Below are 57,671 nucleotides of genomic sequence, written 5' to 3'. Positions count from 1 at the left end.
TGTGCGGATTCGCCACCAGCATGCTGTTGCTGGTAATTTCGCGCGGTTTGCAGGGGATAGGCGGCGGCATTCTGATCGGCACGGTGTTCGCCACCGTTGCCGATCTGTTTCCCAATCCGAAACTGCGGCTGCGCTGGCTCGTGTTCGTTACGTCCGCGTTCGGGGTCGCGAATATGGTCGGGCCGACGCTTGGGGGAGTGCTCACACAATACGGCGGCTGGCGGCTGGTGTTCTTCGTCAACGTGCCGGTCGGCCTCGTGTCGCTGCTGTTCGTCCAGCGCTTTTTGCCGCCGCTGCATCATCTGCGACACAAGGGGCCCGTGCGGCTCGACTGGCTCGGCGCGTTCGTGGTCGCAGTCACGTTCGGTTCACTGCAATTGCTGATCGAATTGTTTCCGAAGTACGGCGTCAACACGGTAACGATCGTGCTGGCCGTCGTTGCGGCGAGTTTTGCAATGACGCTGTGGCTATGGGAGCGGAGGATGAAGTATCCGATCATTCCAGTGGATATGCTGATGGACCGTAAGCTGTCCGCGCTCTTCGCGATGTCGGTGCTTGGCGGCTTCGCGCTGTTTTCGCTGGTGTTTTACGTGCCGCTGCTGTTTCAGGGCGGCTATGCGATGTCCGCGCACGATTCCGGCATGCTGATCACGCCGCTGCTGCTCGGCACGACCGTCGGCAGCGTGGTGAACAATCGTATCGTCACGCGGATCCGTCGCGCGAACGGCATTATGTATGTCGGTTTCGCGCTATCCGCGTTGGCATGTCTGGGCGTGATCGTACTCAGAGGTACCGAGCCGCACCTGGTATGGATGTCGTGCATGGGCATCAGCGGTCTCGGGCTCGGTCTCGTGGCGACCAGTCTGACCGTCTGTTCGCAGCAGATCGTCGCGCGTGATCAGATCGGCGCGGCAACGGCGTTGCTGCAATCGCTGCGTACTTTTGGGGGGATGCTTGGCACGGTGATGACCGGTGCGTTGCTCGGCCATCTCTATACCCAGGGGGTGCATCGCTCGCTTGCTTCGTATCAGGCGACGCAGTGGTTCAAATCGTTTGCGAGTCCCGAACTGCTCGTGGACCGCGCGGAGCAGGCGGCGTTGATCAATCGTCTGGTGAGCGCCGGGCATGCGGGCGATGCGATGATGAATTCTGCGCGGGATGCGCTCGTGCAGTCGATTCATATCGGCATTCTGGTGGCGGGTGCGGCGGCGTTGATCGGGTTGTGCCTGGCGTGGTTTGTGCCGCCGGTGAAGATTAGTTATTCGGAGGCGGAGTTGGTGGTGGGTGGGCCGGCGCAAGCGGATGCGATTCCGCCGCGGGGGAATGCGCTTTAGCGCGGTGATGGGCTTGGGCCCTGGGTCCGATTTCGCCAGCTTGTCAGCACTCTCCCGACACCCTGATAGTGGTGCGCGCAACAAATGGCCTGACGCTACCGAGCCACCCAGCTTCCAACAGTCCTCTGTTTTTTCTGTCTGCTTCTTGAGGTTTGGAGGCACTAACTTGTGCCGTTTGACATGCGTTATGTCGATGCACTCCCGCGAGTAAAAGCCCCCTTATTGAGGGCCGGAAAGTTACCTCTTGAAATCCCTCCGCGATCGAAATAACCCTTAAACGAAGGACAATTCTACGCCCCGCTCGCACGAACGGTCGTCAGAAAGCTTGACCGAACGATTGTGATTTCTTACCATAGGCGTCGCCGCTTGCGCACTTAAGACCAACTCGTTTTCAACCAAGCGCGCATAGAACAAGGCCAAAACTAAACAACGAGGTCTTCCGGGGTTCTTGCATGACAATGGATGAAGACATCGCGCACGTGGCGCGTGTGATGGCGCCGTCTTTGCGCGCCTTTCGCGGTGAACCTGTGCTGCCACCAGCATATTGGCGAAAGCGATTACAGCGCATACAGGATGAATTCCCCCTGACCGAATTGCAAACGTTTCAGATCGAGCGTTTGCTTGGGGAGTTGGATCGGTTTGAGGCGGAACGGAGGGGCGGGTTTAGCGGGTAGGTAGAACGTGCTGAACTTTGGACTGCAGCGGCCGGCACCGGCACCGCGCGGAATTTCCAGATAGTCGTCTGGTGGAACGGGGCGATGAAACTTCAATACCGATGGCAACTTCTTTCCCAGCGCCGAGGCCACCTACAGCATCGGAATTTCGGCCCCCCGGGTACTGACGCTCAATGCATCTGGCGAGACCGCGCTGTCGAGCGCCACAAGGACCACCACCTACACTGCGACCACGAATGACTGGACGGTCAGATGCGACGGCACCAGCGGCGCGTTCACGGTCACTTTGCCAGCAACCTCGAGCCTCGGCATGGTGCTGAACGTCAAAAAGATCGATTCCACCGCGAGCGCCATCGCAGGCTACGGCTACGGCAAGAGCATCGACGGCACCGCGTCCACGTCACTCACTACGCAATATCAGTACTTGATCATCCAATACAACGGCACGACCCGGTACATCATCTAAAGAGCGAAACATGGCTGATTTCACCGTTACCCTGAGCGTCACAACCGGCGTGACGACGACGTAGAAGCAACAAGGCTGCTGCCGGGCTGACGGACTACAACTCCCAAATCCGCAAGCGTCGATCGCGAACGCGCAGGACTACGTTCATTTCGTGATGGACATGGCCGCCGAGAGCTACGCCAGACAGTACAGCGTCATCGTTTCATGAGTCTGCCGTGCGTTCGAAACCGTGCAGATTCGAGGGCACTTTCGCTCGGCCGCGCGCCAGCACCCAGGCGCGCACCGGCGCATCGTAAAAACGATCCGCGAGATGCACGAACAGGATCACGCCGGGCAGCAACACCATTATCCACGGGAACCGAGACAGGTCGAGGCCAAGCGTATGCGCCAACACGTACTGGCATGCCATCAGAATCGGGACGTGCAGAACGTAGACACCGTATGAAATCGTTCCTGACCACGTGAATAGTCGATGCAGTCTCGTCGACGGTTCGAACGAAGCGGCAAAATGAATGATTGCTGGTATCAGCGCGACAATGCTTACCGCCGCAAGCGCGCCACTTCCCGCCGGTGTCGATGGAACACACAACACTGCCGCCGAAAGCCCAAGGGCTGCAACGGCCCGCAGATCGCTGACGCGCCGGCCGGCACTACGAAACCGGTACAGGAGGATGCCCACAGAAAAAGAAAAGGTGACCCGCGCCAGTCCCATATACACGTACAGCCAGTGATCGCCCACGTCGACCTGCCTGCTATACAGTGCCTTCACCACGATCAATGAGCCGGTAGCAGCCGCGACAATGACCAGACGCTTACTGGTTAGATGTCGATGGAATATCGCGTACCCTGCGTTGGCAATCAGCTCAAAGAAGAGTGACCACGCCGGTCGGTCCAGCGGATAGAGACCGCTGGTGACGACAGATGGCAGCATGAACAGGCCAAGCGCAAAGATGATCGCCAGTGTCCTGAGCGACGCCACCGGCGCGCAATCGACGTAGTGCTCGCGCAGCAGCACCGCGCCGATGCCGATCGACGTTCCCAAGATGTAGAGCGGGTAGAGCCTTATGAAGCGGAGCCGCATGAATCCGGCGAAGCTGAGCCGTCCCTGAGTCAGTTTGCTCTCGTACGCGTTGGCGATCACAAAGCCACTCATCACGAAAAACAGGTCAACTGCGAGATAGCTCTGCTGAAAATCCAGGCCCCCGAAGCTCTTTGGTGCGTGCCGCAGCACGACCAGAATCGCCGAGATTCCCCGAATCGCATCCAGGGTGGCGTATTTGTTTGCCGTCGATGTTTTTTGCATGGCGCCCGTAGACCTTGTTTTTATCCGTAAATCCGGTACAAGTAAGCGACTTTTATGCCATGGAATTCCTTCCCTCAGACGGCCTGATGTCAGCCCTAGATGTTGGAGCGATAGGTAACAAAGTGCGGTGTTACGGCCAGAAGTTACGGAACATTGAGGTTTCGTCGTCTCCTAGCGCTGTGTGTACGAACAGTGTATTGGGCGGATTAAACCTCTAATACTTTTCCTCGATTGCCCTGAAAGCCCCGTCGCTTGGCTCCTGTCTCGTTGTCATTTGATTCGAGTGAGGTTCCTTCAGTTTTTCGCATTCCATAGCGCCTTGGTTATGCGGCTGCATCCTTGGTCTGCTGAGTCTTGATCCTCAGTCTTGCAGGGACTGAACCGACCATACAAGGCCAAATGACGAATGATGACGAACCCGGTTTATAAAACACCGACGTATCCAAACAAGTCGGCCATCGTTTCCTGGTAGGTCCGATAGCGCGTGGCGTGTACCCGCTCGTTCTTCAGACTGTTGAAGAAGCTTTCCGTCGGCGCGTTGTCTCAACAATTTCCCTTGCGGCTTATTGTGCAGCGCTCGCCATATTCCGCCAGCCTTCGCTGAAAGTCGTGACGGGCCCGGATGTCGTTCTCGCGCATGAGCCACTCAACCTGCGCCTTGCTGGTCGGAAAGTCGCGCGAGCGGATCTTCGTCGTCATACGTGGCGAGCCATAGACGCCCTTGACTTCGGCATGGATTGCCCGGATAAACACCAGCAGTTGCCCTTCGCCCAGACGCCGACGTTGGGGCGTGCCGCCGCGCCTCCATGTGCTATAGCCGTTCCGGATGACCGACAGGACCTCCCACCGCGACGACAGCGGACAGCGCTGGCTCTGCGAATCGATCCAAAAATATTTCAAAGGAGGTCCTTCGCCAAGAACACCGTCGCTCATTTTTTGCGATTTCAAGTTCCATTTTCACCCGCTTGTTCTCAGCCCTCAGGCGTGAGAGTTCCATCTGTTCAGGCGTCGTCATCTTCGCCGCGGCGCAGAACTGCGCTCCCTCTTCCGACGCCCTGATCCGGTTGCGCAGCATCTGCCCCGGCATCCCTCACTCGCGAGCCACCACGCTCACGCCTTACCCGTCCGTTTCACACTGCACGGCCGCAGCCTTGAACTCCACCGTGTACGCCTGGTTTGGTACCTTGAACATCGATTCTTTCCTTCCTTGAGATCGAGTTTGCACAGGACCTGTCGGAAGGCGAAATTTCGAAAGACGCTCAATCATGCGCAGGAAGGTGCAATGGCAGTCGTGTTTTAGCGTGCTGCGCTCAATACTCGGCGCTTCGAAAATGCCGCCACGCCTAGCCGCTTAGATCGTCGCCACCAACAAGCCCCAGAGTGAACCAAAATCCAGAAAGTCGAAGCGGGCCAGCGTTAGGTCCCACGTCGCCATAACCGCTCCTTAATTCTACACACCATTATAAAATCGATTAAATTGAAGGCAGATAAATCAAACATTCTCGAAATAAATCTCAAATACCCCGAATAGCACGTCACTCCGTCTTGATTTTTGGAGGGAAAATTTGCGCATCAATTTCTTTGGCAAGAATTCGAGCTCCCATTTCAGTAAGATGGTTATCATCGAAATACATCGGAATTTGCCCATCAGCCCAAATCCGACACACAGGGCTACACAAAGAATTATAGGCTGACACGTACCGAATATTCATCCCGCCGACGCTATCATGAAAACTCCGATCAATCACGCGCTGTTCTGGTCGGATATGTCGCTCAACAATATTCAGATTATTCAGATAAAGACCCTTTGCAAGTAGCCGGGGAAACAGTTGATCAAACTCCACTGTTGGTCCGAGTATGACGACACTATCCGCGTACCTTGTTAGAAATCTAGCGGACTCGGCAGCGCGATGCGCATCGAGCTCATTCCATTGTGCTGACAACACAATCATGTCAAGGCGATGTAACGGGAGGAATTCGTTAAACATGAAATGCATCAACTCTGTACACCGCACAGCACCGGTAGTTCCTAGAACAGGTTTGCATCCGGATGCACTGGCCTGTAGAAAATTAATATCTGGGCGATTTTCTGAAAATCCGGACCAAAGCTCCGCCGCGTGACTGTCTCCTAACAAAAGGACATTCTTCACGCCATGCCGGGTTGCCAAACAAGATTTCACGTCAAATAAAGAATAATCATTTGCCGCGGAAGTGAGGAAACACCGTCCATCGCGCATAACTTTGCCCGCATCATAGTTCGAAAACGATAGGACTCGAGCGACATTACCCGGAACTGGGAAAAGCGTCGCACTCGCCACCGACGCTGAGACAGCGGCGATGCACATAGCAGCCGCTGCCGCCCCGGCTAATTTAAGAGTACCGGAAGATCCCCCGCTGAATTTCGCACGTCTGAAAGGTTTTTCGACAAATCGAAAGGATAACCATGATATAAAAATGCACGCTGCCATCAGCCCTATTTTATCGACAGTTCCCGGGATATGAATTGCGTCGCTATAGATAACGTAAACCGGCCAATGCCAAAGATACAAGGAATAGGAAATCATTCCGACGAACCGAAGCGGGCTCGAACCAAGTAATTTGGATACGTATGTTTTCCGGCCCACGCCAGCGTGAATTATCAGTGCAGCCCCGAGACATGGTGCAAGAGCCGCTGGACCAGGAAATGGCGTCAAGCTATTTGTCAATCGAATACTAGCGAATATTATAGATATGCCGAGAAGTGCGGCAAATTCAGAAACGACTGGTCGAGAAATTGTCGGGAACGCTTCGATTGCCATTAATGCGCCTACCATCAATTCCCACGCACGCGACGGCACTAAATAAAACGCGGCCGCAGGGTTTGTCCTCACCATTTCGGCCGCCCACAGAAAACTCGCACCTGCGATGCAAGAAATGACTAATACCCGTACGCGATGAGTACTCCGTTTCAACAAAAACATTAAAATCGGAAAAAAAACATAAAATTGCTCCTCCACAGACAGTGACCAAGTGTGGAGCAACGGATTGTGGGCCATCTTCGCATCAAAGTAGCCGCTAGAGAAGTAGAAAAGAAGATTTGAGATAGACATCACCGAGCCAATCACACTTCGCGAAATTGAAGCGACATCTCCCGGGAATCCCGTAATAAATGTACACAGAATACAGAAAAGCAGCATCACAAACAAAGCAGGCAGAATACGCTTCGCCCGGCGGCCGTAAAAATCGGCGATCCTATACCCTCCGTCCTGATTCTTATCGTGAAGTATTTTTGTGATCAAAAAACCCGATATTACAAAAAATATATCGACCCCAACAAAGCCGCCTGGAGCCAAATGCGTCAAACGAAAGTGATACAGGATAACGGGGACGACAGCAAGTGCCCGCAACCCGTCAACATCCGGACGATAATTCCCCTCAACAAAACCCGCCATAAATTCCCCCCGAGCCCAATATTCAACACACTCGTAAAGCGTCGGCAGCGCATCTTTTCCCCTATCTCGCGCTTCCCTTTCTAGACAAGGCCGGCGATCGCAGTTCTACACAGCAGCACGCTGCTCAACACGGCTCAGCCTCCATGTAGTGTTAATAACAACCACTTACCATCCCATAAATTTCAAAATAAACTGACCATGCTAACAACAATATTAATATATAGAAAATCCACTAGCGAATCGCACCAGCCAAATATAGTGATACGCTTTTATCGCGCTCCCGCAGTCCAACGCGAGCCATTCAATCACCACAGAGATACGCGCCTTCCAGATTCAACGAGCTTATTGACTGCACGGAAAATATGTAATTATGGAGTTATCCATCCCCTCATTTTTATTCGAGACCACTAATTACACCCAAGAAATCAAGTCCGACTCTCGAGATATCATAGCGCCTCGAATTCTCTGAACCCATCATCGACAAATCGAATCTGAGTTTCGAATCGCTCTCCAACCTTTCCACAGCAGCAGCCCAACTCTCCGGACGCTCTGGCGACTCTACCGGATAATACGTATTGCCCATTGTCTCGTCGAAAATGTCAATTTTACTCGCGCAAATGGGTGCGCCGTATGATTGAGCCTCGATAGGTGTCCGTCCAAAGCCTTCCAGAAGCGATGACGTTACGAACAAATCTGCTGACGAATAGGCTAAGCGCAAGATGTCGTCAGTGACCTCATCGACAAAGGCGAAATCAAACCCACCACCTTCGCTCAGTTGCAGATTGACTGATCGATTTCTTAAGTCGATCGGTCGCCCGAGCTTGAGGAAAAACACCCGCTTTGCCACGCTCGCGCTGGCGAGGCCCTTTATCAAAACGTCAAAATTTTTCCTCGACTCCTCCGACCCCACCGCTAAAATTAGAAATTTTCCGTTTAAAGAGAGCCTCAAATTCTTCGCGAGCAAATTTCTTGCCTCCACTCTGTCATTTGAATCTCTTTCAACACAATTTATTTTGAAAGCGTTTGGCACAACATGGGGCAGCGAGCTCCGATAAGTTTTCTTGAATAATTTCGCGGTATTTTCTGACGGGCAAACCACCTTTGATCCCGAGCGCAGGGCAAGCAGGTTCGCCCTTATCACAATATTTTTTATTTTATCGATGAGATTCGGATGTTCAACCAAAATCGGAAGGTGATGAACAATGACGATCACCTTATTGGTTCGCAAAGCCGCAACCCAGCTCATAAATGCAATATCTTCTTGATACAACACCACCGTATCGTCGCGTCGAACCGAACAGAACAACCTCAACGGTATGCCTAAAATCTGATCAAAATATCTCCGGACCGAGCGGACCTTGCCAGAGAAATAGTATCGGCAAACCTCATGAGCGTTGCTGGAAAGCGAGTCGCACAGCATCTCGCTATATAGTCCAACTCCAGTCGTCTTCGAGTTTTTCGGACCAAGAACCCAATGCACGATCATCATTCACCCATTCAATAAGCTATTTCGAAAAAATATCATGCATAGCCGCTGCGAGAGGCTTCTCGTCGCCATTGGAAAAAAATAGCCCGAAACAATATTCTGCAGGCTTTCGAGATACCCCCAAATTGCCCGGAATCGCTGAGGGATAGAAATCTGAATATACCCATACACCACCATAGGGTAAACGCTCTTTTCGCAGCGCCTTTTCGATATCCGTGACATACTGAGCTTGCTTATTACCATTTACGCTGCAATCAACATCTGAGAGTGATACGTTTGAAGCACCTATGCTGGAGCCACCAACCTCTCCAAAGAAGAGAGGAGTGTCGTTGATTTCAGATCTAATCACACTAATCACCTCAGGCAGCTTTTGAGGCGACATGTAATAATGAACATCCCAGAGATCAGGGGCAATCTTTGCATCTAACGCACTTTTAATGAGCGTATCAATGGGTCTTGTAACACCGACTACCAGCGAGAACGTAACCGGTACGGATCCGAATGCATGTTTAGTGTATGGAAGCACTTCCATTACCCAGCGTTGCGCCTTGGAATCACTTACATTAATTTCATTTTTTATATCAATGTAAGCAATTTCGTCTGGGTGATTTATTATCCGAGTTAGTTGCCGCACCCATTCTTTAGAATCATCGATTTTGTCAAAATCCCCCCAAAGATCGAATAGCGTCAACTGAACCTTCAAGCCGTTTCTTTTTGCAATCGCAAAAAGTTTTTTTATCTTTTCGGCCGACAAATCACTCACTGAAGGAAATCCTATTTCTGCCGGCTGCAGGAAAACTCTTACGGTATTGAATCCCAGTTTGTGCAGCCTTCCGAAATCTTCATTTACCTTTTTGTCATCCCAGCGCTGCCAAAAAAAGCCCCAGCCCGCGTCAGCACGATAATAATTAACCATCCTCAGATTTTCTAGTCGCCGCTCCACTCTCGCCCCGTCCGCGGAGGCAAATGTAACGTTAAGAAGCCCCACAAATACAAACATCCATCCAATCACTGTCTTCATAAGTTGCTCGATTTCAGATTGAAATTCAAATACTAGATCTCTCGCTTAAGCCGAGAACGTTATTGGAATAAGAATAGTGCACTCGATCAGTAGAAAAATATCGCCGTGAGAGAGCACCGAATACCAAGCTCATTGGACCAAGTTCAACGACGTTCGTCGTGATCCCATAGACCAAAACCGCCAAACTCATTTGAAAACAAAGCGTTGAAAGCGGCGAAACACCAACGTATTTTGCATTCGATGCAGCACGAATTGAAAATCCCACCAGAAATGGCAACCATGCTATTCCGAAAATAAAAACCCCATACACAAATACGTTATCAGCCGAATTATATGAATTAGGATCAAATAGCATCAACGGCGTGCCAATACTTCCGACCCCGGCACCAGAAATGAAATTTCCAGCTTTGAATAGTAACTCCCATGCCTCCGGCCACGTGTATACGAGACGCACAAAAAACGACCCAAATACACTTGAACTTATATCACCGGGACGGATAAGCTCGAATTGTGTAATCAATGGAAGCATCGGCATTGTTATCAACACCAAAACTACTGCAATGGGTAGCATTGCTAGCCAGGTTCTCGCCTTTGTCCGCATCCACAACCACACAACTGAGTTCAGTGCATACGCGAGAAGCATCCCCTTGGAGGTTGTCATCCCAATCCCTATTCCTGTGAATAACCACAAAATCCAAAATAAACTGGATTTTCTATTCCTTGAAAGGATGCAGATGGCCGACACGAGTAAAAATCCGCTGGCGTCGAAAGATGACCTCGCGAACCCTGCGACTCGACGGACCCCTTCGAACGACCAGTCGCGGCTTCCCGCAACCTGCACGTTGCCGACGTCAAACGCAAACCCTGACCAAGGAACCGCGGTTATTTTGTCCCACGATATCCCGATCAGTGTGATGACCCATATCGCCAGCATAAAACGCGAATCGTCAATCAATCTCTCAAGTAGCTCCCTCGATGAAAACACGCCCAACATGAATGGCGTAAACAGATATACCCCAAAGACCACAGCCATAATCTTTCCATTGCTGCAAACAGCCACGCCAAAAGATAGCGTCAGGCTTACGATCATCACGAATTCGAATTTTTGAATTCGCAAACAACCGATGGATATGACAAGCCAAAGAACTACCGCAACAACCACTAACGCGTTGGTGGCATATGCCAGTGGCAGTAGGCCGACCAACCCTAGATAATATCGAGCGGCGCCCCCAATTGCGATCATGCCTAGGTGAGCATAAGCGATATATGAAAGCGCGCGATCAGTCATGAAGTTTCCGCCGAACTGATTATTCGCGTTGAATAATGCGGCATCTCTATTACGAGCGTTCTTCGGCATAATATTCGTAGCCATAACTGTAACCATACCCGGATTGACGCGGCTCGAACCCGTTGAACACTTGACCAGCCATTTTGGCGTTCACGTTGGAAAGCCGTGACATTGCATCAATCAAATGGCGCGGATTTGTGATCTCCGCACGGGAGACTACGACAACCGCATCGGCATGTCGCGACATCCAAAGCGTGTCGCTGACCGGGAGTACCGGAGGAGAGTCGATGATGACGAAATCGTATTTCGACCGGAGAAACTCAATTAGATCCGCAAACTTCGATGATTCCAATAATTCGCTTGGGTGTTTCGGGCGTTGACCCGCCGCCGGTATAACATCGAGATTCGGTTGCACTTGACTCCGAACAACACTATCCACAGTAGAACGGCCCGATAGGACTTCTGCTAACCCGTCCTTCGATTCCAAAGGTATGTATCTGCCAACAGTTGAACGCCTCATGTCTGCGTCAATCAACACTACCCGTTTTCCGGAAGCGGCGAGCAAGTATGCAAAATTCACCGAAATGAATGTTTTTCCCACGTTCGGGGTTGGGCCAGTAAACAGTATCACCGTCTTACCGGCTGAGTCCGTAGATAGTTGCATTGCGCTTCGCAAGGATCTCAAAGCCTCCACCGCTCGATCACCTGTATGCGTATGCGCCAATAGGCAGGTAGGGTTATGTTTTCGCTTTGACACAAACGATCGCCGAATACGATCCTGTGTCTGACTGACCGGAATCACTGCTAGTAGTGGAAGGTCAACCAGAAGATCTAATTCCAACGGATCCTTAATTGTCCCCAAAGCCGTGGCTCGAATCTGAACCGCGACAAACGCGAACAGTAATCCACACAATGCGGCGCTCCCTAACACCACTTCGATCCGCGGCCAATTAGCAACTTCAGGCGCCACGGCATGCTCGGCAACGAAAACGTTTCCGGTTGTGCCGGCGTCCACCACCTCGAGTTGCTGCTCATTTTCGAGTAGCGCCGTGTACAAGCGTGTGTTCACGTCAACATCCAAACTCAGCCGAACAAACTCTTGCTGAGCCATTGGAAGTGCCTCTATTTTGCGGTTCGTTGCGGCGATCTGTGACGCAAGCTCCTTCTGTTGGGCAGCGTCAACGCGCAGCGTCGGGTGGGGTCCCTGAAACAGTTGGGTTTGGGCCGCGATCTTCACATCGGCAGTGGCCTGTTGACCAGCCAAGTCTGCGGCGCGATCGAGCAAAGCCGCTGTCTGACTGTCCAAATCAATCATTCTAGACTTGATGCGGTATTCATTTAGCTTCCGCTCTGAATCGTCAACCTTTTGACGAATCTCCGGCAATTTCTTTGTCAGAAACGCGAGGCTAAGCCGCGACTGCTCGGCTCGGTGCTCAATATTTAATTTGACGTATTCCGCAGCGACCGCATTCACCAACTCTGCAGCAAACTCAGGGTCGGTATCTGTGTACGTAATTTCGATAGTCGAAGAGTCTCGTGTCGTCTGCGTCGCGGTAAATCGCTTTGAAATATTTGCGTAGGTTGCAGCCGCCGAAAATTTCCGAACTGCAAAGCGCGTTCCGACGTTTCCTTCAAACTGCGACACAACAATCGAGCAATCGTAAGACGCACCCGATTTATCAGTTTTGAAAGAGACTGGCTCGCCAGTACTACCAGACGCCAAAACCTTGCCACTATCGTCAGTAAGATTCCAAGACTGCCGACCAGTTACGGTGACAAAGAACTTTTCTTCTAGAAGTTGTCTCGGGACGTTAAAAACGTCAATCTTCAATCGCTCTCCGCCCCATGCGAAGCGCTTTAAGCCAAACAATGGCGTGGCCACACCCTCATCCTTACGATAGCGAGCAAATAGATCGCCAATTATAGGGAACCGGTTGTCGACCTTAATACTGATGTCTGCGTCCAATCGCGAAATAGCGGGATAAATCGTCGCGCGAGACGTTATCACGTCAAGCTCTCCATCGACAGAGTTTGATCCGAGTTGCAACGCCGTGACTACATCCGCCAAAGCACCCAAGGCCGAACCTTGCTGCTGATCGATTTGTACAAGCGCGTTAGCCTTGAATTTAGGTTTAGCGACAACTACGTAAGCGACCCCAAGTATGAAGCACAGAGCAAACACACTCAAAAAGAGCCGACGGTGTCGTCGCACATTTCTAATAGCGTTCAGCAGATCGAAATCGTCGTCTGCTGGCCGTTGGCTCCGGTCCATTTTTGTCAAGTCTCGCTTCATGACGCTCCAACCTAAAAAATATATGAATTTCCTAATAGAACCCGATCTTCAACCGTTTAGGTTCTTCAAAGGCTTGCACCACGATGCGCAAGCCTCTTCAATAAGGCTCAACGTTCGCGTGAACTCTGTTTTTCCTCGCCCATACGGATCTAGTATTTCCCGACCAATCCAATGCCCCAACAACCAAATCTTTCCTGACGATTCGGGATAAAGATTAATTAATTCCGCTCTCTGATTTCGCTCCATCACAAGCACTAAATCGGCCTCACGCATGTCGCTACGACTAATTTTCTCTGACTTCAGCCGATCGACATCCTTGTGACCCTTTGCAACCAATAGGTCACCTGCATGCAGGTGTACCGGCTTCCCAGAGACGCAATGCAACCCTCTCGAAACGACCGAAAAATTCACACCCCATTCTTCAATCAATTTACGCATGACCTTCTCGGCCATCGGACTGCGGCATAAGTTCGCTGTGCAGACAACGACAATCAGTCCACGATCAAGGCCATCCACTTGGCTCATTTTCAGTCCTTCCAGGCGGGCACGCCCCGCACTATATAAATTCATCTGTTCTTGCGCACAGCATTGCGCAACGTACAATCCACCTATACCCTCTGATTCTCACCTATCGGCAAACCTCTATTAGCCACGGCCTTTAACTTTAATTCCAGGTATTTTAAATAAAATCCCGGAAACGTTAATTTAGCTCGTGCTTTTAACGGCTGATCAGTTCTGCAGCCGCTTCGACCTGATTTCGCCAAAAACTCCGCACACGATCGGCGCACGTTAGGCGGCATTCGAAGCGTCATATGACAGGCGAATACGAAATGTCGAATTCCAATCAATGCCCAAAATCCCTTCGCATTCCCGCTTAAAGATAGTGAAAATGCTTCTTCTGCCGAGGCCAAGATATCTAAGACGTCAGAAGGTTTCGTCTCTCGCGTAATGCTGCCAAACCGTTGTCGATAGGCGAGTAGCGGTCGTGCGATTGATCTAGCTAAATTGCACTTTATATAGATGTGGGGGATCGTTGCGCCATCCTCATACCTACGGCCAACGGGAAAGCGAATGCCCTCGAACAGCGTCGCACGGTATACTCGAGCCCACGCGAAATTTTTAAATCGGTCCGCAAAACTCAGCCGCTTTTTGTCGCAGAGAGTACCGTACGCACTTTCGTGCCTACAAATATTTAAAACACCGATTGGCGTCCCGCCTTCGGCTACTAATGCTGCGTCGTATTCAATAAGGTCAGTTTTCCCCTCAGCAATAAAAGGCATAATCTCCTTCCAGTAGCTTGGAAACCAAAAATCGTCACAATCAAGAAACGTGAGATAATTTGAATCGACGCTGTCCAGAGCCACGTTCCGAGCCGCACTCAACCCGCAATTTTTTTGTTGAATCATTGTGGCCACATTATCCGGGAAGTGCCGAAGCACCCGCTGTGCAATAAGTACCGTTTCGTCCGTTGAGCCGTCGTCGACAAAAATAATTTTTACCGTTCCATCAATTGGAATTTGACAAAGGACGGACTCCAGACACTCCTCAACATAGCACTCCATGTTGTAGGCCGTAATAATTACGCTTAACTCAGGATATTTGATATTTTCCATTGATCAGTTATTCCAAAATTAATTTTGAATCAAAAGATCAGTTTCTGTTTTCTGCCAAAAACGTTTCATTGCGAGCCACATAAAAAGAGCGACAGATGTCTCAGTCAGTAACGTTACGACTGCCGCCCCTGCTGCGTGCCACCGTGGCACGATAATCATCGACGCAATAATATGAAATATCGCTGAGCTGATGATGATGGACGTGTACGCCTTTTTTTTGCCTGCTGGCAGCAAACCCAACGGACCCAAGACATTGCTAACGCAAATTACAACTAGCATTGGACTCATAATCCTAAGTAGCTCAGCGGACTTGAGCAGCTTCTCGCCCAAAAACAACATGACGGCGGTCGACGAAAACAGTGCTAAGCCAAGGGCAACTATTAGCATAACCACCGACTCAGTTAATAAAATCCACTGAATTCCTTGACGGGCAGCACGTTTTGAAATCTGCCCTAGCGCATTCATCCGCGGAAATAACGCGCCGTTTATTGGCGATATCAGCCCCAAAGCAGCACGTATCATCTTATCCGCACCCACGAAATATCCGACCTCGACAGATGTCGAGAAAAAACCCAAAATAACTGTGTTTGCGGTCGAATATAAATTTACCGCCACCGACGATATGAAGATTGGAAATCCATCACCAAGAGCGTGGACAATTGCAGTCGGAATTAATTTTGTCGGCCGCCCAACCGTCAAGGCTGCACATATCAAAGCAGCCATTCCAGCCGCGAGATTGACGAACCCAAAAATGACCGCATAAATGTGACTATCGGTTTGCCCTCTCACGAAAGCAAAAGTTAAAGGCAGAATGAGGGTTTTTGCCGATATGGTAAACATAGCGGTAAGCGACATCCTCTCAATCCCTTGGAAATACCATTGAGGCATTAGCGCTTGCCCAATAATCCAAAGAAAAAATGGCGCAAGCAGACCGGCAATCTCTCTAATCTTTAAGCTAAATTCTGCGGCAGTAAAGATTAATGTGGCAGCGAAAATCACTAAGAAAATTTTTGCATAAACAAAAGTCCAAAATTCTCTCTTCATGGATTCTGGCGATTCAAGACGCGTAATAACAATCCTTCTTGTCGCAGTGATATTGAAGCCAAATTCCACGAACACAATGAAGAACTGCGTTATGGCCTGCGCGAATCCAACTCGTCCAAATTCCGCAACGCCTAGCACGCGGACAAGGTACGGCGTCTGGATCAGAGGCAATAGGTAATTCGCAGCCTGTAAAACGACTAGCGAAAATATGTTCTTTAGAACCGAAAGATCAAGCAACTTGTGCTTCATAGTGCGGCGCTCGCGACAAAGTTGGCGAATTCACGATTTAGCAAACATGCGTTGAAATCGCGCTCGATCGTGTTTCTCGCTTCTCGCAATATTTCCTGACGCTGCTCTGCTGTAAGAACTAGAGACCGTAAAATTGCCTCAGCCAGCCCGAATGCATCTTTTTCTTGAACTAGAAAGCCACTTTCGCCGTCTCGTACCAACTCAGGAATACCGCTGTGCCTGGTAGTGATCACTAAACGGCCCACGGCCATCGCCTCCATTAGAGAAACCGGAATTCCTTCTTGATCTCCGTTTTCTGCCGTGACGCTCGGAAGGACGAAAAGATCACACGCGTGCATCCACTGACGCACTTCGTAATGCGTCGCTGATCCGCGAAACTCGACGCTATCTTGCAAGTCCATGCCTCTAGCCTGTGCCTCGAGGCGCAGTCTTTCGGGACCGTCACCTACAATCACATAGCGAGCTAAAATGCCCCGATTTTTTAGCAGATCCATCGCATTCAACATGTACGCATGGCCCTTTTTTTCTACCAGGCGGGCCACCGTGACAATTGTGATTTCCCGCTCGTAGCGGGTCCGTGGACTAAAGATGTATGAATCGGAATCAATTCCAACGTGATGTACTTTCAGCTTTCCGGGGGGGCACCCTAAACTCCCAAGTCGTTCAGAAAAATAGCTGCTGACCGGAAACAACCAATCGCCATTTTTGAAAAGATATTGGTAGACGTTTCTTCCCTTTAGCGCAATATAGGCTGTCACGTCGTTCCCATGAAAAATAGTAATTAATCGCCCATGAAGGAACCCGCTCTTACAAAGTGCCGCACCTACCAACCCATTCGGGCCAAAGTGACAGATAACGGTCACCTTCTTCCGCGCCATGCCTCGAGTTGCGTGGGCGATCAACAGATAATTCCAGGAGAGAGGAGCAAAAAAGCACACCTCTGCAAGCAGGCGGATGGTAGAGATCGGTGACTGTTTTCCCAACACCACCAGTCCGGCCATTGAGCGAATCATTTTTTTGAACCGGCTCTTCGGTACGTCGTAATATTTAACTACGTTCTCCAGGCCACATTCCTTCAGCTTCGCCAACGCAGCGATCTCATTTTCTGTTCGTTCCGCGATAACGGTCACGATATTCCCCGCGCTTTTCATCGCCAGGACGTGATCCAGAACAAATGTCTCCGACGTCGCGGGAAATTTTCCGACAATGAAGACAAAATTTGAGGTCGCATTCATGAAGTTTTTAGCTGCAGTATTTAATTTAATTAAGACGACTCAGGAAAACATCTTCAGTAAATTATATTTATGGCGTGACCAAAGATCCCGGACTATGAAGTCGCCGCCTTCGGCCAATGACCTCGTCATAAATCTTTAGGTACGAACCTGTGGCAACATTCAGATCAAACTGCTTGGAGTATTCTGACGAATTTTTGCTAAGATCCTGCCAATTTCCTAGGGCCTTAAAGGCCTTCCATATTGCAGACACCGCGCTATCAATGGATTCTGGATCAAAAATATATCCAGTCTCCCCATCCCGAACGATTTCACCAATGCCACCGCGATCACTCGCTACCACCGGAACTCCATAAGCGTAAGCTTCAATGATTACACGGGAGAACGGCTCATTCCAAAGCGAAGGCACGACAAGATAGTCAACTTCCTGAAAGATTGTTTCCGGCTTGACATATCCCATAAAATCAATATTTACATTAGAAGCAATCGATCTCATTTTTTTTGCCGTTGCGCTATCAATTCCCCCCCCAACCAATAGCCGCACGGGGATCGTCAGTTTCTTAAGTGCTAACAGCAAAAATTCTAGCCCTTTCTCCGGTGATATCCTCCCGAGGAAACCCAACCTGATTCCTCCAGAGCTTTTCTTCCGCTGGAATTCGAATTTTCTCGATAAGTCAATACCGTTGTATACGTGATCACATATTTCGGGTAGCTCAGACATTGATTCAGCATGTAACTGCACGATTTTCTTGCTGACTCCAATTAGTGCATTTACATTATGAATGTTCGCACATTTTCTCCGCGCGAATGGCTTACACGATTTACATACCGTGGAGCACCTACTCCCGTTCTTAAACATCGTTGAACGTGGGCAGAGCAAATAATAATCTCGGACCGTGTGAACAACGGGTATATTGTATTTTTTTGCAGCGTTCCAGATCGAAGTTGAAAACCCCAGAAGATTATTCGTATGTACGACATCTGGACGCCTGCAACCAATCAAGAAATCAAACAACAGTTCTGTTTTTCTATTGTATGAATCGAGGAAATGCCAATATGGCTTTGTAATTTTCCCGTACCATGGCTGGTTGAACGGATAGTACAAATTCGGAGTTCGAACGAACGTACGATGCACGCCGTTTAACGTTGATTCTTCGTTCAGTCCGTTTGCACTTAATGACACGACGAGTACCTCGTGCCCTCGAACGGATAGCGATTCAGCTAGATGCTGCACTGACTTCTCCGCCCCACCTATCAAGTTCGGCGCGTAGAGAGTGTTGGCCAAGAGTATTTTCATTTTTCGTTCGGCTTCCAGCGAGGATTTCGAGGGCAGTCTATTTGGATCACATCGGACGTGGTTTCGTACTGTTATGCAAAATCGTCGACATATCCTCTCCGGGAATCGGCCAGCCCTCTAATCAGATCGCAATACTGATCCATCAGTCGTCCAGGCTCGTGGAATTTGGCAACGTAGTTTCGCGCATTTTTAGCCAAGCTTTCAGTTATCGCCTTGTCATTTACTAGCATTTGCGCGTAGTCCGCCAGCTCCCCTGGGGTGTCTCCAATCATAATCTCGTTTTTGTTCGAAACAGATAATCCTTCAACACCATTGGAGTTCGTCACAATTGGCATACCCAATGCCATGATGTCGAGTATTTTAGTTTTCACACCAGTTCCACCTGTCATTGGCATCATTGCAAATTGGCAGGAGTTAGCAATTTCAATGTAGTCGGAGACGAATCCATGAAGATTTACACTATTTCCTAACGCCACTATTTGTTCTACCCGATCATCAAAAGTCCCAACTGCATGCAGGATTGGTGTATTTCCCTTGGCGCGTAGGAGCGGAAAAATTTCATCGACAATATATTCAACAGCGGCCAGGTTTTGCGCAGTCTTAAGATTTCCGATAAAAAAGCAATTCATTTCTCCGGCGTTAGGTTGGGTACCCCGCCAACATACAGCCGGAATCGTGGTAGCCTGAGGATTAGCGAATATTTCCGTCTTGCCGGAGCTTGCGCGGAGTTTCGCTGCCTCCCATTCCGAAGTCAGAAGAGCCGCGTCAAATCGGACGGTCGCCTCTTGTTCTCGCCGCCCCATGTTTTTCGCCTCTTTTTTGAGCAGAATTACCCTTAAATAGGGTTCGACAAGCGAAAGTATCGCTGGGATTTTTTCAGAAAAGGTCCCAAAAATGGCATGGCGTTTTTTTCCAGCTAGGGATTTTCGATATCTTTCAGACAGGAGATCATCAAGGTCGATTACTTTGGGAATTTTTAGATCTTCACAAAACTGTCCCGTGCGCAGCATGTCCGCGATTACGACGTCAATCCTGCGATTCGCTATTGCACGCAGTCCGAAGTCGCTCTCCCTTGAGTAGAACAGATTTTCTTGAAGAGAATACCCCCCCCTCGTCATGATATTCCATACGATTGAAAGCAATTTCGGAAGATAAAATACGGTGACCGATTTACATCGAATATTTGCGTACGGAGTTACATCCAAAGATTCTCCATATTTGCAAAAGACGACCAAATGGAGATCGAAATCCCGTGCAAGAAATTCAATACTCTGGGCCACCAGTTTTTCACGCCCACCCACGGTCGGGTAAGGCGATCGCGAAGCCAGATATAAAACACTAATTTTCGCGCCATCCATAATTCCCCCGGCCGACTTGATTTAGATCTAGAAAATATTATCTATTTAGTTACGATTGCCGCTGTCAACCCAGCATTCAAGGCGGGCAACAAAAGTGTCAGCACGCGATTGAACCTCACAAGACCATTACCGTCGACATACACAATGTCCTTCGGTTGCAGTTCAAACTGATTTGCAAGAAGCATTGAAACCGGCGAATGGGCGTCTAAGTGAAAGACTTGCGAACTCGTACCCGTAAGCCCGCGAATTACATAGAGCTGCGCGGCGTCGGCGCTGCTGGTATTGAAACTGCCTGCTTGTGAGATGGCGTCACTGAGAGTCAGGCGACCATCCCTCATCGGTAGCGCGGTCGCCGGTTTGTTCACCTCGCCCATTACGAACACGCCGTTCTCGTCACGAGAAACTACACGGAGCAAATCTCCGCTTTGCAGAATGATGTTTGAAGGACTCTGTCCACTGTCCAGCATCTGCGGGAGGTTTAGGGGATACGATCGCCCATTTCGTACCAAAACCAAGCGACTCTGATCCGCGGTTGGACTGAAACCACCAGCGCGATTGATCGCCTCATACAATGTCATGGGAATATCGTTGAGCGTAAGCGATCCGGGCGTATGTACTTCCCCGTCCACATATACTTGCTTGGCCCGATAGGACGCGATCCGTACCGTAACTTGCGGATCTACGAACACCTTCACTAAAGCTCTTTTCAGATCACGCTGAACTTGCTCAATCCGCTCGCCTTCGACGTGAAGCGCACCTATAAAGGGAAACTGCAAATTGCCACTCTCGTCGACGACAAATCCCGCTATCGGATCAGACGCTCGTGTGGGAGCTTGTGATTGGGGTGGTTGCGCAGCCGCGAATTCAGGGTGATCCCAAACGGTTATCTGCAATACGTCTCCGACGCCAAGCGTATACGCGCTTGGCTGAGCTGTCAGTTTTTGCGTCTGTTCGTTAGCGGTCTTTTGTGCTGCGTCGCGCAGTTGAGCAATCAATGAGAGATTGATGTCCGTTATAGGAACGGGCAGTTCTGTTGCGGGTGAGTTTTTGTCTGCCTCTGTGACAGGCAATGTCGCAGATTTCGTCATGCGCATGCCAGGTGCGACCGCACATGCAGCTGCTGTCGCACACAAAACAACGAGAGAAAACAGACGCGCACCGCGGCAGACTACGATCCATATGGTCGAAGTTGCGAACCAACCTTCTCGAAAATGTCTCATCTTTCACACCCCTCGTGTTTCAAAAACTCATCCTTTGAGGACGGTTGTTATCGTTCTGAATTTCCTCAAACTTCCGCTCGGCTTTTCAATTCCGTGGCTGACTTCGCAAGCACGAGCTTCAACACCACTGAACTCGAAATCCTCGATTCCCGTACCGACTAGCGGCCTTCGCTTTACGTCACGGTCGGGAAGCCAATTTGGAGTTCCAGCAACAACCCATGAAATGGCGGGATCAGCCTCGGAAAATCAAACGAGGCGTCCCGTCTTTGGGATCCGGACAAGCAGCTAATCCGGATCGATCTCGACATATTTCTTCAGCAATATCGAAGAACTCGGTTCACTTCGTCGTAGTCCCCGTCCCCCCACTCCCACCCGTCCCACCTGTCGTCCCACCCGTCCCACCCGTCGACCCACCACTCCCACTGCCAATCGGCGCCGCCGCCCCAGCCGCCTGCGCGGCCGAAGCCAACGAAGCTGCCGGTTGCCCATTACTCGTAATCGCCCCAGCCGCCAGCAACGTATCGAGATCCGCATCAGCACCCGGAGCGCCCGGCGTAAACGAAACCGTCAAGAACGAAGAAGAAGAAAGCGTGATTCCGTACGTGTCTTTAATGAGCTTCACAACCGCCGCCTCAGCATTCGCAATCACCGTGCTATTCGACAGCGCGCTCTGATACGACGGGTTAGAAGTAATCCCCGCGAGCAACCCACTAACCGTCGTGCCCAACTGCCCCGCGAGGTAGTCCAACAACAACTCCGTCAACGGCGTCACGTTGTACGTACCCGCACCAGCCGCAAACGAATGAATCGTGATCGCGCCGCCGGTTGCCGTAATCGTGCAAGGACCGTCAAACCCGAACGTCGCCGTATAAGCGCCGTTGGAATTAGCCGTAGCGCTACCCGAACCGTTCTTGCAAGTCAGGGTGATGCTCGCGTTAGCCAGCGCCACGCCGACAGCGGCTGTACCACCCACCGTCCCGACCGGCGAGCCGCCGCTATTGGTTCCACCACCGCATGCAACCAGCGCACTGGTCGCAAGCACTATCGATCCGAACTGCAGCGTGCGCAGCGTGGCGCCGTTTAGAAGCTTCATCGCCTATCTCCAAAGAAAGTCATTCACAATTGACCGGCACCAGCGCCCGTCCGTCGCTTACACCCTGCAAACCGTTTCCGCAGACGCCATGTGAAAGCGCAGCGCCCGTCGATACAGCGGGCACACTCACTTGCGGCTTCGGCTTCGTTCCGTCACTACCAGGCCGTCCGTAACGCAGATACGCATCACGCATCCGGTAGAGCTGGGTCGAGAAGTACTCGCCGCTAAAGCGGCCCTGATTCAGCAAGAACTGCTGCGTGCTGTACGGGAAGGTCATGTTCTCCGCTCCATTGGCCGACAGATAATTCGTCGATCCCACCCGCGTGCGGAAATCAAGCCCGAACTCTTCGGAGCCATACACCTGACTGATCCCCGGCTTCATGCCCTGACGCAACGTCAGCGGGAAGCTGATTGCGGCGCCCACAAACGTGCCCTGCCCGCTATGTTCGCCATGCACGCTCACCGAAACGTCGTCGAACCAGCGCGTCAGTGTCGCAACCGGCCCCTTGTCTCCACCCACAAAGCGCGCCACGCCCGCTTCGATCCACAACTTCCAGGACGGCTGCACCCACCGGTAAGTCAGCTCGGCATTCTTCACACCCGGCAATTCGTCATGGCCCGGCTCATGGTGCAAATAGGCAAGCCGCAAGCGAATCAGGTCGGGACGGCCCGGCACGAACACCGTTGTTTCGTTTTGCACACCCACGTACGAGTAATCGAACTTGCCGACCGACGCCACGTTGAACACTTGCGGAATGATCCAGAAGCTTTGTGCCAATGCGACCGCATTCAGACCGCCGCGCAGGCGGTAATTGCTGAACACACGGCCTTCGTCCATGTTCTTCGTGTTGTAGATCGGCGCGATATAACTCGCGTACAACTCCGCGCCGCGCCACAACGGCACGAACCCTTCAATGTTGGCGCCGAGCGAAATGTCGAAGTTGCCGTACTCGGTGCCGTACAGGTAACTGACGATCGGTTCGATCTGAATCCGCGTCAGCCCATGCGTGTGCTCGTTGCCATGCCATGCGATCGAATCCGCGTCGTAAGTTGGACGCGCGCGCATCGTCATTGACGCGCTTGCGGCCGTCGGCGCGCCGCCCGCAACGAACTGCGCAAACGCATCGCGATCGACAATGACTTCGCCTAACGGCTCATTGGCCTTCTTGATCACCACATGAATCTTGTCCGTGCCGTGCGGTGCATTCACGCTCGCCACGCCAAGCACAATGCCGAGCGCGTCCGCTTCGTTCTGGTTGTATCGGTGGTTCTCGTACTCAACCACCAGATCGCGACCGCTCATCCCGACACGCACACGCTCGAGGCCGGCGGCAAAGAGTTGCGCGGCGATTTCGTCGAGCGCGGAGGTGTCCAGCGCTTCCGGAATGGCGGGAGACTGCGCATCCGACGATTTGGCCGCCGTCACATCACTCAGCATCACAGACGCATACGACTGCAGCGGTGGCACATACGTAATCGGTGCCGCAGCCAGCGCATTGTTGTTGACTGTGGCGGCACGCATATCCACCGGTTGCAGGCTGGCGAGACGGATGGGGCCGTCATCGTCGGCGTCCGCAGTCTGCGCGACCGGCACCTGCGGGCCCTCGCACAAACCGTCTGCACACCGCGCACTGCTAAAGCGTTTGCCCAGCGGAATCTGAATGCCCACCGAGAACGACGTGCGCGGCGACACACCGTCCGTCGAGCGGATCGAACGCATGAACGTGCCGATCACGTTCGCATCGGCGAGCCAGCTAATTCGCGGAGACTGATAACGCACGCCGGCGTAAGGTGTCTTCGAATCGTCTTCTGCGAGCAGCGACAAACCCGTGTTCCACAGCGAGACCTGCGCGCCGCCGAACAAACCATCGAGGCGATCGCCCTGGCCATAGCCAGCGGTCAACGTCACCGGTCCAAATGCTTGCGACACCACGCCGTACTTCGAACGGAAGAAATGCGTCTGGCCGCCAACGTCACTAATGCCGAACGCAATGCTCGGTTGATACTTGAAGAACTTCGGTACTTCGATCTTGACGTCGCCCATCAGGTGACGAAACAGGAAGTGGTCGGCGCCGCTGAATGGCGCGTGGACATCAGCCGGGTAATTGGCGAGTCCGCCGGAGAACTCCACATAAGGCAGCAACCCCACCGCGCCCCAATACATTTGCGCGCCCGTCGCTTTCTTCCCGTAGCGCGGATCGATGTAGTTGTTGTACTGCGCCTCCACTGTCCCTTCGGGCAGTGCAAACGCATACGGAATCACCAAACCGCCCGCCTGCCCGAGTGCATTGAGCGCAGGGTCGGCCGCGTGCGCCGAAGCGGAAAACGCTAAGGCTGCAGCAAGCGTCAACGCGCTCGGCGCCGATCGGGGTTGTTGTCCGCGTAATTTCATGGCCATGTGTTTTTTATTGTGTGCAGGTGTCAGTACGCGTTGCTATGAACCAGACCCTTCGCTATCGTCGCCGCGACAATCCGCATGTCGAGCCCGAACGACCAATTGCGCAGGTAGTACAGATCGTGTTCGACGCGTCCTTGCATCTTCTCGATCTGGTCTGTCTCTCCTCTGAATCCGTTGATCTGTGCCCATCCTGTGATCCCCGGCTTTATCCGGTACCGATGGATGTAGCCGTTCACCACTTTCTGATAAAGCTCGTCGTGTTCAATCGCATGAGGCCGCGGCCCCACTACCGACATATCGCCGCGCAGTACATTGAAGAACTGCGGCAACTCATCCAGGCTAGTACGTCTGAGAAACGCACCCACTCGCGTAATACGCGGGTCCCCTCGTGTGGCCTGTTTCACCACGCCCGTTTCTACGGCGTGAGGACGCATCGAGCGAAACTTATAGATCTTGAAGATGCGTCCATCCGCACCCTTGCGCTTCTGCGTGAAAAACACCGGTCCACGCGAAGACAGCTTGACGGCAATCGCAATCGCGATCAGCACCGGGGCAAGCGCAACCAGCGCGCAAGCGGCGAACGCGCGATCGAAAATCTCTTTCTTCACTAAGGCGCGAGCCGGCACCGGCGACGCAACCAGGTTGATCGCAGGCATGCCGATCAGATCGATCATGCCGCTATCGAACAGCGCAACGCTGCGCATATCAGGTACAAAGCGCACGTTCACGAGGTCGTCGCGAAACTCAGCCACAAAGCGCGACAGCGTGCGTTCCTCGGAAAGCGGTAACGCAAGCCACAACTCCTGCACATCGTTAGATCTCACGTAGGCGGCGAACTTGGTGATGTCGTCGTACACCGGCACACCTGAACCTATCGTCCCCATCACCGGCCGCACATCAAAGGCCGCCACTGCACGAAATCCACTAGTCGTCGAGCCCTCGATATTGCGCACGACCTGGTGGCAATGCGACCCACATCCCACAACCGCAACCCGGCGGAGATTCATCCCTGCGTGCCGGACGCGTGCGAGCACGGCGCGCACAGCCAGACGCGACCCAATCAGCGCACCGCCCGTCATTGCCATCCAATAGGCAAACCAGAGGCGCGAGATGAAATCCGTACGATGCAGCGAGAACATCAGCGCGAGACCACAGCCTTGAACCACGAACCACGCTAGCGATACCTGACCGGCCATGCGCAGCATTGCCCGTCCACGCCATGAGCCGTACACGCCGAATGCGGGGAACAGAACCAACGTAAACGCCGCAGCAAACGCAACGAAGGCGGTATCGATACGGCTTTGCATGAGATCTTCAAATCGCACTTGCGAAGCGGCCACCGCCCCGGCGACGACGAGCATCACGTCGAGCAAGCGCGCGATCAGGCTTTGCAACCCCGGTATCGTTCTTCTTTGCTGCGCAAAATTCGCCGTATCCATTTTTATCCCCCACGCTGGTCTCTCGCGCCAAACGTTCTTGTCGAGCTGCTCAACTTGTGTTCGCTTCAACAGCTCATGTCGCTCCTACTTCCACCACCACGCGCTTCGCAACAACACCACCCCGGCACGCGAAGAAGCGCGCAATGCAAAACAACCTGGATGTCACTCATCCAGCGCGAAACCAAGCGACTGGACGTTCCTGAACAACGATGGGGGATTGACTACCAGCCATTCGCACCCGTCCAACCTGGGTACTCAGGCAAAACGCCGCCACGATGAATCCGAACAAAAGATCACACCGCTTGTGCGTTGAGGAAACCGACCTGATAACCCCCGACCAGGCCAGTCGTTGATTCGAACTTCACCAACACTTACTGCTTGTCTTGTCAGTCTTGTGCACCGCACACCCTATAAAGCAGCAAGCATGCCAATCTTTAAATTTCTTTCACAATTGGTCCGGGCACATCGGGCAAGCGCTTGTTAGATATAAGTTTTCGTCCGAGCCCGTCGTTCGGAAAACAAGTGAAAAAAGACGCGGAATCGTGTGCGGTAACGCGCCCGTTACGTAACACCGCCCGTAACGGTCTCGATCGATTGGGGGACGTCAGTGGGAAGTTGCGAAGCGCGGTAAATGTCTGAGGAAAGGAGAGCAGAGAGGGGTTCTTGTGCAGCGCGAGCAGCGCTCCAGATGTAAGTCGAATCGCCTCGACGATCGATTCATCAGAGCACCACGCGTCGATACGGTCGCGAGCAGTCACCGATCGTTTTAAACAATTCGCGTCAAGACTTCTACTTTGGGCACATGGTTTGCTCAACCCCAAGGCATCGATACTGCCTTTTCGCAAGCTCGCCTAAACCGCGTGCTCCATGGCTGTCGTGACAGGCGGGTCCTGTGAACCTAAGCGGAGGTTATTAATATGTTGGGAACCATTCTTCTGATTGTGCTGATCCTTATCCTCATCGGTGCGTTTCCGACGTGGCCGCATAGCCGTTCATGGGGTTACGCACCGACCGGTGGTATTGGCATCGTGTTGATCATTGTGATCGTGTTGCTCGTCGCCGGCGTGATATAGCCGAATTGAAGTAGTCAGGTCAGCAGTAAAACTGAACGGGCACGCCGGATGCTGAGTCACCATCGTATTCAACCGTTGATACGAAAGGAGATCACATCATGCCTTACCTACTTGGCTGGCTTCTCGGCGTCCCGTTGATCGTACTGGTCATCCTGTACCTCATTTTCCACTAATCCTTTGCAACATAAGCAGTTCACCTGAAGATCAATCCGCGCGGCCCTGCCTGTCCCGGCGGCCGCGCGCCTCCCGAGACGTTCGCACCCTGCGTGTCACCCTCCTCCCGTCAGCGCAAAAATCACGCGTCGACATACCTGCCTTTTCACTTGCGCTGTATAAAACGGTGCGTAAAACTAGGCCTATTAGCCCGCGCAAAATGCCATATCTGCATACGCACGCACACGCTGCGTACGAGCAAGGAGGGACCGATGGCAAACAACGAATACACGCTGTCACACCAGGACGTGGTGAAGGCAGTGATCATTCATCAGAACATTCATGAGGGCTTCTGGACGCTGAACATCAATTTCAACGTCGCTGCCACTCATGGTCCGCTCGTGCCGGACCCCTGCCTCGCCGTAACGATCAAGGGCATCGGTATCATGCGGGCCTCGCCTGCCGATCCACTTGCCGTCGACGCCACCCTCGTCAATCCGACGGCGCCTGAACCGGTTGTGAGCGCTGTGCATATAGCGGCCGCCGTCAATGGCGCGCACGAAGGCGGCATGCAGTTCTGTCGCGACGTGTATCGCAATGTCGCCGTACAAAGTGCGACCAGAGCGCCGACCAAGACAAGCTGAAGAGCGGGAGAAGTTGTTGATTTGCCGGCGTTGCGCGTCGCCGCCGCGGCACTCGAAGATCGTTCAAGGAACGCGTACGGACGGTTGGTGCCGGCAAGCATTCGGCTAAGAAAATGCACCATGCCCGGCGAGCGCGTCTTCCGGCGCGGGTAACACCGGAATCCGCCCGCGTGCTGCTTTTCCTGTGAAGGCAGCGAGACACCGGATGGCAGCTTGTGGCCGCGCAAGACCGCAGGCCCGAGGCCGGCGGCCCGGACGGTTGTCCCGGGCATGAATGCACCCTGAAAATATACCCGGACGCAGGCTGGATAGGCTTCCTAAAGCGATACGCCCGCCCGCCTGACGCAGGACGATCTTCCTTTAGAATGGCATTTATCCGAATAAATTTCCGAGAATGCCATGACCACCCGAAATCGCCCACTGGACAACCAGGATCGGAAGATCATGCGCGAGTTGCAGAAGAACGCGCGCCTGAGCAACGCCGAACTCGCCGAACTGGTCGGCATGTCGACCACGGCGTGCTGGAATCGCACGCGTCAGTTGGAGACGGAGGGGTACATCCGCGGCTACGTCGCGTTGCTCGATCAGCAGAAACTGGGCTTCGCCGACGTGGTGCTGCTCGAAGTCACGCTCGACCGTCACGACGACGACGCCCTTGCCCGCTTCGGCGCCGAACTGGCAACGTTGACTGAGGTGCTGGAGGCGTATCTGGTGTCAGGCGATTACGACTACCTGGTCAAAGTGGCAGTCGACGGGACGGCCGGCTACGAGCGGTTTCTGCGCGAGAAGCTCTATAAGATCGCGGGCATTCGCCATAGCCGCTCGATGTTTGCCCTCCGCTGCATGAAGAGCATTCCGTCGATTGCGATCTAGTTCGGTTTGCGGAAGAAACAGCATAGAAGCGCCGCGCAGTCCGCTGTGGACCGCCACGCGATCGCTGCCTCCACAGCATTCGCGCGGCCCGGCGTGTTCAGACATCACGTTGCGCCATTCAGTGCTTATGGTGCAGCCAGTCCTTGATCGGATGCGCGTGCAGCCAGCGGGCGACCGGTCGGTCGTTGTGTTCCCGCCTGTAACGTATCGCGGTAAATATCACGATGCATAGCACCACCGCGATTCCCACTACAAAACTGGTCATCGACTCGGTCATGGCAACCTCCTTTGAGGTCAGAACCATGCCTGTATTTTAGGTGACCAGAGAAATAGCGACTGCCGTTCTCATTCGTCTGCGGAGACCGCGACTCGTCGCAGCACGGTCATCGGACCGAGCCTCTTGATGACTTCCATCTGGGCTGCGTCTCGCACGAAGAGCGATCCCGCGAACCCCAGCGCATTCACCGAAATTCCCTCGACACGTTCCGAAGACCTTGGCACGAGCAGCATCCATCGAGGAGCGACAAGCAGGTTGTACGGTGCCGACGGGTGCAGCTCGCCATTCACCTCGATCGCTCGCAGGCCAACCGCTTCGAGCAACGCGTGGTAGCAATCGAACGCGGCGTGTGCGGCGTGCCTTGAGGCGGCAGGCGCCTGCTCCAGATGGGCGAACGCGTGCCTGAAATCCAGACCGAGTACCTTGCCAATCGGACCGTCCATGCACGCGGATGCAAGAACGGACTCAATAGGGAGCGGCGGGCCTGATTCTCCAAGCGGCAGCGGCACGATCTGCAGATGCTTGTGGAGTTGACTCGCGCCGGCCTCCACGCCGCCGTTATAGAAACCCAGACCATCGAACTCAGCCATGCACTCGACCAATGCAGCAAAGTCCGTCAGATCGAGCAGCGTGTCCTGCGACTTGAAGCTGCGGGTGACGATCAGGAGATGATGGTCGATGACGTTGAACTTGTTGAGCAAGGCGACGTGAGTGTCCGAGATATCGGCCACAAAGAGGTCCGGGTCATAAGGCAGGAACGGATTGAACACACTGCGCGCCCTGGCGTTGGGCTTAGGCGCTTGTCGGGCTTCCTCCTTGCGAGTGAGGCTTGAGACCTCGCGGACCAGGAAGCGTACGCCACCTTCTTCGATCAGCGTCTGGGTTGTCTCGATCGGTCGCAGCGCACCACGACGCAGCGCATGCTCAGTCTGGCGCAGGATGGCCGGCCACAGGGTGCCGGACTGGAGATGTAGGTGCTCCATGGATCACGTCAACCGGCGTGCATCTCGCAAACGCGCACGCCGCGGAATAAGCGTAACCACACCTACGCTTTGTAACCAATCGCGCGCAACAGGTCCTTGCGCCATTGAACGTCCTCCTCGTTTTCCACGCCGAGCGGCGGGAACCCGTCGACCACACCCAGGATACCGCGCCCCTGATCTGTCTCGGCAACCAGAATCTGCGTGGGATTCGCCGTCGCACAGAAGATCCGGCATACCTCCGGCACAGCCTTTATCGCGTTCAGCACATTGACCGGGAAAAAGCCATCGCCCAAAAAGATCAGGAAGCTATGGCCTGCCGCGATGGTCATGGCATTGCGGCACGCCAACTCGATCAGTTCGGCGTCGGTGCCGGACCGGCGCACGAGGCGCTTGCCCGATGCTTCACAAAAGGCCAAACCAAACTTGATGCCCGGAACGGTACCCACCAGCGCCTCGTGCAGATCCTCGACAGACTTGATGAAGTGGCTTTGCCCCAGGATGAAGTTCGTCGCCTCGGGTTTGTCGATTGTTACCGTAAGCATTTGCATATCGGACCTCGCTCTGTGGCGTCAGGAACACCGGGGGAAGGTTGCTTTTGTCAGCGAATGTCAGCTCGTCAAGTTTCGCCAGACAGCGGATGCCTTCCACAATCAAGCCTAGTACGAACCAGCCGCCAGCGGAAGCGCGGGTCGCGGGTGGCGTCGTAGACCGGCGCGCACTGGCTGCGATGAGGCGTATGTCTGCGCATTTGCTGCACTAGAATTAATTTTCAGACTACCGGAAAGCGCCGGCGAGCCGTAGCTGGCCAGCGCAGGTGGAATTCGTGTTGGAGAAGCGCAATGCCGACGTACCAATATCGTTGCGAGAAATGTGGCGAGTTGTTCGAACACGCTGAACATCTCGCGGAACATGAGATCGCCCATCCGGTTTGCCCGAAATGCGGAAGCGAGGCGTGTCAGCACGTACCGACACCATTTGTCGCCAAGACGTCGAGAAAGAGCTGAGATCTGCTCCTTGAGCCCCCGCCAACGCTGGATGATTTTCGTCGCAAGCACAGGCGGCGCGCTCGAGGTATTCGATTTCGCCGTCTATGGTTTTTTCGCACAAAGCATTGGCCGCGAATTCTTCCCGGCACGAATGGGCGTGCCCGCAGAGACACTGTCGTTCGCGGTCCTGGCGGCCGGTTCCATGTCGAGGCTCGTGGGCGGCATCTTTCTCGGCCGGCTGGGCGACAAGTACGGCCGGCGCATTGTTTTCGCCTCGTCGGCGATGGTCGCTGCAGTGTCGACCTTGCTCATCGCAATACTTCCTTCATACGAATCACTGGGCGTTGCCGCGCCAATGCTCCTGGTTCTGCTACGAATCACACAGGGTTTGTGCCTGGGCGGTGAATTGCCGGGAGCAGTTATCTATGCCGTTGAAACAGCGCACGCGAAACCCGGGATCTTATGCGGCATGGTGTTTCTCGCTGTCAATATTGCGCTGATGCTTGCCATCAGCATCAATCTCGGCGTGCAGATGATTTTTACTTCAGATCAGGTCCGCGCATTCGGATGGCGGATCGGCTTTCTGGTTGGCGGTCTTCTAGGTCTGCTGAGTTTCGTTGTGCGGCGCACGTTGGCGGAAACCGATGAATATGCGCGGAGAGTGAGCGCCCGGCACCGGGAGCCGCTTGCTGTTCTGTTCCGCAAGCATGCCGCGTCCGTGCTGACGGGCGTCGCTGCGGCGTCACTGGTGGGGGCGTCCAGTGGTCTCTTCGTGGCGCACATGCCAGCCTATCTTCAGACGCTGCACTATGACCCGCGGAAGATTGCGAGCGCCCAGACCCTGTATGTAACCGCCATCTCGGGCTGCATCCTAGTCACAGCGTACTTAGGCGATCTGCTGTCGCGACGTTACGTCTTCATGTCGGGGGCCGTACTGTCAGCGCTGTTCGCCCCTTTCTTTTACGTTGCGGTGACGCGTCATCAGGCCAGCTTACCCCTGCTGTTTCTGATGGCCGGTGTCGTCGCCTCGTTTGCAAATGGAACCTACGCGTGTGCGATTGCGGAGATGTTTCCCGTCGACGTGCGATTCAGCGGCCTCGCCACCACCATGAATGTCGGTCTGGCCGCGCCGATGGCAATAGCGCCGCTCGCCGCAAGCATTCTTGCATCCACAACGAACTGGGCATTTTCACCCGCGCTTGTCATGGTGCTTTGCGCGACATTCGCATTCGTTGCCTCGTTCCGAATGAAGCGTCACCGCCAGGAGGCCATAGGCGTCAAAATGGGCAATGAGTCGCTGTTGCAGGAGCGCAAATGAATCCTCAGGAGTTCGTCAGGATTGGCGACACCGAACTCGATATCCAGCGCTACGAATTGCGTCGGGCTGGACAGCAGATCCCTCTCGAACGCCTGCCGATGGAGTTGCTGATCCTGATGGCGTCCCGCGACGGACAACTCGTGACGCGCGCAGACATCGTCAGGGCGCTATGGGGAGGTAACGCTTTTCGCGAAACGGACAACAGCATTAATACAGCAATTAGAAAAATCCGGATTGCGCTAGACGAAAATCCCGATCACCCATTGCATCTGACAACAGTCAAGGGGAAGGGGTATCGCCTGAACGGCACGCGGACGTTGTCCGAAGAGCCTTTGCATATTCCCGCGGAAGCGGTCCGCGTGCTGGTGCTGCCCTTCGAAAACAAGACCGGCGATTCAAGCGAAGACAGTCTCTGCGACGCGCTCGCGGACGAGACCTCCGCCAACATCGGGGTGCTCAATCCCGAGCAGATTCTCGTCATTGCCAGGACAACGGCCGCCCGCTACCGGCGGGTAAATAAGAGCATCGCGGAAATCGCGCACGAGCTGTCAGTCGACTATGTGCTCGAAGGTTCGCTGACACGGGACGGAGGAAGGGTTCGCATCCTGGCGCACCTGATCCGCTGCGTCGATCAGGTGCAGATCTGGAGCCGTGCGCATGAACCAATGACACGGGGCGCACTGGATATCCAGAAAGAGGTCGGCACCGCCCTCGCTCAGGAAGTCTCGCCGGCGCTCGCGCAACAGCAGCAACACATGCTCGCAAGGCGTCTGCCGGTCGATCCGGTGGCGCACGACGCCTACCTGCGTGGCCGATATTACTGGACCCGGCGCGTTCATTTCGATGCGGGGTTCGCCGCACATCATGCGTTAAACGACGAGGACTTCATTCGCGCGCGGAACTACTTCGAAAGTGCTGTTGATCGGGACCCGACCTACGCGCTCGGCTACGTCGGCTTGTCGAATATCTTCGGCTCGACCGCCACGCATGGGTTCTACGCGCCGTCGCAGGGTTACCCCAAAGCGCGCGAATCGGCACTTCGCGCTCTGGAACTCGACGCAAATCTTCCGGAGGCTCACCAGGCGCTTGCCGGTGTGCACTACTTCTACGACTGGGACTGGCTCCGTGCGGAAGCCGAGTTTCTGAAGGCATTGCGGCTCAACCCGAGCCATGCGGAAACCAGCCGCCTGTACGGACGGCTTCTACTGGTGCTCGGGCGAGAAGCGGAGGGAAGAGCGCAGTTCGAGCTCGCCGAAAGTGTGGACCCACTGGGGTTCGAAGGTTCGCGCGTGTTCGGTCTTATACAGTCGGGCAGATACGAGGAGGTCATCCGCGAATATCTCGACACCGGGCACGGGAATAGATCGCCGTTGATCTACCAGTTGCTGGCTACTGCATTCGAAGTCCAGGGGCGGCACGAAGAGGCGATCGAAGCGACCGTCGATGCGTTGACACGGTGCAGCGAGTTCGCCCGGGCGGCGTCCATTCGGGCGATCTGGGACTCTGGTGGCTATCAGAAGGTTCTGCAGTGGTATCTGCAGGATTTACAGGCAAGGAGCCGAAAGCGCTATACATCGCCGCTCCTGTTTGCGGAATTGTACGCACGCCTCGCACAACCGGACGAGATGTTTCACTGGCTCGAGGCCGCGGTTGCCGAACGCTCGCCGCGATTGTGTGAACTGCGCACTAACCCATGGTTCCAGCACTATCGGTCGACCGGACGGTTCCGGAAAGTCGAAAAGCATGTTGGTTACTGATCGGGCGGTCGTGGCAAAGCCCGGAAGAAGCCTATGCATGCGGCTTGTCGACTTGGTACCGTTGGGCCTCCACTTGCACCGTCATACGTTGCGCGTATTACGCCCTTCGACGTGAAGGCCGGCGGGCGGCGCACGGCGCCGGTTCTTCATTGGCCGTGGTAGAGGTCGCCCCACAGGCGGCTTTGTTCTCCGCTTTGCCGTGAACGAATAAGGTCCTGGTAAACCTGTTGTCGCGTGAGCTTCGCTGCGGATCCTGATTCGCCTGCCGACGAGCTGGTTGTGCCGCCGACGTCCTGAGCGGCAGGTGGTGTTGCAGACTGCACCGGGTTGTCTTGCGCCCACGCTTGTCCAAAAAAGAGGGCGACGGCGCACGTCGCCACGAGTCGAAGTGTTTTCATGTTGACTGACTCCAGCAAGGTAATGCGGACACGGTCAACAGACGAACAAACGGTTGGCCGCAATGGCGTTTCGAACGACTTCGCACGCGGCGTCTCGTTCGTAGCGCTTGCCTCATGTTGCGGTCGGACTACCGAAATCACTATCGAGGCAATCTGAAGAAATCGTTAACTTGCACGGGCCCGCACACACGCGAGGCGGTAGGAGCGAAGCGTACGGGCGAAGCGCAGTCGCAAGCATGTGCTGACGACATAGTAAACTGCGTCAATCAGGAAGTGATCCTTGTCCGGCACGGCTGGCCGCGCCGGATATCGCATGTGAACGCAACAGCACAAGGACCTCATGAGTCGTCTCGTCGTCGTTTCAAATCGCACTGCCGACCCTCGCAAGCCTGCAGCCGGCGGACTCGCCGTAGCTGTACGAGAAAGCCTGCAACAAACTGGCGGGCTCTGGTTCGGCTGGAGCGGCAAGATCCGGGAAGCCGCGGATGGCGCGCAATCCAGCCACGGGGAAGTTCATGTCCAAACGGCCGGCAACGTCACGCTTGCGACGCTTGATCTGAGCCGCGAGGATCACGACACGTATTACCTGGGCTACTCCAACGATGTCCTGTGGCCGGTATTCCACTACCGGCTGGACCTGGCCAATTTCGACACGCGATTCGCAGCGGGCTATCGCAGGGTCAACCAGTTATTCGCGCAAAAACTGCTGCCGCTCCTGAAACCGGACGACCTCATCTGGGTTCACGATTACCAACTGATCCCGCTCGCGGCCGAATTGCGCGCCATGGGATGCACCAACCGCATTGGCTTCTTCCTGCATATTCCGATGCCGCCGCCGCTGATCATGGCAGCGATTCCGGAACACGAATGGCTGATGCGCTCGCTCTTTGCATACGATCTGGTGGGCTTCCAGAGCGAAGCCGACCTGACGCATTTTTCTCACTACGTCGAATCGGAAGCGCACGCGCAACGCTTGAGTCCGGATCGCCTTCGGGCATTCAATCGAACGCTGCGGGTCGGCGCCTATCCCATCGGCATCGACGTCGACGATTTCAAGCGTCTTGCCGACTCGAAGGAAGGCCGCGACATGTTCGTCCGGATGCGTGACGAGTATTCGCGGCGGCGTTTGCTGGTAGGCGTCGACCGGCTGGACTATTCGAAGGGGCTGCCGCAACGCGTCCATGCTTTCCGCGAGCTGCTGACCTACTACCCGGAAAACCGCGATAGCGCGACGCTGATCCAGATCGCTTCCCCGAGCCGCGAGGACGTCGGTGCCTACGACGATCTGCGGCGTCAGATGGATAGCCTGTGCGGCGCGATCAACGGCGACTTTGGTGAACTGGACTGGATGCCGGTACGCTACATTCATCGGAACGTGGCCCGTAAGCGCCTGCCGGGTCTTTTTCGCGCGAGTCGCGTGGCGCTCGTCACGCCCTTGCGGGACGGCATGAATCTGGTCGCAAAGGAATTCGTCGCGGCGCAGGACGCTGCCGACCCGGGCATGCTGGTGCTTTCGCGTTTTGCCGGGGCCGCCGAGCAATTGAAGGAAGCGCTGCTGGTCAATCCCTACGATACGCAAGGCACGGCGCAGGCCATTCAGCGGGCGCTAACCATGTCGCTTGACGAGCGGATCAACCGGCACGAAGCGCTTCTTAACCGCATCCGCAAGTTCGATGTGCACTGGTGGAGTTCGACGTTTCTGCAAGCGTTGGAAGACTGCGAGCCGAATGAAGTGGCGGCGAACGGCTTAGGCCGAACATCTGGCTGAACACCGGCGACTGCCAGACGCCAGATGTCGCGCCTGGCGGCCGCCTTCAACGCCTGTCGGGCAGCAGGATCCGCTCGTCCACCTGACGGATATCCGTGTGCCCGCAAAAGGCCATGGTGATGTCCAGTTCCTTCTGGATGATCTGCAGGCACCGGGTAACACCCTCCTCTCCCATTGCACCCAGCCCATAGAGGAAGCTGCGGCCGATCAGCGTGCCTTTCGCGCCGAGCGCAACGGCCTTCAGCACGTCCTGTCCGCTGCGGATGCCGCCATCCATCCACACTTCGATACGCGAGCCGACCTCGCGTGCGATCTCGGGGAGCGCCGAGATCGAAGAAGGCGCACCGTCGAGTTGACGGCCGCCGTGGTTGGAGACGATCAACGCGTCAGCACCGCTGTCGGCGGCAAGGCGCGCATCTTCGACATCCATGATGCCTTTCAGAATGAGTTTGCCGCCCCACATCTTCTTGACCCACTCGACATCTGCCCAGCTCAGCGCCGGATCGAACTGCTCGGCGGTCCACGAACTCAGGGACGACAGATCGCCCACGCCCTTCGCATGACCGACGATGTTGCCGAAGGTGCGCCGCCGGGTGCCGAGCATGCCGAGGCACCAGCGCGGTTTGGTCGCGAGGTTGATGAGGTTCGCAGGGGTCAATTTGGGCGGCGCCGACAACCCGTTCTTGATGTCCTTGTGGCGTTGGCCGAGGATCTGCAGGTCCAGTGTCAGCATCAAGGCGCTGCACCGTGCCGCGCGAGCGCGCTCGATCAGCCGCATGATGAAATCGCGGTCGCGCATCATGTAAAGCTGGAACCAGAATGGTTGGGTGGTCTGGGCGGCCACGTCCTCGATCGAGCAGATGCTCATCGTGGACAAGGTGAACGGGACGCCGAACTTCTCCGCCGCGCGCGCCGCCAGGATTTCGCCGTCGGCATGCTGCATGCCGGTCAACCCCGTCGGCGCGAGCGCCACGGGCATGGCGGCCGCCTGACCGATCATTTCCGTGCGCGTGCTGCGGCCCGCCATGTTGACCGCCACGCGCTGGCGCAACTTCAGGCGTTGGAAGTCGCTTTCATTGGCACGGTAGGTACTTTCGGTCCACGAGCCACTGTCGGCGTAGTCGTAGAACATGCGCGGCACACGCCGCTCGGCAAGCACGCGTAAATCTTCGATGCAGGTGATGACAGGCACGGTTTCTCTCAGCGCAGGGAACAAGCGATGAGTGTACGTGCTTAAGACACTCGCCTGGAACTCCGGGAATACCTGGGGATCGTTCAGTCAGGCTCCGCGTAACGGCTTCTGGCAAGCCGCCAGCACCGCGCCGGCCGCGAGCAGCAACGCGGAATAGACCAGCCCACGTGCGAGACCCGCGCCATCCGAGACCCAGCCGATTATCATCGGCCCGACGATCTGTCCGAACGCGAACACGATCGTGAATGCGCTAATGCCCTTGCCCCAGTGGCTCGCCGGCAGATTGTGGCGCACGAAAGCCGTGGTCGACGCCACGGCCGAGAGAAACGTCGCGCCGAACAGCACGCCGGAGACAAACGCCACCCACGGTTGCGTGAACAACGCGGGCAACAGCGTCGCCACCGCGAGCAACGCGTTGAGTATGGCGAGCGCGTGGCCGCCGTGCATGCGGTCGAGCAGACTGGACCACAAGCGTGCCGAAACGACCGTCGCCACGCCTAGCAACAGGTAGAAGCCCGTCACCACCACCGCGCTCATGCCCGCATTGCGCAGCAGCGCGACGATGAACGTCATGTAGCCGATATAGCCGACGCCGAACAGTCCATAGCCCGCCAGTGCGGGGCTGAAACGCGGCCAACGTGGCGCGTCGGCGGCATCGGAAGCATGCGCGGTCGAGGACCCCATCGCGTGCACGCTTTCGATTTTTCTCGCCGCGCCGATGGCGATCGCGGAGAACACTGCGCACGCAACTGCCAATGCGAACCACGCAAACTGCCAGCCATGCACGACGTTGAAAATCGTCAACGGCACGAGTACCGACGAAGCGACGATGCCCCAACCGGTCCCGCCGTAATACAAGCCGAGGACAAGCCCCGCATCGTGCGGTCTCGCTGACGCAAGCCGCGCCGCCAGCACGCCGCCGCTGACGAAAACCGCCGCACTGCTCACGCCGGTGATCATGCGCAGCGCGAGTAGCGAATGCGTGTCGGCCAGCAAACCGCTGATGGCCATCAGAAGCGCAGTGGCCACGCAGCCCGCGCCGAACAATGCACCGGCCGACCAGCGGCGTGCCAGCCGCGGAAAAGCCAGCGCGCCCAGTAAATAGCCCAGCGCATTGGCGGTATTCATCGCGCCGGCTTGAGCAAAGCTCCAGCCGAGGTCGAGTTTCATCGACGGCAACAGCAACGCGTAAGCGAAGCGCGCGAGGCCCAATGCGATCGCGCTGCCTAACGACAGGCCGGCGGCCAGCATCAAGGTGGGGAGGCGCTGCGCCGCTTCGGTGGGCGTGGCGGTCGATGCGACGTCGAGAGATTTTGTTGGCATTGGCTAGCGTGGGTAGACAAGGATGCGGCAGGCTTGCTGCGGCATCTCGCCATCATATCTGGGGCCGCCCCGTTCGGCTGACGGTTAGTTGCGGATCAAACGCCCGAAGCTTGGCTGCAAGGCCTTCTGGCCGCGCGCAGCCAGTGCCAAGCCGCAGTTCAACGCTCTGTCCAATTCATTTTCTAAATGCGAATGATTTGCATTTACGAGTAAATTAGCTCATCATGGCACCCATGACACCCGCCGACTCCGAAATCATGATCACGCTAGATATCAGCCGCCCAGAAACCGAAAGCCAACGCACAGCCGCCACCGCGACGCCTGACACCACCGCCGGATCCAAGACGACGGCCGCACTTGAAGTGCTGCTGTCGCGCCAGTCCCAATGGCCGCTCACCGAACCGGGCCCGGCCGACGCCGAGCTCGATCTGATCTTCGATGCCGCCTTGCGCGCGCCCGATCACGGAAATCTGCGGCCGTGGCGCTTCGTCACGATCCGCGGCGACGCACGCGGTCAGCTCGGCGACGTGCTGGTCGACCTCGCCTGCGCCCGTTCGCCGGGCGAGCCGCGCTCCGCGCATGCGCATCGGCGGCAGAAGGCTTACGCGGCGCCACTTGTGATCGCGCTCGGCGCGGCGCTGTCGGCCCATCCGAAGATACCCGAGGTCGAGCAATTGCTGGCGGTTGGCGCAGCCACGATGAACATGCTGAATGCGATCCACGCGCTCGGCTACGGCGGCTTCTGGTCCACGGGACCGGACAGCTATGAAGCGCAACTGCACGACGCGTTGGGCTTCGCACCGAATGAGCGGCTGCTCGGCTTCCTGTTTGTCGGCACGTCGAAAAACTCGGACCAGGCAACGGCACGTCCGGCACGCAGCGAACATGTGCGCGAATGGCTACCGCCGCAGCCGGCCAAAAATTGAAGCAAGCACCTGGCGCACGCACCGCGTCACCGCCTATCCGTCGCGAGCGACAAGCGCTGGCCTGCGACGTGGCCTCCTCCGATCAGGCCGGCGCGACTCATTGGACCGTGTCCATTCAGGAGCCTCGATGAACTTCCGCTCTCAATACAGCAGCCGTCCCGAACTGGTCGACGATCACGTCACGGATTCCACTGACGCGCCCGATCGCACGGTCCTCAGCGCCGTGCGCACCTGGCTGCGGCCGGCGTGTGAAACAGTGCGCGGCGGGGTGCATTGGCGCGACATCCTGATCGGCGTGGGCTTGCGGCAGGATGGCATCGAACATTTCGATCTGCTGATGCGTTCGCTGATGCACGTGTCCTATCGTCCGCTCGACATGCGATGCCGCTGCGCCAGCGATCTCGGCAAGGACGAAGCCGTGATCCTGCAAACCATCGCGCTGCTGCAAAAGACGCACAGCGGCGCTGCATTGCGCATGCTGAGCGAATGGCTTCCGGCGCCGGCCGTCAGCGGCGTGTTGAAGCTGATCCGCTGGTTCGCTATCGATCTGCTCGACGCCGGTGTCGAACTCGACGTGCAAGCGCGCCGCGTCACCTATATGCATTGAGGACCCGAGCGTATGCCGTCGGAACTCGCTTATCTCGCGCCGTCGCGTGTGCGTGACAGCATCGACTCGCAGGCGACGAATAGCGCTAACGCCTTGCAGGCCGATCAACCTGCTCGACCGGTTCAACCTGCTCGGACCGCACACGCGATCGTCAGCGCGACCGCGCCGCAATTCGTGTCCCATCGGCTAACGCGCCACTATCCGCACAGCGTCGCCGCGCCACGCGCGGGTGAGTTGCATCTGTGGCGGTTCCGCTGTGAATGGTTGCCGGTGCCGGTGCAGGAAGGCGAGACGTGGATGTCGAAGGGAGAGCGCGAACGCGCACGGCTTCACCCGAACGCGGCGTTACGCAAACGCTTTATCAGCGCACGCGTGGTGACTCGCTGGATAGTCGCGAATCTGTTCGACTGCGAGCCGCATACGGTCGATCTGCAGGACGACGGCAACGAGAAGCTGCGCGCGCGACATCCGCACGACGGCCGCGGCATCACGATTGATATCGCGTACGCCGGCATCTGGATCGTGATCGGCATTGCGTCGACGACGCTTGGTCTGAGCGTCGCCGTACCCTCGCCGGGCGCCGCGCTTGACGACACGCGGGAAACCTCACGCCAACGCGTGCGTTATGGCAGCTTGTGCAATGCGTTGCGCTATGCGCCGGTCGGTATCGATCTGGATCTGCTCTCGAGCGATGCCGCATCCTGTGCGTTCGATCTTGCCGAACATGGCCGCTGGCATGTGCTCGATCTGCCGATGTCGGGCAAGATTCGTGCGGCGGTTGCACTCGCCCAGCCCGTCACGCAAGTGCATGCGGTTGGATGGCCGAAGGCGTTGGTGTTTGGCGAACGAAACGTTTAGCGGGTGAACGTTTTCGTCGACCACGCCACACATGCCGCATAGGCTTCAGGCGCCGCGATCCAGCGCGCCGCAATCTCGCGCATGTCATCCGGAATCACATTGCGTAGCGTCACCTCGGCGCTATCACGCGGCAGCACCGTCAGATGCTGCAAGCCGCGCGTGATGCCCACCCCCGTGGTTTTGACGAGCGCTTCTTTGGCGACCCATGCGTCGTAAAACGCGGTGCGCTGTTCTTCAATATCGAGGTTGTCGATCCACGCCGCCTCGCTTGCGTCGAGCGTCAATGTCGCGATGGAATGCCAATCGAAGCTGTCGCTGCGATGTTCGATATCGACGCCGACACGCCGCTTAGGCGACATCGCGATGAGCCCATGCGAGCCTGCATGCGATACGTTGAAGTCGAGCGCGTTGGAATCGGCCAGATGCGGGCGATGGTTTTCGTCGAGTTCGAACCGGACGGTGTGTGCCGCGATGTCGAGACACTGCGCGAGTTGATCGCGCAGCGCCACGCGCACGGACGCGAAACGCAGCGCGTCTTCGTGGCGGAGAAATTTGCCGGCTCGCGCGCGTTCGTCGTCGCTGAGCGCGGCGAAGGCGGCATCCTCCAACGACGCGTCGAAAGCGAAATCGACTCGCCACAATGAGACATCGGACGGGCCGTCATGCGGTAAGGGAACAGGTTCGACGGAATGCATTGCAGGTTCGGGCCTCACTCGTAAGAGTCGCAAGGAATATGCGCGACTCTACCCGATATGACGTCCGAACCCCTTCGATCTTTAGATTCGCTTCGTTTCCTTCGGCACGCCAATCAGCAACGCCACGCCGCTGACGAACAACAGTGCGGTCAGTACATACAACGCATTGTCCATGCTGCCCGTGTGCGTCTTGATCAGACCGATCACCCACGGGCTGACAATCCCGCTCGTAATGCCGATGCTGCTGATCAACGCAATGCCGGCCGCCGCCGCAGTGCCGGACAGATAGCCCGATGGTACGGTCCAGAAAATCGGCAACGCGGCGAAGATCAGCACGGCGGCCACCGAGAGAATCGCGAGCATCGCCGGGAAGCTGCTCAAATGCATCGTCAGCAGAGACAACGCGATGCCGCCGCCGATCGTGCAAACTGCAAAGTGCCTGCGCCGTTCGCCACGACGATCCGAGTGCCGCGCAATCAGAATCAGGCCCACTGCGCCGACTGCATTCGGAATCACGGTGTACAGGCTGATCGCCAGCACATCGTGAACACCGAAGTCGCGAATCATCAGCGGCATCCAGAAGTTCAGCGTCAACGACGCGCAGGTCAGCGAGAAATAGATGAACGCGAAGAGATAAACCCGCGGATTGCGCAGCGCTTGCATGACGGCGCGCGATGAATGCGCGTCCGATGAAACGCGGCGGTCTTCATCGCGCTGCACGATCAGTTTCGCCTTCTCAGCGTCGTTGAGCCACGTTGCATGCTGCGGACCGTCAACCAGATAAAACGCGGCAAGCAGGCCGAGTACGATGGCCGGCGCACCTTCGATCACGAACATCCACTGCCAGCCGAACAGCCCCATCACGCCGCCCATATCGCGCATGATCCAGCCGGACACCAGGCCGCCGAGCACACCCGCCACTGCGACGCCCGCGAAGAAAATCGACAGCACGGCTGCGCGCCGCCGCGCCGGATACCAGTAGGTCAGATACAGCACGATGCCGGGGAAGAACCCCGCCTCGAACACGCCGAGCATAAAACGCAGCACGTAGAAGTGCGTGGGCTTCGACACCAGCATCATGCCGACCGATGCGATGCCCCACAGCAGCATGATCCGCGTGAAGGTGCGGCGCGCGCCGAAGCGCGCGAGCAGCATATTGCTCGGCACTTCACACAACACGTAACCGATATAGAAGACCGCTGCGCCCAAACCGTACATGGCGTCGCTGAAACCGAGGTCGTGCTTCATCTGCAATTGCGCGAAGCCGATATTGATGCGGTCGAGAAACGACACCACGTAACACAGAAACAGAAACGGAATGATCCGCATCGAGACCTTGCGATATAACAAGTCGTCGTGCACAGCAGCGGATGCGCCCGGCGCGAGCGTGGGGGCGAGGGATTGGCTCATGGGTCATCTCCAAACGTGAGGGTCCAACGGACCCGCTGGGTCCGGCGTCTTGATGCGCCGCGTTTCGGTTTTCTACTGGAACGGCATGCGGCGGTATCGATGCGCCGCGCGCCGTGGTGGATTGCGCGTGGCTCGAACGGCCACGCGCGTGCAGCGTTTTATCGTTACCGCTTGTCGTGATTCGTGTTCAGGCAGCCAGCGAATGCGTCTGCGCACCTCGCCCCGAAGCATCGGTCACGCCTTCACGTGCGTGACGCATCGCTTCGAGCAGCGTCGTGTGATCGCCGATATGGTTGGCGAGCAACAGGATCAGTTGCGCGTTGGCTGACTGACTCTGTGCCTCGTCCAGATCGCGGTGCATGTCGATCAGCGCCTCGTAGAAATCGTCGGGGCGGGCGAGGTTGGGTTGCGTGTTCAATGCCATCACTGTCTCCTGCTATTTTCTTTTGCCGATGTGCTGCGTTTGCCCTACCTTCAGGCCGTGCCCTCAACGCACAACGCTCGCTTCAACGCACCTTCCACAAAGCTCGCGTCGAGTTGCCGACGACGCGCGCACACATGCTGGTCCGGCCGGATCAAATAGAACGTGCCGGGTTTGCCGTCGTAACGAGCGGCTGCAAGACCGTCGACGTCGTGCACAACCTTTGCACCCAAAGCCGCATCGATCTGCGCATCGTTACTCGTCACCACGACAAGCTTCAGCGGAATCGGCCCACTTCGCAACACATCCAACGCAGCTTGCGTCGCCTGACCGATACCTTCCGAGCCGCAGAACAACACGCCCGTGAATTGCTGGCCGAGTTGCTGTAACAGCCACGCCGGTTGCCCGGCGTCATGAACCGGCGCATCGACACACGATGCCCCCGGCACCATCAGACCTTCAAAGCTGTCACTGTCCGCCGTATTCAGCGGGGAATCACGCAACACCGCCGGCACCGACAAGCGACCGCTATTCGTCAACTGCCGCGCAAACGGGTGATGCCGCGCGAGCTTCAGCACAGCGTCGCGAAACACGCGGCTAACCGGGCTCTTCGGCGTGATGAAATCGGTCGAGCGGGTGGAGTTGCGGATGTTTTCGTCGGCGGCGAATTCGCGCTCGCTTGCATACGTATCAAGCAAGGCATCAGAGGTTTTGCCTTCGAGCACCATCGCCAGTTTCCATGCGAGGTTTTCCGCGTCCTGCACGCCGCTATTCGCGCCGCGTGCGCCGAACGGCGACACGCCATGCGCGGAATCGCCCGCGAACAACACGTTGCCGTGCCGGAAACGATCCATGCGCAAACACGAAAACGTATAGACGCTGACCCACTCCAGCTCGAACTTTGCCTCCGGTCCGAGCAACGCGCGCACGCGCGGGATCACGCGTTCCGGCGTTTTTTCCAGCACCGGATCGGCGTCCCAGCCCAACTGGAAATCGATCCGCCACACGTTATCCGGCTGACGATGCAACAGCACCGATTGATTCGGATGGAACGGCGGATCGAACCAGAACCAACGCTCAGTCGGAAACTCCGCTTCCATCTTCACGTCCGCGATCAGGAAGCGATCTTTGAACGTGACGCCGTGGCTGTCGAGTCCCATCAGATTGCGCATCGGACTGCGCGAGCCGTCGGCGGCCACCACATAGCGGCCGCGTAACGGGTACTGACCGTTCGGTGTATCGACGGTCAGCGTCACGCTGGCTTGCGCAGTGCCAGTCGTGCCGCTCTGCTGCACGCCGACCACTTTGCTCTTCCAGCGGATCTCGAGATTCGGCATCTCCTGCGCGCGTTCGAGCAGAAAGCCTTCGACGTAGTACTGCTGCAGGTTGATGAACGCGGGCCGGTTATGGCCCGCTTCAGGTTGCAGATTGAACGTGTACACCAGTTCATCTTTCAGGAACACCTTGCCGACATTCCAACTGATGCCCTTGTCCACCATGCGCTGCCCGCAGCCGAGCCGGTCGAAAATATCGAGCGAGCGCTTCGAGAAGCAGATCGCTCGCGAACCGGTGGACAACGAACAATCGTCGTCGACCAGCACAACCGGCACGCCCTGTTGCGCGATATCGATCGCGGTAGCAAGACCCACCGGCCCTGCGCCGACCACGATCACGGGATAGGCCACCTGTTCCGCATCGCCCTTCCCGGCCTGCTCCCGGCACGGCTTATAGTCGAACGACAGCGTCTGGTAGTTGATGCTCATCTTGTGTCTCCGTCCTTCTCCGCTCTGCTCTGCTTGACGCTTTCCGGCGTTTCGATGCTGTTATCAGGCTTGCAGCGCGTCCCACATTTCTTTGTCGCGTTGCGCGGTCCAGATGCGCGGATGCGTGATGCCGCTCGCTTCATCGAAAGCCCGCGAGACGTCGAACGGCAGGCAGTGTTCGTAGATGAACACATGGCCGAACTTCGGGTCCATTGCCTTGCGCGTGTGCGCCATCGCGGCCTTCAGATCGAGCTTCTGTTCGACGGCTTCGCGGCCCTGCTGCAACAGCGTAGTGACGAAGTCCTTCGTGTAGTCGAGGCCCTTGTTGACGTCTTCCGGCGTGGTCAATGCAGGACCGCGGCCCGGCACCAACTTTTCCGCCTTCAGCGCGCGCAGCGCTTCGAGCGTGGCCGGCCATTGTTCGAGTTGAGCATCGCCGCAATAGCAGGCTGCGTCGTATTCGACCAGGTCGCCGGAGAACAGCACCTTCTGCGACGGCAGCCACACCACCGTATCGCCCTTCGTGTGGCCCGCGCCCAGATGCGCGATGCGCACTTCGAGCTTGCCGAGGAACAGCGTCATTTCTTTTTCGAACACGAGCGTCGGCCACGTCAGGCCCGGCACCGTTTCGACACCGGCGAAGAGACGCGGGAAGCGTTCGATTTCCGACTTCATGTCTTGCTCGCCGCGCTCGACGATCATCTCGTACGTGCCGCGGCTCGCGATCACCTGTTGCGCGCCTTCTTCGAAATACGCCGACGCGCCGAGCACGCGCACGGCGTGGTAGTGCGACAGCACGACGTATTTGATCGGCTTGTCGGTGACGCTGCGAATCTTCGCGATGAGGTCTTGCGCCATGGCCGGCGTGGCGGTGGTGTCGACGATCAGCACGCCGTCGTCGCCGATGATCACGCCCGAGTTCGGATCGCCTTCAGCGGTGTACGCGTAGGCGTTCTCGGATAGCTTGGTCCACGTGACTTTCTTGACTTCCAGGTCGGCCTGGGATGCGAATGCCTTTGCCATGCTTGTCTCCCTCAAAAGTTGGACGTGAGGCGAGACGGCCGGCTGCGCGTTCAGATTTCAGAGGCGCGGGCTGACGGTATTGGAGGCTTGTCTCGCCCCGTTTTGACTCTGTGACTGCACCGGTATGTCGGGGTGAATGCATCTTATGGCCGGGCCGGTTTATTTGTCAATAGCGAAATGTATCGCTATACGCAAATCTCAGACAGCCTAAGATAAGGACAGGAAGGCGCGGCTTTCGCGCAGGGCTTCGGCTAACATGGACCCTTTTTACGGACGAGCGCGGGCGTGAGCAAAGCAGCGAAATCGGCCACCGGCAAAGGTGCGGGCGGCAGCGAGACGGCGGATGGCGGCAAGACGCAGCGCGGGATTCAGAGCGTTGAAGTAGGCGGCCGCGTGTTGCTGGCGCTCGCGCAGGCGCGCAGCCCGCTGGCTTTGTCCGATCTCGCCACCGCCGCGCAGATCGCGCCGGGGCAAGCGCATGCTTATCTAGTGAGCTTGAGTCGCTTAGGTCTGATCAAACGCGACGAGCTGTCGGGCCGTTATGAACCGGGTCCGCTGTCGTTGCGGCTGGGTTTGATGCATCTGGAGAACCAGCCGGCGTTTCGCGCCGCCGTGCCGCGCGTCGTGGCTTTGGCCGAAACGATCGGGTTCAGCGTCGCGATCTGTATTGCCGGGCCGCAAGGGCCGACCATCGTCCGCTATGAGCATGCGGGTTTTCCGTTGCATGTGAATCTGCATGTGGGCACGGTGATGTCGCTGCCGGCGACGTCGACGGGTCGCGTGTTTTGCGCTTTTCTGCCACGCGAGGCGTTGGCGGGGATGTGGGCGAATCAGTCGGGTGCTGCGAGTAGCGCGATGACGCCGCCTGATGAACGTGCCACGTTCGAAGCAGGTTTAGATGCTATCCGTGCACGCAGATTGGAATGCAGCGTCGATGCGCCGAGTCCGGGCATCAGCAGTTTGAGCGCACCGGTGCTCGATGCGGACGGCCGCTTGTGCCTCGCGCTGACCGTGATCGGCTCGACGGGCGCGATCGACGTTGCCGCCGATGGCCCGACGGCTCGCGCGCTGCTTGCTGCGGCTCATGACATCAGTGCTGAACTTGCGGCAGCGCCTTCCTTGTTGGCTTCTTCAGCATCGTGACCGACTCTCTCGACACCTCTTACGCTGCTTCTGCCGCTTCTGCCGATGCGAAACCGCAGCGCGGTATCCAGTCGCTCGATAGCACCGGCGAGTTGCTCGGCGCGCTGGTTGCGGCTGCGCGGCCATTGAGCTTGCGCGATCTTGCGGCCGCTGCGGGCATGCCGCCGGCCAAAGCGTTTCCGCATCTGGTGAGTCTGCTCAAGATCGGTTTGCTGAACCGCGATGCTGCGGGTTGTTTCGAAGCTGGGCCTTTGGCGCTGGAGCTTGGGTTGATCGGCTTGCAGCGCTTGTCACCGACGCGGGAAGCCGAGCCGGAAGTGGTCGAACTGGCTGTATCGACGGGAATGAGTGTCGCGATGGCGGTGCTTGGGCCGCTCGGGCCGACCGTCGTGCGACTGGAAGAGTCCGCGCGGCCGCTGCATGTGAGCTTGCGGGTCGGCACGGTGATGTCGCTGGTGAATACGGCGATTGGGCGTGTGTTTGCTGCTTATGTCGCGGACGACGTGCGTCATGGGCTGCTGGCGCAGGATCATTTGCGGCTGGCGGGGGCTGAGGCGGGGGAGACAAAAGCCTATGCACAACGCCTCGCTCAAATCCGCGCGGACGGTATCGATACCGCGTTGAGCCGGCCGGTGCCAGGTATCAATACCTTGGCCGCACCGGTGCTGGACCATACCGGCAGCATCTGTCTGGTGCTCGCGCTGATGGGGCCGAGCGGCAGCTTCGATAGCGAGCTCACAGGCGGCCCCGCGCAGACTTTGCGCGCGGCGACCCTGAGGTTGTCGCGGCGGTTCGGGTGGATGGCGCTGTCCGGGACCTGAATCAGCGACCTCGAGAAGGAAAAATAATCGTTTTTTTGAAAAACAGGCGTTTTGTAATCGTTTTGATGGCCGAGTAATCGAAACGATGTGCAGACGCCGTATAATCGTTTTTTTAGAAAACAGGCGTTTTGTAATCGTTTTGAGAGTCGAATAATCGAAACTGAGCGAAACAGCGCGCCCTCGCCCGCGCCCCAGCCACCCCGGATCGAAAATCATGCCGCAGATCGGTTATCAATGGCTATCCAATACGTACGGCGTCGTACCGGTTCACCCGTTCGCCGTACAAAGCGAAATCGGACGGATTCGCTCCACGTCCACCGACGGCGACATCCGCCGGGAGGTCTACCCCGAACCCTATCGCCCGGCCGCCAGCCTGACCGATAACCTGACTTTCGCCTTCCGGCACGAGGGCATCCATCTGGAATTCCTCGCTCGGCTTTATGCGCTGCAGCCGGTACGCCATGAGTTAGAGGCATGGATCGCCCGCGAGCCCACTGGCGCGTACGCTCGCCGCGCCTGCTTCTTCTATGAATGGCTGATGCCGGTGCCGTTGGACGTGCCGGGCGTCTCCCGGGGAAACTACGTCGATGCACTGAATCCCGAGGACTTCATCGTAGGTACCCCGGTCAACAACGCGCGTTGGCGTGTGCGCGACAACCTGCCGGGCAATCGGGACTTCTGCCCGGTGATTCGACGTGTCGAAGCGGTTCAGCGCGCCGAAGCTTATAACCTTGCCGCACCGCTTGCCGAACTGGAAGCGGACTATGGCATCGATCTGATCATGCGCAGCGCCGTCTGGCTGACGGTCAAAGAGAGCCGTGCGAGCTTTCTGATCGAACACGAGCAGGACAAAGAGGATCGAATCCGCCGCTTTGCCGCAGTCATGGAAAGCGAATGCGGACAGCATGCGAATCCGTTCGACGCTGAAACGCTCGACGTCTTGCAACGCGGCATCCTGGGGCAGTCGGCCCTGCGTTACGGCATCCGCCGCTCCCCGGTGTATGTGGGACACATCGCACGCTATCAACCGGTGGTCGACTACATCGCGCCGCATTGGGAACACATCGAAACGATGCTCGCAGGGCTTAGCCGCTTTCTGGAACGCACCGAAGGGGGCGCGTCTATCGTGCGTGCTGCCGCGGCATCGTTCGGCTTCGTCTATGTGCACCCTATGGCCGACGGTAACGGCCGCATTTCACGCTTCCTGATCAACGACATTCTGCGTCGCGACGGCGCGGTGCCTGCGCCAATTATCTTGCCGGTATCCGCCACGATCACCCACAGCACGCGCGATCGCGCCGCTTACGACAAAGTGCTCGAACGCTTTTCGCGCCCGTTGATGAATCACTATGCCGACCAGTACACGTTCGGCAAGACCGAGATCGCGGACGACGGTGTCGAATACAACCTGCACTTCCGCGCCTATGACGACGCACTGCCCGCCTGGCGCTATCCAGATCTGACCGCACACGTCATCTATCTTGCTGACGTGATCGACATGACACTAACGCATGAAATGCGCACCGAAGCGCGCTTTCTGCACGCCAACGACTCAGCACGGCGCGCCATCAAGGAATTTCTCGAGGCGCCCGACAACGATCTGGACGGCATCATTCGAAGCGTCCGGCAGAATGACAACAGCGTGTCGAACACACTGCGCAAGCGCTATCCGCTGTTTGACGAGCGGCCTGAGTTGAGTGCGCAAATCGTGCAGGCGATTACCGAAGCATTTTCAGACGAGAACAACCGTTAGCCGACGCACGGCCGACGCGAAACAAACGCGAATGCGGTGCCGCACCGTTCAATATCTTGTTGACTCGGCCCCAAGGGCCAGCTCGATGATGTGAGTGGTCAGCAAACGAAGAGGTGACTTATGCGTTGTTCCAATCCATTTTTAAGTGCTTCCGGTTCGCGCGGTGGACCTGACGAGCGAAACAGGTCGAGTCTCCGCATGGGATGGCCAATTGATCAGCTGCTGCCGGAAAGGCCAGATGCGTTCAGGATGGCACTTAGATCTTCCGGATAGATCGTTTCCGAGGTGCCCGCTAGTTCGGCTAGCGACCACCAATGGTTATCCGCCATTACCTCGCGTTCAAGTGAGGTCCACTGCGCTCCTGAAAGTACGTTGCTCGATACGTTTACGAGAAAGAAGCGCTCCTCGGCCCAAACATATTCACCGTCAGGAAGTTGCATACGGAAAGCGCGCTCGGCAACATGTCGACCGACATCACTTCGCTGAATACCGGTTTCTTCCAGGAGTTCTCGACACGCAGCTTCCTCGAAGCTCTCGCCTTCTTCTAGCCCGCCTCCTGGTGTTGCCCAGTAGGCTTGGCCTGCAAGCGCCCCGTGCTTGTGAACAAAACGAAAAAGCAGGGTGCGCTGAAGCGGGTCAATGACTAGCAGGCGAGACGACGGCCTTTTCCGCATGGCACTCCTTGTCCAATTCTGGCTGGCCGTCCATCTTAATCAATCCCCCGCCGCTTCCGGCTCATGCGACGACAACCGCGCCTTCGCGTGCCGCATCTTTTCAAGCGTCTTAGGCCGCGCCTTCAACGCGACGCCGATCGCCAACGCATCCATGATGCACAGATGCACGAGCCGGGACACGCCTGGCGTATTCGGATCGATCGGACTCGGCACGCGCAGCAGCAGCGGAATATCGACCAACCACGCTAACCGTGAACCCACATTAGTCAGCGCAATGGTAGTGGCGCCACGCTCCTTGGCGATCTGAATGCTTTCATTCACTTCGACGCTGCGCCCCGAATGCGAAATCGCAAACGCCACATCACCGGGTTCCATGAGCCCCGCATAAAGCCGCTGCAAATGACCATCGGTAAACGCAGTAGCCGCAATATCAAGCCGCAAAAATCTCAAAGCCGCATCTTGCGCAACGAGCCCCGAACCCGACCCAACGCCAAAGAAGAAAACCCTTCCCGCGCTCGACAACGCCGCAATCGCACTCTCAACCACCGCCGGATCCAACGCACTACACGCATGCGTGATCCCGTCGACAGCAGCTTCACCCACCTTGTCCATCAACGTCTGCACGTCATCGTCACGCGCAACCGCCGTCGACGCATACGGCACCCCGCCCGCCACGCTCTGCGCCAATTGCATCTTGAAGTCGCGCAGACCATGCGCGCCGATCGCGCGGCAAAAGCGCGTGACGGAAGGCTCGGACACGTCCGCACGCTGGGCGAGTTCGGTGATGCTCGCGCGCATCGCAAAGTCGACGTCGCTCAGCACCATCTCGGCGACCTTGCGCTCGGCGGGCCGCAGATTGGCCAGCGCGCCGCGGATGTGGGGAATCAAGTTCGGTGCGGACACCCGGTGTTCCTTAAGGGTTAAATGAATCCGCGTCGCATCGCAGCTTCAATCAGCTTGAATCAGCCTCAAGCGGCAACACGCGGTTCAGACCAGCCTGCGTCCACTCTCCGTATCGAACAGATGAATATGCTCGGCCGGCAGACGCAGCGTGACGCGCTGACCGGGCTCGACTTTCGAGCGCTGGCGAGTCGTCACGCACCACGTGTTGCCGCCTATTTTCCCGTACAAATGGGTCTCGGCGCCAGTCGGCTCCACCACTTCGACTTCCATCGTGGTGTCCGGCTTGTCAGCCATCGTTTCAATGTGTTCGGGACGCACACCAAGCGTGATTTTTGCGCCGACCACCGCCGAGGCCGGCGTGCCTTCCAGCACGATCTCGTCACCGTCCGTGAGTTTTAACGCGAAACCCTGTCCATCCGTGCGATTGACCAACACGCCTTCCGCAAAATTCATCGACGGCGAACCGAGGAAGCTCGCGACGAACAGATTCGCCGGACGGTCGTACAAATCGAGCGGACGGCCGACCTGCTCGATCCGCCCGGCGTTCATCACAACGATGCGGTCGGCCATCGTCATCGCTTCGATCTGATCGTGCGTGACGTAGATCACCGTATTCTTCAGACGCTGATGCAGCGCCTTGATTTCCGTGCGCATCTGCACGCGCAGTTTGGCGTCGAGATTGGACAGCGGTTCGTCGAAGAGGAACAGCGACGGCTCGCGCACCACTGCGCGGCCCATCGCCACCCGCTGACGTTGACCACCCGACAACGCACGCGGCAAGCGATCCAGATAACTGCCGAGGTTCAACATCTTCGCCGCAGCTTCAATCCGCGGCTTGAAACTCGCCGACGATTCCTTGCGAATCCGCGGCCCGAACGCGATGTTTTCGTAGACCGACAGATGCGGATAAAGCGCGTAGCTCTGGAACACCATCGAAATATTGCGCTGCTGCGGTGCAAGCGTATTCGCGCGCGTGCCGCCAATCATCAGATCGCCGCCGCTGATTTCTTCGAGCCCGGCCACCATGCGCATCAGCGTGCTCTTGCCGCAACCCGACGGGCCGACCAGCACGACGAACTCGCCGTCGTCGATATGGAGATCGATGCCGTGCACCACTTGCGTGTCGCCATAGCGTTTGAAGATGCCGCTTAGTTGCACTGCTGCCATGCTGTCCTCATCGTCGTGCTGTCATGCGGACGTGTTGCCTTGCTTCATCGAGCAACGAACACACCGCGCTATCGGGTCAAAGCAGTTCAAAGCGAATCAATCCATTCAAAGCGATTCGAGCGTCAGTTCTTCCGCCATCAAACGGTTGCCGGCCATCAGTCCACCGTCGACCGGCAACGCGACGCCGGTAATCACGCGCGCCATCGGCGATGAGAGGAACAGCACCGCATCGGCGATATCGTCCGGTGTCGCAAAGTCGCGCAACGGGTACCACTTTTTCAGATCCTCGAAGACCTGCGGATTCTTGTCGACACGCGCCTGCCACGCCTGCGTCTTCACCGTGCCCGGACAGACGATGTTCGCGCGGATGCCATAGCGGCCCAGTTCGATCGCCAGCGCTTTCGTGTAGCTGATGAGACCCGCTTTCGCCGCGCTATACGCCGGATGCCCGAGCGCGGCCATGCCGTTCACCGAGCCAATCAGCACCAGCACGCCCGTCTGCCGTTCGATCATCGACGCGCGCACCGCTTCCACCGAGTGATACGTGCCGTTCAGATTCAGATGAATGTCGCGCTGCCAACTGGCGGCATCCGTCGTGGCGAGCGTCAAACCTTTGGCAGCACCCGCGTTGGCGACCAGCACGTCCACCGGACCGCGCGTTTTCACCGCATCGGCAACCGCTTGCTGCACTGCGGCAGCATCACCCAGGTCGACCGTGATCGGCGTGACATGCGCGACGCCGAGTTGCGCAACCAATCCGTGAAGCGCGACCGCGTCGACATCGAGCGCCAGCACCGTGTCGCCCTGCTCCACGAAACGCTTGCACAACACGCTGCCGATCCCACCGCAAGCCCCTGTCACCAACACCACACGATTCATGTCTACCCTCGCCCTTCAACCTCGTTGCAGCGCCGGTTTAGCGTGTAAATTTCCTACAAAACCGACATCGAACAGTTGTCTAGTCATCCCGAAGATTGGGTATCCGTGACTTCGCGTTATGCAGAATACCCCTGCTTTACAGCATCTTATGCACAAAACTGGCTGAGAAAAAATATGGCAGACCCTACGTGACAAGCTATTTTGCGTCATGTAGGATTTTTTCAAACAATTTAACCCAAAGCGGCCGGCGACGGCAGCAGACCACCCCCCACCATCGTTGGATGGGACCGGAGCAAGCGTAAAGCGCTAACTCCGATCGACACAGGAGAGAGAAATGTCGTTGCATGCCCGTGCTTCCCTCGCGCTAGGCAAAGTTGCCGTGGCGCTCGCGTTTGCAGGTATCGCCGTCGCGGCTCACGCCGACACGGTCCGCGTGACGGTCGCGCATTACAGCGATGCGACCGCGCCGTACTTCGAAAAGATGGCCCGTAACTTCGAGAAGGCCAATCCCGGCACCACGATCAAGATCGAAGACGTGAACTGGGACACGCTGCAACAGAAACTGCAAACGGACATCTCCGGCGGCGCCAACGCCGACCTGGCGATCGTCGGTACGCGCTGGCTGCTCGACTTCGTGAAGGACGACGTCGCCGAGCCGCTCGACGGCTACATGGACGCCAGCTTCAAGGGCCGCTTCATCGGCCCGTTCCTCGCACCGGGCGAAATCAACGGCAAGGTGTACGGCCTGCCGATCGCCGCTTCCGCACGCGCGCTCTACTACAACAAGGATCTGCTCGCGAAGGTCGGTTATCCCGACGGCCCGAAAACGTGGAATGACGTGATCGATGCGTCGAAGAAACTGAAGGCACAGGGCGTTGCCGGCTTCGGTCTGCAAGGCAAGGAAATCGAAACCGACGTCTACTATTACTACGCGCTGTGGACCAACGGCGGCGACGTCGTCGGCAAGGACGGCAAGGCGGCATTCAATTCGCCGGCCGGCATCAAGGCGGCCACGCTGTACAAGACCCTGATCGACGACGGCCTGACGCAGCCTGGCGTGACCGGGTACAGCCGTGAAGACGTGCAGAACCTGTTCAAGCAGGGCCGCGTTGCGATGATGATCTCCGCACCGTTCCTCGCCAAGCAGATCAAGAAAGAAGCGCCGAACCTGAAGTACGGCATCGATCCGATCCCGATGGGCACGACGCACGCCACCTATGCGGTGACCGACTCGATCGTGATGTTCAAGAACTCGAAGGTGAAGAAGTCGGCCTGGAAGTTCCTCGACTATCTGTTCACGAAGGAACCGCGCGTCGAGTTCACGACGACCGAAGGCTTCCTGCCGACCACCAAGGCTGAGGCGACCGATCCGGCGTTCAACGATCCGGACACCAAAGCTTTCGTCGCGCTGCTGCCGACGGCTCACTTCGCGCCGACTGTGACCGGTTGGGAAGACACCGCGAAGGCTGTGACTGATTCAATGCAATCGATCTACCTGGGCAAGGCGAAGCCCGCTGACGCGTTGACTGCCGCAGCGACGCAAGCGAACAAGTCGCTCGGTAAGTGATCGCGTAGTCTCGTAGTGATTTGGTGAACACGGAACGCGCGCCGCCGTTGTGAAGGCGACGCGCGTTTCGGTTGTCATGTCCGTAGTGCACTATCCTGCCCATCCCGTCGCGTCTGCCTTTTTAATGCGGACGCGTCTTACGATCGAGCACGCATGAGCCGTTCCGCTTCTTCGCGCCTCCAGGCGCCCTGGTTGCTGATTGCGCCGAGTCTGGTGTTGGCGCTTTTCATCATCAGCTATCCGATTTTCAACATCGTGTGGCAATCGCTGCACGAGGTCTCGCGCTTCGGCGCGATCCGCGATTTCACCGGTCTGCAGAACTTCTATACGATTTTCACGGACCCCTCGTTTCTCGCTGCTGCTAAGCGGACGATTGTTTGGACCGTGTTCGTGGTGGGCGGCACGGTGCTGATTTCAGTGCCGGTTGCGCTGGTGCTGAATCAGGATTTCTATGGGCGCGGCGTGGCGCGCACGATTGTGATGCTGCCGTGGTCCGTCTCGCTGACGATGACCGCCGTGGTGTGGCGCTGGGCCTTCAACGATGACTACGGCATGGTCAACGTCACGTTGCAGCGGCTTGGTTTGATCAACGGTCCGATACATTGGCTCGCGACGCCGGAGCTCGCGTTTCCGGTGGAGATCGCCGTCGGCATTCTGGTGTCGATTCCATTTACGGTGACGATTCTGCTGGGCGGATTGTCGTCGGTGCCGGGTGACATTTATGAAGCGGCGCGGATGGATGGCGCCAGTGCGTGGCAGCAGTTTCGCAAGTTGACGATGCCGCTCTTGCGGCCGTTTATCAACATGACGATTCTGTTGAACGTGATCTATGTGTTCAATTCTTTCCCGATCATCTGGGTGATGACGCAAGGCGGCCCGGACAACGGCACACATATTCTCGTCACGTATCTCTATGAGCTTGGGTTCCGGCTGGGACGTCCCGGCGAAGCCGCGGCGGTGTCGCTGATCATGCTCGTCATGCTGTTCGTTTTCTCGATCGCCTATCTGCGCCTGCAGCCCGCGAAAGAAGGAGAGACGTCATGAGTCTCAGCGTCAAGATGAAGCGCTCGCTGTGGTGCTGGCTGGCACTTTCGCCGCTGATTGTGGCCGTGCTGTTTCCGTTTGCTGTGATGTTGTTTACTGCTTTGAAGCCGGCTACGGAGATTTTTGTTTATCCGGCGAGGTGGTTGCCGGTGCATTGGCAGTGGAGCAATTTTTCGGATATGTGGGTTGCGGCTAACTTCGGCGTGGCGCTGAGGAATAGTTGCGTGATTAGCTTTTTGTCGACTGCGTTGGCGTTGGCAGTGAGCTTGCCGGCGGCTTATGCGTTGGCCAGGTTTCCGTTTCGTGGGAAAGGGTTGTATTCGCAGTTTCTGCTGGTGACGCAGATGCTGTCGCCGATCTTGCTGGTTGTTGGGTTGTTCCGGCTCGCGGCGATGATTCCCTATGGGGATGGGAATCTGGTTGACTCCAAGATTGGGGTCATCGTTTCTTATGCGGCGTTCAATATCGCGTTTGCGGTTTGGATGTTGTCTTCTTACTTTCAGACTGTGCCAAGGGATCTTGAGGAGTCGGCGTGGCTTGAGGGGTGTGGGAGGACTCGGGCTGTTTTTAAGGTTTTCTTGCCGTTGGCTGTGCCGGCGATTGTTGTTACGGCGATCTTTACGTTCATCAATGCTTGGAATGAGTTTGCGGTTGTTTATACGTTGATTCGGTCGCCGGAGAATAAGACTCTTACCGTGCAGGTTACGGATATGGTGGCTGGGAAGTATGTCGTTGAGTGGCATTTGGTGATGGCCGCTACTCTCTGCGCGACGTTGCCGGTTTCGATAGTGTTTGCTTGGTTGCAGCGGTTTTTGGTGAAGGGGTTGGCGTTGGGGGCGGTGAAGTGAGGATTGGGAGTCAGGGAGGGAAGTTGGCCCGCCGCCGCGCAACCATTCTGAAGAACTAGCTCCGCCTCCCGCCGCCGCTATCTGTGGCACGAATCGTCAAGTCCATTCGAAGTTTGCGGACGGCTGATTCTCTTGAGGTTTGTTCGACGCCTGCCCATGTCCGCGGGCTCGGGGGCGCGCGACGG

50 protein-coding genes and 1 pseudogene (1 of these 51 running past the window's edge) are annotated in these 57,671 nt (G+C 56.6%); 18 read left to right on the top strand and 33 right to left on the bottom strand.

Annotated features, from left to right (window positions below; genetic code table 11):
- Positions 1-1,334, top strand: the 3' portion of a protein-coding gene (locus M0D64_RS28525; RefSeq protein ID WP_266239074.1) for an MFS transporter. Its footprint begins 304 nt before the window's first position; only the last 1,334 of its 1,638 coding nucleotides appear in the window; the start codon falls outside the window, past its left edge; it ends in the stop codon at positions 1,332-1,334.
- A 557-nt stretch (positions 1,335-1,891) separates the two neighbouring features.
- Here the strand turns inward: M0D64_RS28525 and M0D64_RS28520 are convergent.
- Complete coding sequence (locus tag M0D64_RS28520) at positions 1,892-2,140, bottom strand: hypothetical protein (RefSeq protein ID WP_266260203.1); 249 nt, start codon at positions 2,138-2,140, stop codon at positions 1,892-1,894.
- 178 nt (positions 2,141-2,318) lie between these two features.
- On the opposite strand from M0D64_RS28520, the gene M0D64_RS28515 reads away from it, so the two are divergent.
- Positions 2,319-2,474: a hypothetical protein gene (locus tag M0D64_RS28515; RefSeq protein WP_266260202.1), complete on the top strand. Its 156-nt coding sequence runs from the start codon at positions 2,319-2,321 to the stop codon at positions 2,472-2,474.
- A 202-nt stretch (positions 2,475-2,676) separates the two neighbouring features.
- Here M0D64_RS28515 and M0D64_RS28510 read toward each other — a convergent pair whose 3' ends face one another.
- The 17 genes and pseudogenes from M0D64_RS28510 to M0D64_RS28430 all read right to left on the bottom strand — a co-directional run bounded on the left by M0D64_RS28510 (position 2,677) and on the right by M0D64_RS28430 (position 26,203).
- Positions 2,677-3,777: an acyltransferase gene (locus tag M0D64_RS28510; protein ID WP_266260201.1), complete on the bottom strand. Its 1,101-nt coding sequence runs from the start codon at positions 3,775-3,777 to the stop codon at positions 2,677-2,679.
- Positions 3,778-4,100: 323 nt separating this feature from the next.
- Positions 4,101-4,891, bottom strand: a pseudogene (locus M0D64_RS28505) (IS3 family transposase).
- Between the two features lie 421 nt (positions 4,892-5,312).
- Complete coding sequence (locus M0D64_RS28500) at positions 5,313-7,208, bottom strand: acyltransferase family protein (protein ID WP_266260199.1); 1,896 nt, start codon at positions 7,206-7,208, stop codon at positions 5,313-5,315.
- 394 nt (positions 7,209-7,602) lie between these two features.
- On the bottom strand, positions 7,603-8,697 hold the full coding sequence (locus M0D64_RS28495) for a glycosyltransferase (protein WP_266260198.1): 1,095 nt from the start codon (positions 8,695-8,697) through the stop codon (positions 7,603-7,605).
- Positions 8,698-8,713: 16 nt separating this feature from the next.
- Positions 8,714-9,715 (bottom strand): hypothetical protein, encoded by a 1,002-nt coding sequence (locus M0D64_RS28490; RefSeq protein ID WP_266260197.1) that lies wholly within the window; start codon positions 9,713-9,715, stop codon positions 8,714-8,716.
- 25 nt (positions 9,716-9,740) lie between these two features.
- Positions 9,741-11,087, bottom strand: coding sequence for a hypothetical protein (locus M0D64_RS28485; RefSeq protein ID WP_266260195.1), 1,347 nt, complete (start codon positions 11,085-11,087; stop codon positions 9,741-9,743).
- Entirely contained in the window at positions 11,053-13,296 is a 2,244-nt protein-coding gene (locus M0D64_RS28480; protein ID WP_266260194.1) for a polysaccharide biosynthesis tyrosine autokinase, read from the bottom strand. Before M0D64_RS28480 ends, M0D64_RS28485 begins: the two co-directional genes overlap by 35 nt.
- Positions 13,297-13,344: 48 nt before the next feature.
- On the bottom strand, positions 13,345-13,821 hold the full coding sequence (locus tag M0D64_RS28475) for a low molecular weight protein-tyrosine-phosphatase (RefSeq protein ID WP_266260193.1): 477 nt from the start codon (positions 13,819-13,821) through the stop codon (positions 13,345-13,347).
- An 83-nt stretch (positions 13,822-13,904) separates the two neighbouring features.
- Positions 13,905-14,909, bottom strand: a complete 1,005-nt coding sequence (locus tag M0D64_RS28470; RefSeq protein WP_266260191.1) for a glycosyltransferase family 2 protein — start codon at positions 14,907-14,909, stop codon at positions 13,905-13,907.
- A gap of 18 nt (positions 14,910-14,927) precedes the next feature.
- Complete coding sequence (locus M0D64_RS28465; RefSeq protein ID WP_266260189.1) at positions 14,928-16,202, bottom strand: flippase; 1,275 nt, start codon at positions 16,200-16,202, stop codon at positions 14,928-14,930.
- Positions 16,199-17,437 carry a glycosyltransferase gene (locus M0D64_RS28460; RefSeq protein ID WP_266260188.1) on the bottom strand — a complete coding sequence of 413 codons (1,239 nt, stop codon included), beginning with the start codon at positions 17,435-17,437 and terminating at the stop codon, positions 16,199-16,201. Before M0D64_RS28460 ends, M0D64_RS28465 begins: the two co-directional genes overlap by 4 nt.
- A gap of 67 nt (positions 17,438-17,504) precedes the next feature.
- Positions 17,505-18,731, bottom strand: coding sequence for a glycosyltransferase family 4 protein (locus M0D64_RS28455; RefSeq protein ID WP_266260187.1), 1,227 nt, complete (start codon positions 18,729-18,731; stop codon positions 17,505-17,507).
- A gap of 71 nt (positions 18,732-18,802) precedes the next feature.
- Entirely contained in the window at positions 18,803-20,089 is a 1,287-nt protein-coding gene (locus M0D64_RS28450; RefSeq protein WP_266260186.1) for a glycosyltransferase, read from the bottom strand.
- Between the two features lie 41 nt (positions 20,090-20,130).
- Complete coding sequence (locus M0D64_RS28445) at positions 20,131-21,309, bottom strand: polysaccharide biosynthesis/export family protein (RefSeq protein WP_266260185.1); 1,179 nt, start codon at positions 21,307-21,309, stop codon at positions 20,131-20,133.
- Between the two features lie 337 nt (positions 21,310-21,646).
- Positions 21,647-22,402 (bottom strand): carboxypeptidase regulatory-like domain-containing protein, encoded by a 756-nt coding sequence (locus M0D64_RS28440; protein WP_266260184.1) that lies wholly within the window; start codon positions 22,400-22,402, stop codon positions 21,647-21,649.
- Positions 22,403-22,421: 19 nt separating this feature from the next.
- Complete coding sequence (locus tag M0D64_RS28435; protein WP_266260183.1) at positions 22,422-24,800, bottom strand: YjbH domain-containing protein; 2,379 nt, start codon at positions 24,798-24,800, stop codon at positions 22,422-22,424.
- 23 nt (positions 24,801-24,823) lie between these two features.
- Complete coding sequence (locus tag M0D64_RS28430) at positions 24,824-26,203, bottom strand: undecaprenyl-phosphate glucose phosphotransferase (protein WP_266260243.1); 1,380 nt, start codon at positions 26,201-26,203, stop codon at positions 24,824-24,826.
- A 953-nt stretch (positions 26,204-27,156) separates the two neighbouring features.
- Here M0D64_RS28430 and M0D64_RS28425 point away from each other — a divergent pair.
- The 3 genes from M0D64_RS28425 (at position 27,157) to M0D64_RS28415 (ending at position 28,982) form a co-directional block, all read left to right on the top strand.
- Positions 27,157-27,312, top strand: a complete 156-nt coding sequence (locus M0D64_RS28425; RefSeq protein WP_154562399.1) for a DUF3309 family protein — start codon at positions 27,157-27,159, stop codon at positions 27,310-27,312.
- 425 nt (positions 27,313-27,737) lie between these two features.
- On the top strand, positions 27,738-28,109 hold the full coding sequence (locus tag M0D64_RS28420) for a hypothetical protein (protein ID WP_154562397.1): 372 nt from the start codon (positions 27,738-27,740) through the stop codon (positions 28,107-28,109).
- A 399-nt stretch (positions 28,110-28,508) separates the two neighbouring features.
- On the top strand, positions 28,509-28,982 hold the full coding sequence (locus M0D64_RS28415) for an Lrp/AsnC family transcriptional regulator (RefSeq protein WP_154562395.1): 474 nt from the start codon (positions 28,509-28,511) through the stop codon (positions 28,980-28,982).
- Between the two features lie 118 nt (positions 28,983-29,100).
- Here the strand turns inward: M0D64_RS28415 and M0D64_RS28410 are convergent, their stop codons facing one another.
- From M0D64_RS28410 to M0D64_RS28400, 3 genes are all read right to left on the bottom strand, one after another.
- Positions 29,101-29,259 (bottom strand): hypothetical protein, encoded by a 159-nt coding sequence (locus tag M0D64_RS28410; RefSeq protein WP_179839489.1) that lies wholly within the window; start codon positions 29,257-29,259, stop codon positions 29,101-29,103.
- Between the two features lie 68 nt (positions 29,260-29,327).
- Positions 29,328-30,242 (bottom strand): phosphorylase, encoded by a 915-nt coding sequence (locus tag M0D64_RS28405; protein ID WP_266260181.1) that lies wholly within the window; start codon positions 30,240-30,242, stop codon positions 29,328-29,330.
- A 62-nt stretch (positions 30,243-30,304) separates the two neighbouring features.
- A complete protein-coding gene (locus tag M0D64_RS28400) occupies positions 30,305-30,790 on the bottom strand; it encodes an adenosine-specific kinase (protein WP_154562391.1) in 486 nt (161 codons plus the stop codon).
- 291 nt (positions 30,791-31,081) lie between these two features.
- Here M0D64_RS28400 and M0D64_RS28395 point away from each other — a divergent pair, with 291 nt between their 5' ends.
- The 3 genes from M0D64_RS28395 to M0D64_RS28385 are packed head-to-tail and all read left to right on the top strand — an operon-like array spanning position 31,082 to position 34,303.
- The gene (locus tag M0D64_RS28395) at positions 31,082-31,246 is read left to right on the top strand and encodes a zinc ribbon domain-containing protein (RefSeq protein WP_154562389.1); all 165 of its coding nucleotides are present in this window, start codon (positions 31,082-31,084) and stop codon (positions 31,244-31,246) included.
- A gap of 31 nt (positions 31,247-31,277) precedes the next feature.
- Entirely contained in the window at positions 31,278-32,546 is a 1,269-nt protein-coding gene (locus M0D64_RS28390) for an MFS transporter (protein WP_266260242.1), read from the top strand.
- Positions 32,543-34,303, top strand: a complete 1,761-nt coding sequence (locus M0D64_RS28385) for a winged helix-turn-helix domain-containing protein (protein ID WP_266260180.1) — start codon at positions 32,543-32,545, stop codon at positions 34,301-34,303. The genes M0D64_RS28390 and M0D64_RS28385 overlap by 4 nt, the downstream gene beginning before the upstream one ends.
- Before the next feature lie 146 nt (positions 34,304-34,449).
- Here M0D64_RS28385 and M0D64_RS28380 read toward each other — a convergent pair whose 3' ends face one another.
- Positions 34,450-34,701, bottom strand: a complete 252-nt coding sequence (locus M0D64_RS28380) for a hypothetical protein (RefSeq protein WP_266239106.1) — start codon at positions 34,699-34,701, stop codon at positions 34,450-34,452.
- 340 nt (positions 34,702-35,041) lie between these two features.
- Here M0D64_RS28380 and otsA point away from each other — a divergent pair, with 340 nt between their 5' ends.
- Positions 35,042-36,469 (top strand): alpha,alpha-trehalose-phosphate synthase (UDP-forming), encoded by a 1,428-nt coding sequence (otsA, locus tag M0D64_RS28375; protein ID WP_266260179.1) that lies wholly within the window; start codon positions 35,042-35,044, stop codon positions 36,467-36,469.
- Positions 36,470-36,515: 46 nt separating this feature from the next.
- Here otsA and M0D64_RS28370 read toward each other — a convergent pair whose 3' ends face one another.
- Both M0D64_RS28370 and M0D64_RS28365 read right to left on the bottom strand, forming a co-directional pair.
- A complete protein-coding gene (locus M0D64_RS28370; protein WP_168435780.1) occupies positions 36,516-37,661 on the bottom strand; it encodes an alpha-hydroxy acid oxidase in 1,146 nt (381 codons plus the stop codon).
- Between the two features lie 87 nt (positions 37,662-37,748).
- A complete protein-coding gene (locus M0D64_RS28365; protein WP_266260178.1) occupies positions 37,749-38,984 on the bottom strand; it encodes a YbfB/YjiJ family MFS transporter in 1,236 nt (411 codons plus the stop codon).
- 257 nt (positions 38,985-39,241) lie between these two features.
- Between M0D64_RS28365 and M0D64_RS28360 the strand changes: the two genes are divergently transcribed.
- From M0D64_RS28360 to M0D64_RS28350, 3 genes are all read left to right on the top strand, one after another.
- Positions 39,242-39,910, top strand: coding sequence for a nitroreductase (locus tag M0D64_RS28360; protein ID WP_266260176.1), 669 nt, complete (start codon positions 39,242-39,244; stop codon positions 39,908-39,910).
- A gap of 127 nt (positions 39,911-40,037) precedes the next feature.
- Entirely contained in the window at positions 40,038-40,517 is a 480-nt protein-coding gene (locus M0D64_RS28355; protein WP_154562377.1) for a hypothetical protein, read from the top strand.
- Positions 40,518-40,529: 12 nt separating this feature from the next.
- Positions 40,530-41,375 (top strand): hypothetical protein, encoded by an 846-nt coding sequence (locus M0D64_RS28350; RefSeq protein WP_266260175.1) that lies wholly within the window; start codon positions 40,530-40,532, stop codon positions 41,373-41,375.
- Here M0D64_RS28350 and M0D64_RS28345 read toward each other — a convergent pair.
- The 5 genes from M0D64_RS28345 to M0D64_RS28325 form a co-directional block, all read right to left on the bottom strand.
- Positions 41,372-42,070, bottom strand: a complete 699-nt coding sequence (locus M0D64_RS28345; RefSeq protein WP_266260173.1) for a 4'-phosphopantetheinyl transferase superfamily protein — start codon at positions 42,068-42,070, stop codon at positions 41,372-41,374. The genes M0D64_RS28350 and M0D64_RS28345 overlap by 4 nt on opposite strands.
- A gap of 81 nt (positions 42,071-42,151) precedes the next feature.
- Positions 42,152-43,480 carry an MFS transporter gene (locus M0D64_RS28340; protein WP_266260172.1) on the bottom strand — a complete coding sequence of 443 codons (1,329 nt, stop codon included), beginning with the start codon at positions 43,478-43,480 and terminating at the stop codon, positions 42,152-42,154.
- Positions 43,481-43,667: 187 nt separating this feature from the next.
- Positions 43,668-43,904 carry a DUF2783 domain-containing protein gene (locus M0D64_RS28335; RefSeq protein WP_266239114.1) on the bottom strand — a complete coding sequence of 79 codons (237 nt, stop codon included), beginning with the start codon at positions 43,902-43,904 and terminating at the stop codon, positions 43,668-43,670.
- A 50-nt stretch (positions 43,905-43,954) separates the two neighbouring features.
- Complete coding sequence (locus tag M0D64_RS28330) at positions 43,955-45,664, bottom strand: FAD-dependent oxidoreductase (RefSeq protein ID WP_266260171.1); 1,710 nt, start codon at positions 45,662-45,664, stop codon at positions 43,955-43,957.
- A 63-nt stretch (positions 45,665-45,727) separates the two neighbouring features.
- Positions 45,728-46,687 carry an MBL fold metallo-hydrolase gene (locus tag M0D64_RS28325; protein ID WP_054035596.1) on the bottom strand — a complete coding sequence of 320 codons (960 nt, stop codon included), beginning with the start codon at positions 46,685-46,687 and terminating at the stop codon, positions 45,728-45,730.
- Between the two features lie 285 nt (positions 46,688-46,972).
- Between M0D64_RS28325 and M0D64_RS28320 the strand changes: the two genes are divergently transcribed.
- The 3 genes from M0D64_RS28320 to M0D64_RS28310 all read left to right on the top strand — a co-directional run bounded on the left by M0D64_RS28320 (position 46,973) and on the right by M0D64_RS28310 (position 50,404).
- Positions 46,973-47,830: an IclR family transcriptional regulator gene (locus tag M0D64_RS28320; protein ID WP_266260169.1), complete on the top strand. Its 858-nt coding sequence runs from the start codon at positions 46,973-46,975 to the stop codon at positions 47,828-47,830.
- Positions 47,827-48,651 carry an IclR family transcriptional regulator gene (locus tag M0D64_RS28315; RefSeq protein WP_266260168.1) on the top strand — a complete coding sequence of 275 codons (825 nt, stop codon included), beginning with the start codon at positions 47,827-47,829 and terminating at the stop codon, positions 48,649-48,651. Before M0D64_RS28320 ends, M0D64_RS28315 begins: the two co-directional genes overlap by 4 nt.
- A 214-nt stretch (positions 48,652-48,865) precedes the next feature.
- Positions 48,866-50,404, top strand: a complete 1,539-nt coding sequence (locus tag M0D64_RS28310; protein WP_266260167.1) for a Fic family protein — start codon at positions 48,866-48,868, stop codon at positions 50,402-50,404.
- Between the two features lie 215 nt (positions 50,405-50,619).
- Here the strand turns inward: M0D64_RS28310 and M0D64_RS28305 are convergent, their stop codons facing one another.
- From M0D64_RS28305 to M0D64_RS28290, 4 genes are all read right to left on the bottom strand, one after another.
- Positions 50,620-51,078 carry an NUDIX hydrolase gene (locus tag M0D64_RS28305; protein WP_171928533.1) on the bottom strand — a complete coding sequence of 153 codons (459 nt, stop codon included), beginning with the start codon at positions 51,076-51,078 and terminating at the stop codon, positions 50,620-50,622.
- Positions 51,079-51,117: 39 nt separating this feature from the next.
- Positions 51,118-51,981, bottom strand: a complete 864-nt coding sequence (locus tag M0D64_RS28300) for a MurR/RpiR family transcriptional regulator (RefSeq protein WP_093641958.1) — start codon at positions 51,979-51,981, stop codon at positions 51,118-51,120.
- Positions 51,982-52,065: 84 nt separating this feature from the next.
- On the bottom strand, positions 52,066-53,148 hold the full coding sequence (locus tag M0D64_RS28295) for an ABC transporter ATP-binding protein (RefSeq protein ID WP_266260166.1): 1,083 nt from the start codon (positions 53,146-53,148) through the stop codon (positions 52,066-52,068).
- Between the two features lie 105 nt (positions 53,149-53,253).
- The gene (locus M0D64_RS28290; protein WP_266260165.1) at positions 53,254-54,027 is read right to left on the bottom strand and encodes an SDR family oxidoreductase; all 774 of its coding nucleotides are present in this window, start codon (positions 54,025-54,027) and stop codon (positions 53,254-53,256) included.
- Between the two features lie 334 nt (positions 54,028-54,361).
- Here M0D64_RS28290 and M0D64_RS28285 point away from each other — a divergent pair, with 334 nt between their 5' ends.
- The 3 genes from M0D64_RS28285 to M0D64_RS28275 all read left to right on the top strand — a co-directional run bounded on the left by M0D64_RS28285 (position 54,362) and on the right by M0D64_RS28275 (position 57,486).
- On the top strand, positions 54,362-55,594 hold the full coding sequence (locus tag M0D64_RS28285) for a sugar ABC transporter substrate-binding protein (protein ID WP_266239125.1): 1,233 nt from the start codon (positions 54,362-54,364) through the stop codon (positions 55,592-55,594).
- Between the two features lie 153 nt (positions 55,595-55,747).
- Positions 55,748-56,638: a carbohydrate ABC transporter permease gene (locus tag M0D64_RS28280; RefSeq protein WP_266239126.1), complete on the top strand. Its 891-nt coding sequence runs from the start codon at positions 55,748-55,750 to the stop codon at positions 56,636-56,638.
- A complete protein-coding gene (locus tag M0D64_RS28275) occupies positions 56,635-57,486 on the top strand; it encodes a carbohydrate ABC transporter permease (RefSeq protein ID WP_097395558.1) in 852 nt (283 codons plus the stop codon). The genes M0D64_RS28280 and M0D64_RS28275 overlap by 4 nt, the downstream gene beginning before the upstream one ends.
- Positions 57,487-57,671 lie beyond the last annotated feature (185 nt).

It is taken from the genome of Paraburkholderia sp. WS6 (genome assembly GCF_030464835.1).
GTDB lineage: Bacteria > Pseudomonadota > Gammaproteobacteria > Burkholderiales > Burkholderiaceae > Paraburkholderia > Paraburkholderia madseniana.
This window is presented reverse-complemented; position numbering and strand designations above follow the sequence as displayed.

Excerpts from the sequence above, each read along its gene's own strand:
- M0D64_RS28515 (WP_266260202.1), top strand. The coding sequence starts at position 2,319 with ATGGTGCTGAACGTCAAAAAGATCGATTCCACCGCGAGCGCCATCGCA.
- M0D64_RS28510 (WP_266260201.1), bottom strand. The coding sequence starts at position 3,777 with ATGCAAAAAACATCGACGGCAAACAAATACGCCACCCTGGATGCGATT.
- M0D64_RS28500 (WP_266260199.1), bottom strand. The coding sequence starts at position 7,208 with ATGGCGGGTTTTGTTGAGGGGAATTATCGTCCGGATGTTGACGGGTTG.
- M0D64_RS28495 (WP_266260198.1), bottom strand. The coding sequence starts at position 8,697 with ATGATGATCGTGCATTGGGTTCTTGGTCCGAAAAACTCGAAGACGACT.
- M0D64_RS28490 (WP_266260197.1), bottom strand. The coding sequence starts at position 9,715 with ATGAAGACAGTGATTGGATGGATGTTTGTATTTGTGGGGCTTCTTAAC.
- M0D64_RS28485 (WP_266260195.1), bottom strand. The coding sequence starts at position 11,087 with ATGGCTACGAATATTATGCCGAAGAACGCTCGTAATAGAGATGCCGCA.
- M0D64_RS28480 (WP_266260194.1), bottom strand. The coding sequence starts at position 13,296 with ATGAAGCGAGACTTGACAAAAATGGACCGGAGCCAACGGCCAGCAGAC.
- M0D64_RS28475 (WP_266260193.1), bottom strand. The coding sequence starts at position 13,821 with ATGAGCCAAGTGGATGGCCTTGATCGTGGACTGATTGTCGTTGTCTGC.
- M0D64_RS28470 (WP_266260191.1), bottom strand. The coding sequence starts at position 14,909 with ATGGAAAATATCAAATATCCTGAGTTAAGCGTAATTATTACGGCCTAC.
- M0D64_RS28465 (WP_266260189.1), bottom strand. The coding sequence starts at position 16,202 with ATGAAGCACAAGTTGCTTGATCTTTCGGTTCTAAAGAACATATTTTCG.
- M0D64_RS28460 (WP_266260188.1), bottom strand. The coding sequence starts at position 17,437 with ATGAATGCGACCTCAAATTTTGTCTTCATTGTCGGAAAATTTCCCGCG.
- M0D64_RS28455 (WP_266260187.1), bottom strand. The coding sequence starts at position 18,731 with ATGAAAATACTCTTGGCCAACACTCTCTACGCGCCGAACTTGATAGGT.
- M0D64_RS28450 (WP_266260186.1), bottom strand. The coding sequence starts at position 20,089 with ATGGATGGCGCGAAAATTAGTGTTTTATATCTGGCTTCGCGATCGCCT.
- M0D64_RS28445 (WP_266260185.1), bottom strand. The coding sequence starts at position 21,309 with ATGAGACATTTTCGAGAAGGTTGGTTCGCAACTTCGACCATATGGATC.
- M0D64_RS28440 (WP_266260184.1), bottom strand. The coding sequence starts at position 22,402 with ATGAAGCTTCTAAACGGCGCCACGCTGCGCACGCTGCAGTTCGGATCG.
- M0D64_RS28435 (WP_266260183.1), bottom strand. The coding sequence starts at position 24,800 with ATGGCCATGAAATTACGCGGACAACAACCCCGATCGGCGCCGAGCGCG.
- M0D64_RS28425 (WP_154562399.1), top strand. The coding sequence starts at position 27,157 with ATGTTGGGAACCATTCTTCTGATTGTGCTGATCCTTATCCTCATCGGT.
- M0D64_RS28420 (WP_154562397.1), top strand. The coding sequence starts at position 27,738 with ATGGCAAACAACGAATACACGCTGTCACACCAGGACGTGGTGAAGGCA.
- M0D64_RS28415 (WP_154562395.1), top strand. The coding sequence starts at position 28,509 with ATGACCACCCGAAATCGCCCACTGGACAACCAGGATCGGAAGATCATG.
- M0D64_RS28410 (WP_179839489.1), bottom strand. The coding sequence starts at position 29,259 with ATGACCGAGTCGATGACCAGTTTTGTAGTGGGAATCGCGGTGGTGCTA.
- M0D64_RS28405 (WP_266260181.1), bottom strand. The coding sequence starts at position 30,242 with ATGGAGCACCTACATCTCCAGTCCGGCACCCTGTGGCCGGCCATCCTG.
- M0D64_RS28400 (WP_154562391.1), bottom strand. The coding sequence starts at position 30,790 with ATGCAAATGCTTACGGTAACAATCGACAAACCCGAGGCGACGAACTTC.
- M0D64_RS28395 (WP_154562389.1), top strand. The coding sequence starts at position 31,082 with ATGCCGACGTACCAATATCGTTGCGAGAAATGTGGCGAGTTGTTCGAA.
- M0D64_RS28390 (WP_266260242.1), top strand. The coding sequence starts at position 31,278 with ATGATTTTCGTCGCAAGCACAGGCGGCGCGCTCGAGGTATTCGATTTC.
- M0D64_RS28385 (WP_266260180.1), top strand. The coding sequence starts at position 32,543 with ATGAATCCTCAGGAGTTCGTCAGGATTGGCGACACCGAACTCGATATC.
- M0D64_RS28380 (WP_266239106.1), bottom strand. The coding sequence starts at position 34,701 with ATGAAAACACTTCGACTCGTGGCGACGTGCGCCGTCGCCCTCTTTTTT.
- otsA (WP_266260179.1), top strand. The coding sequence starts at position 35,042 with ATGAGTCGTCTCGTCGTCGTTTCAAATCGCACTGCCGACCCTCGCAAG.
- M0D64_RS28365 (WP_266260178.1), bottom strand. The coding sequence starts at position 38,984 with ATGCCAACAAAATCTCTCGACGTCGCATCGACCGCCACGCCCACCGAA.
- M0D64_RS28360 (WP_266260176.1), top strand. The coding sequence starts at position 39,242 with ATGATCACGCTAGATATCAGCCGCCCAGAAACCGAAAGCCAACGCACA.
- M0D64_RS28355 (WP_154562377.1), top strand. The coding sequence starts at position 40,038 with ATGAACTTCCGCTCTCAATACAGCAGCCGTCCCGAACTGGTCGACGAT.
- M0D64_RS28350 (WP_266260175.1), top strand. The coding sequence starts at position 40,530 with ATGCCGTCGGAACTCGCTTATCTCGCGCCGTCGCGTGTGCGTGACAGC.
- M0D64_RS28345 (WP_266260173.1), bottom strand. The coding sequence starts at position 42,070 with ATGCATTCCGTCGAACCTGTTCCCTTACCGCATGACGGCCCGTCCGAT.
- M0D64_RS28340 (WP_266260172.1), bottom strand. The coding sequence starts at position 43,480 with ATGAGCCAATCCCTCGCCCCCACGCTCGCGCCGGGCGCATCCGCTGCT.
- M0D64_RS28335 (WP_266239114.1), bottom strand. The coding sequence starts at position 43,904 with ATGGCATTGAACACGCAACCCAACCTCGCCCGCCCCGACGATTTCTAC.
- M0D64_RS28330 (WP_266260171.1), bottom strand. The coding sequence starts at position 45,664 with ATGAGCATCAACTACCAGACGCTGTCGTTCGACTATAAGCCGTGCCGG.
- M0D64_RS28325 (WP_054035596.1), bottom strand. The coding sequence starts at position 46,687 with ATGGCAAAGGCATTCGCATCCCAGGCCGACCTGGAAGTCAAGAAAGTC.
- M0D64_RS28310 (WP_266260167.1), top strand. The coding sequence starts at position 48,866 with ATGCCGCAGATCGGTTATCAATGGCTATCCAATACGTACGGCGTCGTA.
- M0D64_RS28305 (WP_171928533.1), bottom strand. The coding sequence starts at position 51,078 with ATGCGGAAAAGGCCGTCGTCTCGCCTGCTAGTCATTGACCCGCTTCAG.
- M0D64_RS28295 (WP_266260166.1), bottom strand. The coding sequence starts at position 53,148 with ATGGCAGCAGTGCAACTAAGCGGCATCTTCAAACGCTATGGCGACACG.
- M0D64_RS28290 (WP_266260165.1), bottom strand. The coding sequence starts at position 54,027 with ATGAATCGTGTGGTGTTGGTGACAGGGGCTTGCGGTGGGATCGGCAGC.
- M0D64_RS28285 (WP_266239125.1), top strand. The coding sequence starts at position 54,362 with ATGTCGTTGCATGCCCGTGCTTCCCTCGCGCTAGGCAAAGTTGCCGTG.
- M0D64_RS28280 (WP_266239126.1), top strand. The coding sequence starts at position 55,748 with ATGAGCCGTTCCGCTTCTTCGCGCCTCCAGGCGCCCTGGTTGCTGATT.
- M0D64_RS28275 (WP_097395558.1), top strand. The coding sequence starts at position 56,635 with ATGAGTCTCAGCGTCAAGATGAAGCGCTCGCTGTGGTGCTGGCTGGCA.